This window comes from Streptomyces sp. NPDC057302 (assembly GCF_042667685.1).
Taxonomy (GTDB): domain Bacteria; phylum Actinomycetota; class Actinomycetes; order Streptomycetales; family Streptomycetaceae; genus Streptomyces.
Genome location: NZ_JBHUZJ010000032.1, coordinates 1 through 54,774, shown reverse-complemented (window position 1 = coordinate 54,774; position 54,774 = coordinate 1). Strand labels below are relative to the sequence as shown.

Annotated in this window: 51 protein-coding genes and 1 pseudogene; 19 read left to right on the top strand and 33 right to left on the bottom strand. The window is 70.8% G+C overall.

The annotated features are described in order from the left end of the window. Positions 1 to 63: 63 nt before the first annotated feature. From ACFUPX_RS22655 to ACFUPX_RS22645, 3 genes are all read right to left on the bottom strand, one after another. The gene (locus ACFUPX_RS22655; RefSeq protein WP_383325351.1) at positions 64 to 1,674 is read right to left on the bottom strand and encodes an FAD-dependent oxidoreductase; all 1,611 of its coding nucleotides are present in this window, start codon (positions 1,672 to 1,674) and stop codon (positions 64 to 66) included. A 116-nt stretch (positions 1,675 to 1,790) separates the two neighbouring features. Then, a complete protein-coding gene (locus tag ACFUPX_RS22650) occupies positions 1,791 to 2,906 on the bottom strand; it encodes a LacI family DNA-binding transcriptional regulator (protein ID WP_383325348.1) in 1,116 nt (371 codons plus the stop codon). Between the two features lie 214 nt (positions 2,907 to 3,120). Further along, a complete protein-coding gene (locus tag ACFUPX_RS22645) occupies positions 3,121 to 3,447 on the bottom strand; it encodes a putative quinol monooxygenase (protein ID WP_383325345.1) in 327 nt (108 codons plus the stop codon). Positions 3,448 to 3,588: 141 nt separating this feature from the next. Between ACFUPX_RS22645 and ACFUPX_RS22640 the strand changes: the two genes are divergently transcribed. Together ACFUPX_RS22640 and ACFUPX_RS22635 are read left to right on the top strand one after the other, a co-directional pair. Then, complete coding sequence (locus ACFUPX_RS22640) at positions 3,589 to 3,906, top strand: ArsR/SmtB family transcription factor (protein WP_383325342.1); 318 nt, start codon at positions 3,589 to 3,591, stop codon at positions 3,904 to 3,906. Positions 3,907 to 3,982: 76 nt separating this feature from the next. After that, positions 3,983 to 4,564 (top strand): GNAT family N-acetyltransferase, encoded by a 582-nt coding sequence (locus ACFUPX_RS22635; protein WP_383325339.1) that lies wholly within the window; start codon positions 3,983 to 3,985, stop codon positions 4,562 to 4,564. Between the two features lie 114 nt (positions 4,565 to 4,678). Here ACFUPX_RS22635 and ACFUPX_RS22630 read toward each other — a convergent pair whose 3' ends face one another. The 3 genes from ACFUPX_RS22630 to ACFUPX_RS22620 form a co-directional block, all read right to left on the bottom strand. Beyond that, positions 4,679 to 5,605 (bottom strand): hypothetical protein, encoded by a 927-nt coding sequence (locus ACFUPX_RS22630; protein ID WP_383325336.1) that lies wholly within the window; start codon positions 5,603 to 5,605, stop codon positions 4,679 to 4,681. A gap of 235 nt (positions 5,606 to 5,840) precedes the next feature. Next, positions 5,841 to 7,109, bottom strand: coding sequence for an aminotransferase (locus tag ACFUPX_RS22625; protein ID WP_383325333.1), 1,269 nt, complete (start codon positions 7,107 to 7,109; stop codon positions 5,841 to 5,843). 194 nt (positions 7,110 to 7,303) lie between these two features. Beyond that, complete coding sequence (locus ACFUPX_RS22620) at positions 7,304 to 7,681, bottom strand: cupin domain-containing protein (RefSeq protein WP_383325330.1); 378 nt, start codon at positions 7,679 to 7,681, stop codon at positions 7,304 to 7,306. 121 nt (positions 7,682 to 7,802) lie between these two features. Here ACFUPX_RS22620 and ACFUPX_RS22615 point away from each other — a divergent pair, with 121 nt between their 5' ends. From ACFUPX_RS22615 to ACFUPX_RS22600, 4 genes are all read left to right on the top strand, one after another. Then, entirely contained in the window at positions 7,803 to 8,660 is an 858-nt protein-coding gene (locus ACFUPX_RS22615) for a helix-turn-helix domain-containing protein (protein ID WP_383325327.1), read from the top strand. Between the two features lie 86 nt (positions 8,661 to 8,746). Continuing rightward, entirely contained in the window at positions 8,747 to 9,109 is a 363-nt protein-coding gene (locus ACFUPX_RS22610; protein ID WP_383325325.1) for a hypothetical protein, read from the top strand. Between the two features lie 99 nt (positions 9,110 to 9,208). Continuing rightward, positions 9,209 to 9,778 (top strand): DoxX family protein, encoded by a 570-nt coding sequence (locus ACFUPX_RS22605; protein ID WP_383325322.1) that lies wholly within the window; start codon positions 9,209 to 9,211, stop codon positions 9,776 to 9,778. Between the two features lie 84 nt (positions 9,779 to 9,862). After that, the gene (locus ACFUPX_RS22600; RefSeq protein ID WP_383325319.1) at positions 9,863 to 10,315 is read left to right on the top strand and encodes an RDD family protein; all 453 of its coding nucleotides are present in this window, start codon (positions 9,863 to 9,865) and stop codon (positions 10,313 to 10,315) included. A 129-nt stretch (positions 10,316 to 10,444) separates the two neighbouring features. Here ACFUPX_RS22600 and ACFUPX_RS22595 read toward each other — a convergent pair whose 3' ends face one another. The 3 genes from ACFUPX_RS22595 to ACFUPX_RS22585 form a co-directional block, all read right to left on the bottom strand. Further along, positions 10,445 to 11,044 (bottom strand): hypothetical protein, encoded by a 600-nt coding sequence (locus ACFUPX_RS22595; RefSeq protein WP_383325316.1) that lies wholly within the window; start codon positions 11,042 to 11,044, stop codon positions 10,445 to 10,447. A gap of 126 nt (positions 11,045 to 11,170) precedes the next feature. Further along, positions 11,171 to 12,484, bottom strand: coding sequence for a hypothetical protein (locus ACFUPX_RS22590; RefSeq protein ID WP_383325313.1), 1,314 nt, complete (start codon positions 12,482 to 12,484; stop codon positions 11,171 to 11,173). Positions 12,485 to 12,572: 88 nt separating this feature from the next. Then, positions 12,573 to 13,304, bottom strand: a complete 732-nt coding sequence (locus ACFUPX_RS22585) for a helix-turn-helix domain-containing protein (RefSeq protein ID WP_383325311.1) — start codon at positions 13,302 to 13,304, stop codon at positions 12,573 to 12,575. A 205-nt stretch (positions 13,305 to 13,509) separates the two neighbouring features. Between ACFUPX_RS22585 and ACFUPX_RS22580 the strand changes: the two genes are divergently transcribed. From ACFUPX_RS22580 to ACFUPX_RS22565, 4 genes are all read left to right on the top strand, one after another. Further along, positions 13,510 to 14,823: a hypothetical protein gene (locus tag ACFUPX_RS22580; protein WP_383325308.1), complete on the top strand. Its 1,314-nt coding sequence runs from the start codon at positions 13,510 to 13,512 to the stop codon at positions 14,821 to 14,823. After that, positions 14,816 to 16,033: a cytochrome P450 gene (locus tag ACFUPX_RS22575; protein ID WP_383325305.1), complete on the top strand. Its 1,218-nt coding sequence runs from the start codon at positions 14,816 to 14,818 to the stop codon at positions 16,031 to 16,033. Before ACFUPX_RS22580 ends, ACFUPX_RS22575 begins: the two co-directional genes overlap by 8 nt. Before the next feature lie 178 nt (positions 16,034 to 16,211). Further along, positions 16,212 to 16,817 carry an ImmA/IrrE family metallo-endopeptidase gene (locus ACFUPX_RS22570; RefSeq protein ID WP_383325302.1) on the top strand — a complete coding sequence of 202 codons (606 nt, stop codon included), beginning with the start codon at positions 16,212 to 16,214 and terminating at the stop codon, positions 16,815 to 16,817. Beyond that, positions 16,817 to 18,061, top strand: coding sequence for a DUF6545 domain-containing protein (locus ACFUPX_RS22565; protein ID WP_383325299.1), 1,245 nt, complete (start codon positions 16,817 to 16,819; stop codon positions 18,059 to 18,061). The genes ACFUPX_RS22570 and ACFUPX_RS22565 overlap by 1 nt, the downstream gene beginning before the upstream one ends. A 51-nt stretch (positions 18,062 to 18,112) precedes the next feature. Here ACFUPX_RS22565 and ACFUPX_RS22560 read toward each other — a convergent pair whose 3' ends face one another. Both ACFUPX_RS22560 and ACFUPX_RS22555 read right to left on the bottom strand, forming a co-directional pair. Further along, positions 18,113 to 19,807: an ABC-F family ATP-binding cassette domain-containing protein gene (locus ACFUPX_RS22560; RefSeq protein WP_383325296.1), complete on the bottom strand. Its 1,695-nt coding sequence runs from the start codon at positions 19,805 to 19,807 to the stop codon at positions 18,113 to 18,115. Between the two features lie 318 nt (positions 19,808 to 20,125). Continuing rightward, positions 20,126 to 21,295 carry a damage-control phosphatase ARMT1 family protein gene (locus tag ACFUPX_RS22555; RefSeq protein ID WP_383325293.1) on the bottom strand — a complete coding sequence of 390 codons (1,170 nt, stop codon included), beginning with the start codon at positions 21,293 to 21,295 and terminating at the stop codon, positions 20,126 to 20,128. Positions 21,296 to 21,484: 189 nt separating this feature from the next. Between ACFUPX_RS22555 and ACFUPX_RS22550 the strand changes: the two genes are divergently transcribed. After that, positions 21,485 to 23,542, top strand: a complete 2,058-nt coding sequence (locus tag ACFUPX_RS22550) for a phosphocholine-specific phospholipase C (protein ID WP_383325290.1) — start codon at positions 21,485 to 21,487, stop codon at positions 23,540 to 23,542. Positions 23,543 to 23,546: 4 nt separating this feature from the next. Here the strand turns inward: ACFUPX_RS22550 and ACFUPX_RS22545 are convergent, their stop codons facing one another. Continuing rightward, entirely contained in the window at positions 23,547 to 24,218 is a 672-nt protein-coding gene (locus ACFUPX_RS22545) for a helix-turn-helix domain-containing protein (protein WP_383325287.1), read from the bottom strand. Positions 24,219 to 24,301: 83 nt separating this feature from the next. Here ACFUPX_RS22545 and ACFUPX_RS22540 point away from each other — a divergent pair, with 83 nt between their 5' ends. Continuing rightward, the gene (locus tag ACFUPX_RS22540; RefSeq protein ID WP_383325284.1) at positions 24,302 to 25,021 is read left to right on the top strand and encodes a class I SAM-dependent methyltransferase; all 720 of its coding nucleotides are present in this window, start codon (positions 24,302 to 24,304) and stop codon (positions 25,019 to 25,021) included. Between the two features lie 16 nt (positions 25,022 to 25,037). On the opposite strand, the gene ACFUPX_RS22535 is transcribed toward ACFUPX_RS22540, so the two are convergent. The 8 genes from ACFUPX_RS22535 to ACFUPX_RS22500 form a co-directional block, all read right to left on the bottom strand. Further along, on the bottom strand, positions 25,038 to 25,673 hold the full coding sequence (locus tag ACFUPX_RS22535) for a DUF1345 domain-containing protein (protein ID WP_383325282.1): 636 nt from the start codon (positions 25,671 to 25,673) through the stop codon (positions 25,038 to 25,040). Between the two features lie 4 nt (positions 25,674 to 25,677). Continuing rightward, complete coding sequence (locus tag ACFUPX_RS22530; RefSeq protein ID WP_383325279.1) at positions 25,678 to 26,493, bottom strand: family 1 encapsulin nanocompartment shell protein; 816 nt, start codon at positions 26,491 to 26,493, stop codon at positions 25,678 to 25,680. 5 nt (positions 26,494 to 26,498) lie between these two features. Then, positions 26,499 to 27,512, bottom strand: a complete 1,014-nt coding sequence (locus tag ACFUPX_RS22525) for a Dyp-type peroxidase (RefSeq protein ID WP_383325276.1) — start codon at positions 27,510 to 27,512, stop codon at positions 26,499 to 26,501. Positions 27,513 to 27,605: 93 nt separating this feature from the next. Continuing rightward, entirely contained in the window at positions 27,606 to 28,043 is a 438-nt protein-coding gene (locus ACFUPX_RS22520) for an ATP-binding protein (RefSeq protein ID WP_383325273.1), read from the bottom strand. After that, a complete protein-coding gene (locus ACFUPX_RS22515) occupies positions 28,043 to 28,924 on the bottom strand; it encodes an MEDS domain-containing protein (RefSeq protein ID WP_383325270.1) in 882 nt (293 codons plus the stop codon). Before ACFUPX_RS22515 ends, ACFUPX_RS22520 begins: the two co-directional genes overlap by 1 nt. A 202-nt stretch (positions 28,925 to 29,126) precedes the next feature. After that, positions 29,127 to 29,687, bottom strand: a complete 561-nt coding sequence (locus tag ACFUPX_RS22510; protein ID WP_383325267.1) for a TetR/AcrR family transcriptional regulator — start codon at positions 29,685 to 29,687, stop codon at positions 29,127 to 29,129. 61 nt (positions 29,688 to 29,748) lie between these two features. Beyond that, a complete protein-coding gene (locus ACFUPX_RS22505) occupies positions 29,749 to 31,152 on the bottom strand; it encodes an amidase (RefSeq protein WP_383325459.1) in 1,404 nt (467 codons plus the stop codon). Then, positions 31,139 to 31,399 carry a hypothetical protein gene (locus tag ACFUPX_RS22500; protein WP_383325264.1) on the bottom strand — a complete coding sequence of 87 codons (261 nt, stop codon included), beginning with the start codon at positions 31,397 to 31,399 and terminating at the stop codon, positions 31,139 to 31,141. The genes ACFUPX_RS22505 and ACFUPX_RS22500 overlap by 14 nt, the downstream gene beginning before the upstream one ends. Before the next feature lie 198 nt (positions 31,400 to 31,597). Here ACFUPX_RS22500 and ACFUPX_RS22495 point away from each other — a divergent pair, with 198 nt between their 5' ends. After that, entirely contained in the window at positions 31,598 to 32,521 is a 924-nt protein-coding gene (locus ACFUPX_RS22495) for an MBL fold metallo-hydrolase (protein WP_383325261.1), read from the top strand. Positions 32,522 to 32,572: 51 nt separating this feature from the next. Here the strand turns inward: ACFUPX_RS22495 and ACFUPX_RS22490 are convergent, their stop codons facing one another. From ACFUPX_RS22490 to ACFUPX_RS22455, 8 genes and pseudogenes are all read right to left on the bottom strand, one after another. Beyond that, the gene (locus ACFUPX_RS22490; RefSeq protein ID WP_383325258.1) at positions 32,573 to 33,106 is read right to left on the bottom strand and encodes a GNAT family N-acetyltransferase; all 534 of its coding nucleotides are present in this window, start codon (positions 33,104 to 33,106) and stop codon (positions 32,573 to 32,575) included. Positions 33,107 to 33,313: 207 nt separating this feature from the next. Continuing rightward, a complete protein-coding gene (gene pulA, locus ACFUPX_RS22485; protein WP_383325255.1) occupies positions 33,314 to 36,019 on the bottom strand; it encodes a pullulanase-type alpha-1,6-glucosidase in 2,706 nt (901 codons plus the stop codon). Between the two features lie 131 nt (positions 36,020 to 36,150). After that, positions 36,151 to 37,548 (bottom strand): annotated as a pseudogene (locus ACFUPX_RS22480) (alpha-amylase family protein); the annotation flags it as partial. A gap of 397 nt (positions 37,549 to 37,945) precedes the next feature. After that, positions 37,946 to 39,031, bottom strand: coding sequence for a LacI family DNA-binding transcriptional regulator (locus ACFUPX_RS22475; protein ID WP_383325252.1), 1,086 nt, complete (start codon positions 39,029 to 39,031; stop codon positions 37,946 to 37,948). Beyond that, positions 39,019 to 40,668: an alpha-amylase family glycosyl hydrolase gene (locus ACFUPX_RS22470; protein WP_383325250.1), complete on the bottom strand. Its 1,650-nt coding sequence runs from the start codon at positions 40,666 to 40,668 to the stop codon at positions 39,019 to 39,021. The genes ACFUPX_RS22475 and ACFUPX_RS22470 overlap by 13 nt, the downstream gene beginning before the upstream one ends. A gap of 52 nt (positions 40,669 to 40,720) precedes the next feature. Beyond that, entirely contained in the window at positions 40,721 to 41,614 is an 894-nt protein-coding gene (locus ACFUPX_RS22465) for a sugar ABC transporter permease (protein ID WP_383325456.1), read from the bottom strand. Between the two features lie 5 nt (positions 41,615 to 41,619). After that, positions 41,620 to 42,630: a carbohydrate ABC transporter permease gene (locus ACFUPX_RS22460; RefSeq protein ID WP_383325247.1), complete on the bottom strand. Its 1,011-nt coding sequence runs from the start codon at positions 42,628 to 42,630 to the stop codon at positions 41,620 to 41,622. Further along, the gene (locus ACFUPX_RS22455) at positions 42,631 to 43,902 is read right to left on the bottom strand and encodes an extracellular solute-binding protein (protein ID WP_383325245.1); all 1,272 of its coding nucleotides are present in this window, start codon (positions 43,900 to 43,902) and stop codon (positions 42,631 to 42,633) included. A 337-nt stretch (positions 43,903 to 44,239) separates the two neighbouring features. Between ACFUPX_RS22455 and ACFUPX_RS22450 the strand changes: the two genes are divergently transcribed. The 3 genes from ACFUPX_RS22450 to ACFUPX_RS22440 are packed head-to-tail and all read left to right on the top strand — an operon-like array spanning position 44,240 to position 47,213. Beyond that, the gene (locus ACFUPX_RS22450) at positions 44,240 to 45,274 is read left to right on the top strand and encodes a LacI family DNA-binding transcriptional regulator (protein WP_383325242.1); all 1,035 of its coding nucleotides are present in this window, start codon (positions 44,240 to 44,242) and stop codon (positions 45,272 to 45,274) included. Positions 45,275 to 45,315: 41 nt separating this feature from the next. Continuing rightward, positions 45,316 to 46,260 (top strand): aldo/keto reductase family oxidoreductase, encoded by a 945-nt coding sequence (locus ACFUPX_RS22445; RefSeq protein WP_383325239.1) that lies wholly within the window; start codon positions 45,316 to 45,318, stop codon positions 46,258 to 46,260. Between the two features lie 5 nt (positions 46,261 to 46,265). Then, complete coding sequence (locus tag ACFUPX_RS22440; protein WP_383325236.1) at positions 46,266 to 47,213, top strand: aminoglycoside phosphotransferase family protein; 948 nt, start codon at positions 46,266 to 46,268, stop codon at positions 47,211 to 47,213. Between the two features lie 18 nt (positions 47,214 to 47,231). On the opposite strand, the gene ACFUPX_RS22435 is transcribed toward ACFUPX_RS22440, so the two are convergent. Then, positions 47,232 to 48,725 (bottom strand): alpha/beta hydrolase, encoded by a 1,494-nt coding sequence (locus ACFUPX_RS22435; protein WP_383325233.1) that lies wholly within the window; start codon positions 48,723 to 48,725, stop codon positions 47,232 to 47,234. Positions 48,726 to 48,936: 211 nt separating this feature from the next. Between ACFUPX_RS22435 and ACFUPX_RS22430 the strand changes: the two genes are divergently transcribed. Next, positions 48,937 to 50,004 carry a YncE family protein gene (locus ACFUPX_RS22430; RefSeq protein WP_383325230.1) on the top strand — a complete coding sequence of 356 codons (1,068 nt, stop codon included), beginning with the start codon at positions 48,937 to 48,939 and terminating at the stop codon, positions 50,002 to 50,004. Positions 50,005 to 50,055: 51 nt separating this feature from the next. On the opposite strand, the gene ACFUPX_RS22425 is transcribed toward ACFUPX_RS22430, so the two are convergent. Further along, complete coding sequence (locus ACFUPX_RS22425; protein ID WP_383325227.1) at positions 50,056 to 51,327, bottom strand: MFS transporter; 1,272 nt, start codon at positions 51,325 to 51,327, stop codon at positions 50,056 to 50,058. Positions 51,328 to 51,439: 112 nt separating this feature from the next. Between ACFUPX_RS22425 and ACFUPX_RS22420 the strand changes: the two genes are divergently transcribed. Together ACFUPX_RS22420 and ACFUPX_RS22415 are read left to right on the top strand one after the other, a co-directional pair. Further along, complete coding sequence (locus ACFUPX_RS22420; protein ID WP_383325225.1) at positions 51,440 to 52,759, top strand: aminotransferase class I/II-fold pyridoxal phosphate-dependent enzyme; 1,320 nt, start codon at positions 51,440 to 51,442, stop codon at positions 52,757 to 52,759. Positions 52,760 to 52,834: 75 nt separating this feature from the next. Then, positions 52,835 to 53,374 (top strand): GNAT family N-acetyltransferase, encoded by a 540-nt coding sequence (locus tag ACFUPX_RS22415; RefSeq protein ID WP_383325222.1) that lies wholly within the window; start codon positions 52,835 to 52,837, stop codon positions 53,372 to 53,374. On the opposite strand, the gene ACFUPX_RS22410 is transcribed toward ACFUPX_RS22415, so the two are convergent. The 3 genes from ACFUPX_RS22410 to ACFUPX_RS22400 form a co-directional block, all read right to left on the bottom strand. Next, on the bottom strand, positions 53,303 to 53,902 hold the full coding sequence (locus tag ACFUPX_RS22410) for an aldo/keto reductase (protein ID WP_383325453.1): 600 nt from the start codon (positions 53,900 to 53,902) through the stop codon (positions 53,303 to 53,305). The genes ACFUPX_RS22415 and ACFUPX_RS22410 overlap by 72 nt on opposite strands. After that, positions 53,886 to 54,332, bottom strand: a complete 447-nt coding sequence (locus ACFUPX_RS22405) for a winged helix-turn-helix transcriptional regulator (RefSeq protein WP_383325220.1) — start codon at positions 54,330 to 54,332, stop codon at positions 53,886 to 53,888. The genes ACFUPX_RS22410 and ACFUPX_RS22405 overlap by 17 nt, the downstream gene beginning before the upstream one ends. Positions 54,333 to 54,369: 37 nt before the next feature. Next, positions 54,370 to 54,774, bottom strand: a 405-nt coding sequence (locus ACFUPX_RS22400; protein ID WP_383325217.1) for an SDR family oxidoreductase, incomplete at its 5' end; no start/stop codon positions are given.

Below are 54,774 nucleotides of genomic sequence, written 5' to 3'. Positions count from 1 at the left end.
GGGGGGGGGGGGGGGGGGGGGGGGGGCGACTGGTGGAGGTGTCCCACCCGGCACTTCCGCGGGTCAGTAACCGCGTACGTCGGGCCAGTGGCGCTGTACGCCGTCCCGGTCGAGCAGCCGGGCGAACTCGTCGAACCGCTTGTCCTCGCCCTGGACCTGGTGGGGTTCGACCCCTTCGGACACGCAGTGCGCGGCGAGGGCGCCCGCGACCTCGCCGATGTTCCACTCCACGGGGTGGAGTCGGTAGCAGCCGTTGGTGATGTGGGTGGTGCCGATGTTCTTGCCCGCCGGGAGGAGATTGCGGACGCGGCGGGGCACGAGGGCGCCGAGCGGTATCTCGAAGGGCACAGAGCCGATGTCGATGTAGTTGTCGCCGCCGGTGGAGGGGTGCAGGTCGATCCGGTAGTTGCCGACGCCGACGGAGTCCCGGTAGGCGGTCCGCCCGTAGGGGCCTACGACGTCGATGGCGACATCCTGCTCGGTGACGGTGGTGACGGCCTTGATCCGCCGCGACTCCCGTACGTAGGGCGCCTTGGCCAGGCCGTCCGCCGTGCCCGTGATGTCGGGGCGCAGCCGCAGACCGGGGAAGCCGGTGCCGCCGTCCTCGCGGGGTGCTTCCGTCTGGAGCCAGTACAGGACCGAGAGCGAGAGCTGCCGCGCCTCGGCGAGTGCCTGCTTCGAAGTCTGTTCGCCGCCACCGATCAGGGGCTTCAACCAGTAGTCGTTGAGCGGCCAGTTGACCAGGGTGATGTCGGAGTCGAAGGCTCCGGTCCTGTGCAGCTTGCGGGCGAGGATGCGGCGGAAGCCCCACAGCTCCTTGTCGCCCGCGTCGGCGCTCTGGTCGGCGTTGACGGCGAGCGGGTCGATCTCCGGGTTCGGCACGAACGTACGCGGGACGGCTTCGAGCGAACGCGGGTCCGGGGCGAGGAAGCCGAGGAGCGGTCCCGGCCAGAAGTCGGGCTGGTATGAGCGCCAGAAGTCGTAGTCGACGGGGCGCTCGATGACGTGGTTCTCGCCCTCGTGGTGGGAGAGCGCGAAACAGACGGTGATGCCCTGCTGGTTGAGGGGCTGGGCTTCCTCGGGTGCGTGCGGCTCACCGAACTCGGCCCGTGATTCGGCGCCGATGGCGTGCTCGACGCCGCCCAGTTCGAGGAGTTCGCCGGTCTCGGTGGCGTCGATGACGTAGCGGGCGTGCAGGGTGGTGCGCTCGCCGTCGCGCAGGTTCTCCAGGGTCACCGAGGTGATGACATCGTTGTCGGACTCGGCGGCGACGGCCCAGTGCTCGGTGAGGAGGGTCAGCCGCCCCGACGCGAGATGGGGCGCGAGCATGCCTTCCATGACGGCGAGGGCGACGCGGGGCTCGTGGCAGAGCTTGCTGACGCGGCCGGCCCCCGGGTTGAGATGGGTCAGGGACGACGCCTCCGACCGGAGCGGGTACCACTGGCGGTAGTAGTCCCTGATCGATTCGCGCAGCTTGCGGTACGAGGCGGTCGTACCGAACTGCTCCACCCACGGGTGCTCGTCCGGCGGGACGGCCTGGGAGGTGAGCTGGCCGCCGATCCAGTCGGTCTCCTCGGTGAGGACGACGGTCCGGCCTGCCCGGCAGGCGGCGAGCGCGGCGGCCACGCCGCCCAGGCCGCCGCCGACGATGAGGATGTCCGGTTCAGGGATCACGGTTCTCCTTGTGCTGTACGGGTCGTGCTGTGTTGTACGGGTGGTGCGGTACGGGTGGTGCGGTTCGGGTGGTGCGACGCGGCCCTGCGGTCGTTGCCGCTGCGGGCCGGACCCGGTCAGGCGGTGTCCGGCAGCGCCCTGGGCGGGGGTGGCCCCGTACTGGCGCCGGGCCGGAAGGTGCAGGCCACCAGCGGTTCGGCGGCGTCCTCACCGGCGACGAGCGTGGCGAGCAGCCGGACGGCAGCCGCGCCCAACTGCGCGCGGGGGATGTCGAATCCCGTGGGCTGCGGCGCGTCGGCGAGGTCGGGCGGCGGACTGCCGAGCACCGCGAGGGAGATGTCACGCGGGCAGTCGAGGCCCGCGTCACGGGCAGCCGCGCTCAGCGCCCGCCAGGCCGCGCCGCTGTCGGTCTCCTCGGCCACCACCGCGGTGACGCCCTGCGCCACCCACTGCCGCAACTGCTCTTTCCCGAGGGCCCGTTCCGGGTCGGCGCGGCGGAAGACGGCATCGGCGCCGCCGGGCAGGCCCGCGCTCTCCAGCCCCTCCAGGAAGCCTCGTTCACGGTCGGTCGAGGCGGGCGCGTCGTCGTCCTCGCGTACGAGAATGATGCGACGGTGCCCCAGCTCGGCGAGCCGGTGGACGACTTCGCGGCTGGCGCTCACATAGTCGGCGCCGACCCAGGCGAGGCCCTCCGGTTCGTCCCTGCGGCCCAGGTGGACTACAGGGAACCCGTCGTCCACGAGCCTGCGCAGCTCGTCCACCGGGGCGTGGCGGCCCAGGAAGAGACACCCGTCGGCGAGCCTGGCCCTGTTGAGCGCGTGCGGCCCGGTGGCCCCCGCCCCGCCGGAGCTCGACCCGGTGAAGAGCACCAGGTCGTAGCCCTGCGCGGCCGCTTCCTGCTCCACGCCCACCAGGAACGGGTAGTACGAGTGCTGCACGTCCGTGGGGAAGGTGGCCGTGAAGCTGAAGACTCCGAGCAGTCCGTTGCGCGCCGCCGCGAGGCGCCGGGCGGCCGGGTCGGGCACGTAGCCCAGGTCGGCCGCCGCGTCGAGGACCTTCTGCCGGGTCTCGTCCGAGATGGCGATCCCCTGCTTCTTCCCGGCGAGCACCAGCGAGACCGTGGCCTGCGACACTCCCGCGAGCCGGGCGACCTCGGCCTGGCGCGGGCGCCCGGTGCGCCCTGCCGGGGCGGACGCCCGACCTCGTCCGGCCCGCTTCTTGGGTTCGTCCACCGCTGCCCCTTCATCGTTAATGCGTATTAGTAATGCGCATTAACGAGTACTGTGCGCGGCACCGGACCACCGGTCAAGAGGCGGAACGAACTTTCTTGCCGACCCGCCCAGGAAGGGCCGCACGCCCCGTCATCGACGAACTGGGCGGCGGGGACATGGTCGCGCTGGAGGCCCGGACGGATGGCGCACACCTCTAGGCAGGCAGGGGTCGCACTCAGGCGGCAGCTGCGGGCGCGGACCGATAGGGGCTGTGCATCGTCAGGAACCGGATGTCGAGGTCGGCCTCCAGATAGTCCATGCGCCGCTCCCAGAAGGCCCGCATGCGCGGGAGCTCCAGGTGGGCGTCCAGATCGGCCTGGGAGCGCCAGGCCTCGTAGAAGACGAAGACGCCGGGCTCGTCGCGGTCCTCGTGGAAGTGATACTCCAGGCAGCCGGGCTCCTGTCGTGTCGGCTCGACGAACGAGAGCAGGAGCTCTTTCAGTTCGGCGGCGCGTTCGGGCTTGGGGCGCGCGGTGCCGACGAGTGTGAACGGCTGGTCCATGGGAGGTCTCTCCTCGGTAGATGTCTCGAACGACAGGTACGATCATTCTCGTACCTAGGTCCCGGACGTTAGCGACCCCAGAGGTACGATGCAAGCCGTACCTGAAGGGGAGTCGAGGGAACCCGAGGAGAGGTGTCCGACATGCCCGACGACGAAGGCCACCCGGCCGTCGAGGAGATGCGACTGGGCCCGGTGCTCGCCGCCCTGGCGGACCCGTTGCGCCGCCGCGTGGTGCGCGAGCTGGCGGCCGCGCCCGACGGCACCGCGCGCACGTGCAGTTCCTTCGCGCTGCCGGTCTCCAAGGCGACCGTCACGCACCACTTCCGCGCGCTGCGCGAGGCCGGACTGATCCAGCAGGTCTCCCGCGGCAACAGCCGGATGGCCACGCTGCGCCGGGCAGATCTGGAGCGCCGGTTCCCCGGGCTCCTGGGCATGGTGGCGGCCGAGCCGGAAGTGTGAACCGCGGCGCCGCGGGGGCTTCGGCCTGCGGAAATGCCGTAGTGCCTCAGAACGGCTGTCCCGTAGGGTCCGGCAGATGAGCCAGACTTCCCGTGATGTCGTCCGTCCGATACGTGCCGATGAGTGGCCCGAGGTCAAGGAGCTTCGCCTCCTTGCGCTGAAGGACCCGGTAGCCCCGATCGCCTTTCTCGAGACGTACGAGAAGGCCGCCGCGGAGCCGGACTCGTTCTGGCAGGAGCGGGCGAAGGGAGGGTCCACCGGGACGCGGGTGCGCCAGTTCGTGGCCGAGGACCGGGACGGGACCTGGAGCGGCACGGTGACCGTGCTCATCGAGGAAGCGGGCCGCGACGACGTGTTCGGCAGGGCCGTCGAGCAGCGCCAGGCGCTTGTCGTCGGTGTCTTCGTCCGCCCCGAGCACCGCGGGAGCGGCGTGATCGACGCGCTCTTCGAGACGGCCGTGGAGTGGGCGTGGTCGCTGGAGGACGTGGCGCGGGCGCGCCTGTTCGTCCACGAGGACAACGCGCGGGCCGAGAGTTTCTACCGGCGCTTCGGATTCGTGCGCTCCGGACAGACCGTCCCGATGAAGGACGATCCCTCCAAGCTGGAGCTCGAGATGGTGCTCGACAAGCCCGAGCACCTGTCCGACACCGCCCCATGACTCCCCGGCGGGGGGCCGCGTCGACGGCACGGGTCCCGGCCAGGCAGGCGGCGAGCGCGGCGGCCACGCCGCCCAGGCCGCCGCCCCGCGACAGAGGCATGATCCGATCCGCCCTCAGTTTCGGATGCGGACGCCGTGCCGGGTGCGCATGCGGCGCAGTTCCCACAGGGCCACCGCCGTGACGGACACCGGGCCGCCGAGCACCGCGCACCACTGTGCGGCGGGCGGCCCGTACGGCAGTCCGCCTTCGAGCGCGACGCTGCAGAGCATCAGTTCCCAGACGAGTACGACGGTGAGCGCGGCCGGCAGAGCGGCGTGCACGTTGGACGTGTTGAAGGCGTAGCGGGCCGCGTAGGCAGAGGCGAAAAGCATGAACGGCAGCAGCCAGAGCAGGCCGATGAGCAGCGCGAGCGCCAGCAGGCCGTTCACGAGCGTGCCGTAGTTCTGCTTCAGGAGCACGGCGCTGCCCGCCAGCACGAGGACGACACCCGCCAGGATGCCGACGTACCAGCCCACGGCCTTGAGCGGCGCGCGCAGCCGGGAGCGGAGCACGCGCCGCTGCTCGGCGGGCGCGTAGCGGATGAAGCCGAGGACGACCAGGGGCCCGGTGAAGATGAGCAGCAGCGGGGCCAGGATCAGCTTCACGACGCCGTCGTTGGCGACCCCGCTCCAGCCGTCGTCCGCGCCGTAGGTGTAGATCAGCAGGAGGCTGGCGATCGCTCCGGCGATCGCGCGCCCCAGCTGCACCCGCGTCACGATCCGGTCCGGGACGTGACCGGCGCCGGGCTGATTGAAGATCGCCTCGGCGCGGCGGCGGGCGGAGCGGACCAGCGGGATCAGCGGCGAGACGAAGAGGAACCCCAGGCCGGAGCGCCGCCGCCGGACGGGCTGCGGCGGGTGGGGGTACGGCTGGGGGTGCGGAGGCGGGTACGGGCCGGGCTGCGGTGGGCCGTACGGATTCGGGCCGTACGGCTGTGGGCCGCCACCGCCCTGCGGCTGGCCGTTGCCCGGCCCCCAACCCTGATATCCCCCGTGTGCCACGGTTCCCCCTCGCCTCCTGCGACGCTTCTGAGCGGGCGCAGTTTACTGGCCGAAACAGGGCGGGCGACACCGGCCTTGAGCCGGAGGAGGGGGAACACGTGGCACACGCCGGTCAGTTGTCCCGATATGCGACACCCGCCGCACCGACACGGCACGGCGGGCATCGCCTCACTTCTTTCGCCCCTCGGCTTCAGCCCCCCGGCTTCAGCCCTATCCCTGGGGCGGCGGACCTGACCTAGCCGACGCGCTGCTCGTACCCCACGAGGCGTACGCACACGGCGAGCCCGGCGATGGCCTGCTCGAGCTCCGTGAGGCTCGGGTAGCTGGGCGCGATGCGGATGGTGGCGTCGCGCGGGTCGTCGCCGTGCGGGTGGGTGGCGCCGGCCGGGGTCAGGACGATGCCGGCCTCGGCGGCACGGCGGACGACCTCCTTGGCGCCACCGTCGGCCAGTTCGAGCGTGACGAAGTAACCGCCCTTGGGGTCGGTCCAGCTCGCGAGGCCGGTCGAGCCGAGCTCCGCCTCCAGGATCCTGGCCACGGCCTCGAACTTCGGCTGGAGCAGGGCGCGCTGGCGCTCCATGTGGGCGCGGACCCCGTCGGCGTCCCGCAGGAACATCACGTGCCGCAGCTGGTTGATCTTGTCGGGGCCGATCGACCGCTTGACGTTGTTGGCGAGCAGCCACTTCAGGTTCGCGGGCGACGAGCCGAAGAAGGCGACGCCCCCGCCCGCAGCGGTGATCTTCGAGGTGGATCCGAAGACGAAGACGCGGTCCGCGTTCCCGGCGTCCGCGCAGGCGGTCAGCAGGTCGGCGATCTCGACGGGCTCGTCGGTGAGGTGGTGGGCCGCGTACGCGTTGTCCCAGAAGATCCGGAAATCGGGCGCGGCAGCCTGCATCGAGGCGAGGCGGGCGACGGTCTCGTCGCTGTAGGAGACACCGTCGGGGTTGCTGTACTTCGGGACGCACCAGATGCCCTTGACCGTCGGGTCCTCGGCGATGAGGCGCTCCACGACGTCCATGTCCGGGCCGTCGGCGGTCATCGGCACGGGGATCATGTCGATCCCGAACCGCTCACAGAGCCCGAAGTGCCGGTCGTAACCCGGAACGGGGCACAGGAACGCGATCCGCTCCTGGTCCACCCAGCGCGACTCGGCCCCCGGCACCACGCTGAGCAGGGCGTGCACCAGGCAGTCGTGCATCAGCTCGAGACTGGAGTTGCCGAGCGCGAGGAGCTGCCCGGCCGGCACCTGGAGGACGTCCGCGAAGATCTCCCGGAGCTCCACCAGACCCTGCAGACCGCCGTAATTGCGTACGTCGGTGCCGTCGGCGGAGGTGTGCCGCCCGCCCGGCAGGCTCAGCAGGTCCTCGGAGAGGTCGAGCTGCTCCGGCGACGGCTTGCCGCGCGTGAGGTCGAGCGAGAGCCCGCGCCCTGCGAGGTCCTGGTAGTCCTGGCGGGCCCGCTCAAGGAGCCCGCTCAAGGAGTCGGGGCTCAGCTCGGTGGTCATGGTGTGTCCTTACGTTGTCGGCGCTGCCGGGGCGGGTGAGCTGCCTCGGCGGCGCCGGGGGCATCGGCACTGCCTGCCGAGGATACAAAGCGATGGCCTGCCCATGGCCGGGGAGGTGGCGCTCGTCACCCTTCCAGGGCCCGGCCGCGCCCACGAGACACGGGCCGGACCCGGTGGAGTGGCGCTCGTCACCGTCAGTGCGGCTGGACGAGCTCGGCCGCCTTGGTCATCGGTCCTCCGGCGTCGCCGGTGTTCATCGTCCCCGCGGGCTCGAAGAGCAGAATGGCGGTTTCCTCCTCCGCGACCGGGCAGTGCTCGACCCCGCGGGGAACCACGAACAGCTCCCCCGGAGCCAGGGTCACATCGCCGACCCTGAGCTGAATGGTCAGCCGTCCGCTGATCACCAGGAACAGCTCATCGGTGTCCTCGTGGCTGTGCCAGACGAACTCCCCGTGCAGCTTGGCCAGCTTGACCTCGTAGTCGTTGAGGACGGCCACCGTCTTCTGCGACCACAACTCGCTGAACCCGGCCAGCCTGTCGGCGATGTTGACGGGAACGGGCTTCCTCGACATGCGGCATTCCTTCCTCATGGCCGGCGGCCCGAAGACCCTTGGCCTCCCGGGTCCGCCCGCTGTCCGGCTGATGCCATGAGACTGCCGCGCCGGGACTGCGCCGGTCTTGTACGTTCCTGGCATGACCGCAGAGCATCCCCGCACGTCGATCAGGGCCTGGCGGCCGTCGGTCCCGGGGATCGCGGAGGTTTTCCACGCGCACTTCACCGACCACGCGTATCCGGCCCATACCCATGACACGTGGGACCTGATGATCCTCGACGACGGGGCGGTCGACTTCGCGCTGGACCGCCGCCGCCATGACGCGACCGGCACCGCCGACGTCCTCCTGCTGCCGCCCGGTGTGCCGCACGACGGGCGGACGGTCACCGCGGCGGGCTTCCGCAAACGCGTGCTCTACCTCGATGACTCCGTGCTCCCCCAGCGGTTGGCGGACGGCGCGGTGGACGGCCCCATCCTCGAAGACGCCCTGCTGCGCCGGCGGATCCACCAACTGCACGGTTCACTGGGCCACTTGGGAGAGGAGTTCGAAGCCGAGTCGCGGCTCTCCTTCATCCGTGAGCGCCTCCACGTCCACCTCGACGCGCTGCGTCCGCGCGCACCGGGTCTGGAGGCCAGCCGTCTCGCGGCGGCCCTGCGCGAGCTCCTTGACTCCCGGATATCCGCCGGCCTCCCGCTCCAGCAGGCAGCCACCGCACTGCACGCCCACCCCACCCACCTGATCCGCTGCTTCAAGCAGACCTACGGCCTGCCTCCGCACGCCTACCTCACCGGCAAGCGCATCGACCGGGCGCGCCACCTCCTGCTCGACGGCCAACGCCCCGCCGAGGTCGCGACCGCCGTGGGATTCCACGACCAGGCCCATCTCAACCGGCACTTCGCCCGCCATGTGGGGACGACGCCCGGACGCTATGGGCGGGGGACGCCGGCATCTCCCGTCGCGATCGCCCGTCATCCGGTGGACGTTCCCATCAGGTGACTCGATCTTTCCTGTGCGCGCCGCCGCCCCTGGCCTACCATCGGTCGGACATGGCCACACGGGAGACACGACCCCAGAGCAGTGCGGTGTGCGCTGTCCTCCTCGCCATGGCCTTCCTCTTCCTCGTCCCCCTGCTCGGGGTCGACGGGCCGTCGGGCACCGCCGTGGCGTCCGTCGCACAGGACCGGGGCGCGGTCGCCGCCGCCTTCGGCCCGCACGCCGACAGCCTCGACAGCGGCCGTGACCGAGCCGGTGGCCGCGGCTGTCACGAGGGCGGGAGCAGGACCCCGCACGAGGCGTTGCCCGCTCCCGAGCGGACCGGCTCGCCCACCTTCGAGGCGGCAGCGACCTCGTACGCGGCGCGGGACGACGCGCCCGCGCCGCCGGGAGTCTCTCCCCCGGACACGACGTCCGTGGACCTCTACAGAACCCAGGTCATCAGAACGTGACGGGATCTCTCCACCCGCACCCACGCCGACAGGACCGGTCGGCACCATCACGTCACCTCCATCGGTCGAGCCGACCGACGATCAACAGGAGAGATCCGCATGCCCCTTCACCCTCCCGGCAGTTCCACCGGCACGCACACCACCGCTCCGGCCGGCGCCGGTTCCCCGCTCGCCACCTCGCCGTACGGCACTGACATCGGGCTCCTGCTGCTGCGCTGCGTGGTCGGTCTGACCATGGCCGTCCACGGCAGCCAGAAGCTCTTCGGCTGGTTCAACGGCTCCGGCCTCGACAGCACTGCCGGGTTCTTCGCGAGCGAGGGCTACTCCGCCCCGAAGGCGATGGCCACGATCGCCGGACTGACCGAGACGCTCTGCGGCCTCGGTCTCGCCATCGGCCTGCTCACCCCGCTCGCCGGGGCGGGCATCCTCGGGATCATGCTCAACTCCATCGCCACGAAGTGGGGCAACGGCTTCTTCAACCCCGCCGGCATCGAGTACGACCTGGTCCTGCTCACGGCCGCCGTGAGCCTGGCACTGGCAGGACCCGGCAGGTACGCCGCCGACCGCTTCCTGCCCGTCCCGCGCACCCACCGGCTCTCGCACGGCATCGCCGCCGTAGCGCTGGGCGCCGTATCGGCCGCGATCGTCCTGGTGGCCCTGCGCGACTGACGGCGGCCGGTCCCGGGCAGAGCGTGCAGGGGACAATGGACAGCGGACAGTCAAGGAAGAGAAGAAGAGGCCGGAAGCAGCACCGTGGTCGATCAGCAGTACGTCCCAACCCGCTCCATCGCCCCCGCTCAGGCCCGCAGAGCAACCGCGGCGGTCGTGGACGCGATCGTCGCGCTGGTCTGCGGGCTCGCGGCCGGTGTCGCCGCCGGTGTGGAGGTGAGTGACGGCGTGGTCGAACTGCGGCCGCAGTCGCCCGTGGTGTGGGGATCGGCGCTCGGCGTGGCCGTCGGCGTCTCCTTCGTCAACCACGTCCTGCTCACCCTTGCGGTCAGGGCAAGCCTCGGGAAAGTGATCACGGGGCTGCGCGTGGTCCGCGCTTCTGACGGAGGGCGCCCGGGGCTCTTCCGGCTCGTCGGACGCTGGCTGTTCGGCTTCTACTGGACGGTCCTCTTCGTCCCTCTCCATCTGGCGACGGACAGCGACGTGGAACAACAGGACGCGGTGGGGCTGCGCTTGGTTTGTCGGGCGGCCCGCTGATCCGGCCGGTTCCCGCACCGAACGCACCGCATGCTCCGAACGCACCGGGGCTGTCGCCCACATGGACCCCACATGGACGACAGCCCCGGTGCAACGTCGGCTAGATTCCCTCCGCCTGGCGCCGTCGCCTCACTTGGCGGGCAGGCTCCAGATGGCGGGCTTGCCGTCTTCCTTCTCCGCCCAGTGGACTTCCAGGTCCTTCGCGGCCTGCGGAACCAGGTAGGTCTCGCACAGGACGTGGCTCTCGCCCTTCTTCCAGCCTTCGAGGTCCAGCGGGTCCTCGCAGCCCGGCGCGTCCTCGGCGGCGCCTATGAGCAGGCCGCCGCGGGTGCCGTCCGCCCAGATCTCCGTGGTGTCCGCCACGTCGGGGCTCGCGGTGAGCGCCGCGCCGCCCTTGTGCGTGAACTTGAGGTGGGCGACCGCGGGGACCAGGCCCTTGGCGTCCTCGGGATCCTGGACGAGCTTCTTCGCGTCGGCTTCCGTGCCCAGGTCGACCTTCTGCGCGGCGACGTCGTACGTGATCGCGGTCCCGTCCTCGTCCACCTTCCCCGTGGTGCTCGCCCCTGCGGCCAGCTTCTCTTCCTTGGGCTGCGACGCGGCCGCGTCGTCCTTCGGCTTGCCCTCGGAGCTGCTGTCCGACTTCGAATCGCCGCCGCCGCAGGCCGTCAGGGCCAGGGCGAGCACGGCGGTCGGCACGGTGAGGCGCAGTGCGGTGTTGCGGTGGAACAAGGTGACCTCCTGGTCGATTGCCGGGCAGTTCCCGGCAAGTGGGGGGCGTGGAGTGGAGCGGCTGCCGCGGGGCTCCGGTCAAGGCCGCCGGACGCCGCGGGTGTTGGGGCGCTCCAGGTGCGAACCCTAACGGGCAGGGTGCGGGGACCATGTGGCCGCACCCCGGTAGAGGCCCCGGCGCTCGGCCGACCTGATGGCTCGGTGGTCCCTGTCGACGTCCCTGCGGTTGTCGGCGGCCAGGACGAGTTCGCCCGGGGAGCTGGTCCGGTTCACGGTGCGCCGCACACGGGCGCCGGGGCGCAGGTCGCCCGCGGCCTGCCGGACGGTGGGAAGCGCCGTGATCGTACGCAGCAGTTCCTCGTCGATCGCTCCGTCCTGCGGGGCGATCAGGGACACGCGGGCAATGTGCGGTCGGCGCACGGGACGTGCCGGGGTGCGGGGGCGATCGGGGAGCACGGCCTGTACCGCGTCCTGTACGAGATCGCTTCCGGTCAGTTCGCGCAGGACGGTGTCGGCGGCGTCCATCGGCGGGCCGGGCTCGGCGCGCACCAGGACCGGGCCCTGCCCGTCCACGACCACAAGGCGGCTGCGCAGGACGCCGGTCCTCACCCCGAGGATGTCAAGGACCCGCAGCATGTAGAGGGTCAGGAGCCGGGGTGCGAGACCGCGCGGATCGACCAGGTCGGACCGGTCGTGCAGTCCGGCGGGGGTCCGGGTCTCGGCCCAGATGCGGGTGACACGGTGCTCCACCGCGTCGCTCGGGCCGCGTCCGGTGACGGTGTCGAGGTGGTAGACGGTGCCGCAGAGGTGTTCCTGGAGGACCAAGTGCGGGTCGAGGCCCTGCTGATGGGCGTTCTGGCGCATCGCGCGCCAGGCCACGGCGAGGTCGTAGCCGGAGCGGCAGCGCCTGGTGGGAGCTTCGAGCGCGGTGTCGGCGGCGGCGACGACGTACTCCGGAAGGTCGTAGAAGGCGGCCCAGTCGAGCGCGGTGGCCAGGCTCGCGGTGCGGATGCCGCGCGGGGCCGCCACGCCGGCGGCCGCCAGTGTCTCGGCCTGGAGCCCGATGTCATGGCGCAGCAGCGAGCTGGAGGGGTCGTTGCCCGTGCGCCGCAGTTGCTCGGCCAGTTGGTCGGCGAGATCGACGCCCAGAGAGCTTCCGGCGACCACCGCTCCCACCCGGTGGGGCGCCAGTAACTTGACGGTCTCGCGCAGGGATCCGGTGTGCACGATCCGGTGGCGGTACTCCCCCGTGACGGTGGAGCCCGCGAGCTCCGGCGGGAGCATCGCGGGGGCCAGCTCGATCGCGACGCAGGGCCAGCCGCGCGCGGTGAACTCGCCCGCGTACGCGCCGTCGTCACCGTAGGGAGCCACGACCACCGCCACGCGGTCGGCGGGCGGAACGGTCTCAAGGGCAGCGGACGCGGCCGGCTGGAGGGCCATGATGTGCTCCTCAAAGGTCGACCGAGCCTGGGATCACGTCGATCTTTGTGGATGCCCGACGGCCTGTCAACAATTGGGGCACTCACGCCTACTCGTCCTGCGGCTCCGGCGCCACCCGTCGCGCGCGCTCCTGCAGCGCGAGCGTGTCGAGGGCCGGAAGGATGTCCCGCAACACGTCGACCTCGCCGGTGCTGCGCAGGGCGAGGCTGTCGGCCCCCAGCCGCTTGAGGGCCAGCCTGGTCGCGAGCTTCGGCAGATCCTCGTTGACCATGCGCTTCAAATGCTCGACGAGCGCCTCGCCCTCACTGCGGAAGCAGAACCCGAGGGGCACGTCGAAAAAGGTCTCCAGGGTGCCGACCATGTCGTGCCGGGGCTTGCGCTCGCCGTTGAAGATGTTCCAGACGGTCTGTCGCGTGATGCCGGTCCTGGCGGCGATGTCGGCGTCCTTGTACGGCTTTTGAGTGGCCGGGTTGAGTCGGGTGGCCCTGAGGAAGCGCAGGCGCGGCAGCAGCAGGGCCAGCCGGAAGCCTTCCCGCGCCTTGGCCTCCGCCGGTTCCTCGTCGGTCAGCGGCGCCCCGTCGAGCAGTGCTTGGGCGCGCTCGGGGGCGATCCCCGTCATGTAGGAGACGTGCCGCGGAGGCAGCAGGTCCCCGCGGGTCTTGCCCAATCGGCCCGCGTAGGCGTCGACATCGACGAGGAAGCGGTCGACGGCGAACCTCAGGAGGTACTCCCTGGGCGCGTCCTCCCGCCGTGCGTCCGGGTGGGCACCGGCCAGCAGGCGGTCGATGTCGCCTCCTCCGGGGTCGGCGTCTGCGTTCACCTGTAGGTCTCCAAGGGCCACGGGACACGATGGGTCGTCTGAGGATAGCCACTTCCGCACCGACCCCCACTGCACGGTTCCCCAATCGTTGACACTCTGTCGCGGGGTACTGGAAGATCACAGACCTGATCAGGGCCGTATACGGAGTGTTCGAGCCAGCCGTACGCTGCGGCATTCCCCAATTGTTGTCAACGAAATCGGTGCCATGACTTCATATCCTGATTTTCCCGCTGGTGCCAGCAGCCCGTTACCTCCCGTCGGCTGCCCCGCCCACCAAGCGGCGCTGCCCCTGGCGGACATCGACGCCCACCCGGACCCGCGGGAGATGTACCGCACCATGCGGGCCGAGCACGGCCCTGTCGTCCCCGTCACTCTGGACGGCGTCTTCGGCTGGCTCGTCATCGGCTTCGGGGAGACGAAGCGGGTGATGCGCGAGGGGGTGCTCTTCAGCCGGAGTCCGCGGCCCTGGAAGCCGCGTGGCCCGGTACCCGCCGACTGGTCGCTCGCGCTGCACACGCAGGAACGCCCCAACGCCCTGTTCGCCACGGGTGAGGAGCACACACGGCTGCGCGGAGCCCTCACCCGCAGTCTGGGCCGGACCCGGCCCGGGACCGTGCGCCGCTACACCCGCGACCGCGCGAACCGCCTGATCGACGAGTTCTGCGAGACAGGGAGCGCGGACCTCGTCGCCCACTACGCCGCGCAGCTGCCTCTCATGGTCCTGATGCGCATCTTCGGCTTCTCCGAGCAGGCGGCGCTGCGGCTGGTGACGGCCCTGCCCGCGCTGCTCGACGGCGGGGACGAGGCGCGGCAGGCCAACGAGCAGATCATGAACGTCATCGAGGCCCACATCGCCTACCGGCGGCGGGAGCTCGGTGCCGACGCGATCGCCTGGCTCATCGAGGAGGACACCGCGCGGAGCGCGCAGGAGATCGCCCGCAGCAACGAGGAGATCCGCGAACAGGTGTGGCTCACGCTGGCCTCCGCCATGGGCGCCATGGGCAACTGGATCTCGAACGGCCTGGAGCGGCAGGTCAACAGCGTGCGGATGCGCAACGACGTGAACCACGGCCTCGCCGACATCGAGGGGATCATGCGGGCCACGCTGTGGGAGCAGCCTCCGTTGCAGCGCGTCATCGGCCGCTGGGCCACGCGCGACACCCGCCTGGGCGAGCAGGACATCGCGGCCGGCGACATGCTCGTCCTCGACCTGGCCGCCGTCAATCAGGACCCGTGCATGGGATCGGACGCCGAGCGCGCCGCGATGGCCGCCCACAGCGAGGCCAACCTCCCCTACGGCGCCGGGGAACACGAGTGTCCTTTCCCCGACCTGGCCGAGGCGATCGCGGTGACGGCGGTCGACTGCCTGCTCCAGCGGCTGCCCGATGTCCGCCTCGCCGACGGCGCGTCCCTGACGTGGCGCCCCTCGGTCATCGTGCGCGCCCTGGAGTCCCTGCCCGTCCGGTTCGCCCCGACCGCCCGCTCGGTCCCTGTCTCGGAGGTTCCCCTTCATGCTTGACCTGACGCCGCCTCACGTGACCTTGCTGGACCCGCGCGACCTCGTCGTGGCCGAGGGGCGCGGCCTCCGGGACCAGGGCCCGGTGGTGCGGGTCCGGCTCACCGGTGACGTGGAGGTGTGGGCCACCGGGGACCACGCCACCGCGCGCGAGATCCTCACCCACCCTGACTTCCGCAAGAACCCGGCACACTGGCGGGCGTACACCGACGGTGAAGTGCCCGACAGCTGGCCCCTGCTGGAGCTGATCACGCTCTCCGGCATGCTCAACGCGGACGGGGCCGACCACACCCGGCTGCGGAAGCTGGTCGGCAAGGCCTTCACGCCGCGCCGGATCGAGGCACTGCGGCCGCGCGTCGATGAGATCGTCGAGAGCCTGCTCGACGGGCTTGCGACCGCGCCGGGCCCGGTCGATCTGCGGCAGGCCTTCGCTCTGCCGCTGCCCATGGCCATCATCTGCAGCCTGTTCGGGCTCGACCTGGACAAGAGCGAGCAGCTCGCCGACAACTTCGCGGCGCTGCACGACGAGGGCCGCGCCGCGGAGGCACCGGCGGCCAAGGCGGGGCTCGTCGCCGTGATCGGTGAGCTGATCGCGGAGAAGACCGCGGCGCCCGGCGACGATCTGACCTCGGCGCTCATCTCCGCCCACGGTGACGGACAGGGCAGCCTCAGCGGGACCGAGTTGATGGAGACCCTGCTCCTGTTCCTCTTCGCGGGCCATGAGACCACCGCCAACCTCATCGGGAACGCGGTGGTGAATCTGGTCCGCCACCCCGAACAGCTCGCCCTGGCACGCGAGTCGGAGGCATGGTCGGCCGTCGTGGACGAGACGCTGCGCCGCGACAGCCCGGTCCGCACGGTGATGTTCTACTACGCCGCCAAGGACGTGACCCTCGCGGGCATGCGGATCGAGGCGGGCGAGGCCGTGGTGATCCATGTCGCGGCCACCGGGCGCGACCCACGTCAATTCGGTTCCACAGCCGAGGAGTTCGACGTCCTGCGGCAGGCCGCCGCCTCCCACCTCGGGTTCTCCCACGGCGTCCATTACTGCATCGGCGCTCCGCTGGCGAAGATGATGGGCGCGACGGCCCTGCGTGCGCTGCACGGCCGGTTCGACGTCGAACTCGACGGTGAGCCGCGGCCGGTGGCCTCCTACTCGTCCAACGCCGCCGGAGCGCTGCCGGTCCTCCTGAGGAGCCGGACAGCGCCCTGACCGCCAAGGGCGGGCTGATAGTGTCCCCGGCGCAGGCCATCGGACACTGCCTGTCGCGAACGGGGAGCGTGAACACGGGCGACGCCCGCATCCTTCAGTGCCCATGCCTCTCCGGATGACCGTCACACGCCGGGTAGCCGACACCCGGCGCGCGACGCACCTTGGGAGGGCTGACCCCATGCATTCCACCGGCACCCCCGAGCCGGCGCACCGCACCGGCCCCGGCCGCCTGGTCCCCGGACGGGTCTCGACCGCCCTGCGCAAACGCCTCGCCTGGAGCATGGAGGAACGGCGCGCGGCCCGTCTCATCTACAAGGACCTCGCGCTGGAACCCGACGCCGGTCTCCTGGACCTGGTCGAGGCCGTCGGGAGGAAGCGCGGCCGTCCCATCGAGATCGTCCAGCGCTCCCTGAGCCCGCAGGCGACGGGCATGTGCCTGCCGGGCAAGGACGGGGACCGCATCGTCATCACCACCAACACCAGCCCGCACCACCAGCGTTTCATCCTGGGCCACGAGCTCTTCCACCTCGTCGAGGGCGAGGAGGACGACTGCGTCAGCGGCCACCACTTCCAGGGCTCCGACGCCCTGGAGAGTGAACTGGCCTCCCTGCCACCGGGGTTGGTGGACGAGGTACTGAGCGGCCCCGTCTTCTTCCGTACGACCTTCGAGCGCAAGGCCGAGTGGCGCGCGGAGGCCTTCGGGACGGTCGCCGCGCTCCAGCTGACCGGGAAGAAGGGCGCGGGGTCACTGACCTCCGCCTTCGCCAACCGGCGGTTCCACTGATGTGGCAGCTGATCCTCACCACGGTCAATCTGGCCATCGCCGCCTTCGCCCTGACCCTGGGGTTCGCCAAGGCCCAGGCCGCCCGGGGCAATCCGGATCTCACGCTCAAGCTCACGGCCTCGGTCCTGATCCACTGCGGCGTGATCTTCCTGCTCTGCACGCCCGCCGTCTACCGGGCCGTGGGGGCGGCCCTGGGCTCCGCCAACCTTCCGGCGCTCGTCGTCGATTCCGCCACCGTGCTGTGCCTCGGCCACGCCCACCTGATGACTCAGCTCTGGCACCCGGCCCGCAAGGAGCGGGCCGCCCTGCGCCGCACGATCGCGACCTGGGCGCCGGTGTACGGCTCCGCGATCCTCCTCATGGCCGTCCTCTACGTCTGGGCGGACGTCCAGGGCCCCGCGACACCCTTGCGCTACTCCGCGGCCTACGCCGACACCTGGCAGGTCGTCGCCTTCCAGGTCGTCTACTCGGCCGCCATCGTCGCCACCGCGCTGGTCACCATGCAGCAGTGCCGGGGAGTCGTGATGCCGGGGCGCCCCGACCTCGACGTGGCCCTGCAGAAGAGCCTGAAGGCCTTCGCGACCGCCGTGGCCCTGGACATCGTCAACATCGCCCTGACGCTCACCGCGGTGATCTCGGCCGTCAGCACGGGCACGCACCGTCTCGACTTCCTGGCCGAGGGGGCATGGTTCGCCACCATCGCCAGCGGTGTGGCCGCCAGTTTCGCGCTGGCCAGGCTGGTGTTCAGCTCCCGGCGCGAGGAGCGCCGCGACTGCCGGGCGATGGAACAGCTGTGGAAGGTGGCGACACGGCTCGGCGAGGACAGCGGGCAGCTCGTCCTCGCTCCGCAGCCTCTGTTCTGGTGGCGGAACTGGCGGGTGGAACTGCTCCGCCGGCTCGCCGAGATCCGTGAGGGCGAGCGCGTCCTGAGCCCGTGGTGGAGCGGGGCACCGGCCCTGGCCGTGGCGGACCTGGCCGACCAGGAGACCGACCTGCCGGACGACTTCGACCTCGTCGCGGCCCAGGCCGCGGCCGTCGTGCTGCACGCGGCCCATGCGCGCGGCCAGGGCAGGCCGCCGCTGCCGGACCACGCGCGGCTGAAGGCCATGCCCGGCGGCAGAGTCCCCGAGGAACAGGAGCGGGCCCACCTCGTCCTGATGGCCCGGCACCTGAACCTCCCGCTCGTCTTCGAGGCCGTCACCCGCTCCAGCAGCTCAGCGCAGTCACCCACGCCGGGCAAGTAGCCCCGTACAGCGCGGTGTTGGCCCGACCCGTCAGCGCCCAGCTCCCGAGACTCACCCGTTCCCCATCGTTTCCGGCCCAGGGTTCTCCGCCGTCTGTGGCGCCGCCAGAAGATCGCGGACCTCATCCGCAGTGGTCTCCTGGAGCTCTTCGGCGACGAGCACCCAGCGGGTGATGCCGACCGACTCCAGGAAGCTCAGGTCGTGGCTGGCGATCAGGAGTGCTCCCTCGTACGACGCGAGCGCGCCGGTCAGTTGGCGCACGCTGGCCAGGTCGAGGTTGTTGGTCGGTTCGTCGAGCATCAGGAGCTGAGGGGCCGGGGCGGCCAGCATCATCGCGGCGAGCGCGGCGCGGAAGCGCTCGCCGCCCGAGAGGGTCCCCGCCAGTTGTTCGGCGCGCGCCCCCTTGAACAGGAAGCGTGCCAGCTGGGAGCGAATGTGGTTGTCGGTGAGCCCGGGAGCCAGGCGCGAGACGTTCGCCGCGACGCTCAATCCGTCGTCCAGGACATCGAGGCGCTGAGGCAGGAACCGCAGCGGCACGGACGTCGCGACCTCGCCGGAGAGCGGGGCCAGCTCCCCGGTGAGAGTGCGCAGGAGCGTCGTCTTGCCCGCGCCGTTGCGCCCGACGAGGGCGATCCGTTCGGGTCCCCGCACCTGGAGGCTGCCCTCCCGCAACGTGCCGAACCGCGGGCGCAGTTCACGCAGGGTCAGCACCGTGCGGCCTGCGGGCACGGCGGTGTGCGGAAGGCTGACGCGGATCTCGGCGTCGTTGCGGATCGCGTCCGCCGCCTCCTCGCGCCGCTCGCGCGCCTCGCTGAGCCGCTCCTCGTGCAGGCCCCGGAGCTTGTCCCCCGACTCCTGCGCGGAGCGCTTCTTCTCGCCCGCGACGATGCGCGGCGCGCGCCGCTGGGCGTCCATCTTCTTGCTGTGCCGCTGGCGGCGGGCCACCTTGACCTGCGTCTCCTCCAGTTCGCGCTTCTGGCGGCGTACGTCGGCCTCGGCGGCCCGCAGCATCCGCCCCGCCGCTTCCTGCTCGGTGGCCAGCGCCTCCTCGTAGGCGGACCAGCCGCCGCCGTACCAGCTCACCGATCCGGCGCGCAGTTCGGCGATGCGGTCCACGCGCTCAAGGAGGTCCAGGTCATGGCTGACCACGACCAGGATGCCGGTGCGCCAGGAATCGACGGCCTCGTAGAGCCTGCGGCGCGCGAACAGGTCGAGGTTGTTGGTCGGTTCGTCGAGGAGGAGGACGTCGGGGCGCTCCAGGAGCAGCGCGGCCAGGCGCAGCAGCACGGTCTCCCCGCCGGACAACTGGCCCACGGTCCGGTCGAGTTCGACGTTTCCGAGGCCGAGTGAGCCCAGTTGGGCCAGGGCCCGTTCCTCGACGTCCCAGTCGTCGCCGATCGTCTCGAAGTGCTGCTCGCGCACATCGCCGGACTCGATGGCGCGCAGCGCGTCACGCCGCTCGGCGATGCCAAGGGCCTGGTCGACGCGCAGGCTGGTGTCGAGGGTGATGTTCTGCGGCAGATAGGCAAGGCTGCCGCCGACGGTCACCGACCCATGGGACGGGCGCAGTTGACCGGCCAGCAGGCGCAGGAGGGTGGACTTGCCCGCGCCGTTGGCGCCGACGAGCCCGGTCCGGCCCCGTCCGATGCTGACGGAGAGCCCGTCGAAGGCGCTCGTGCCGTCCGGCCACTGGAACGACAGGGCGGAGCAGGTGAGGGAGGCGGTGGGCGTGGTGGGTACAGACATGGTGACTCTCGCAGTCGCAGGCACGGTGGGCAGGGGCGTCGTATGCGAGCACCACGCGGCGACCGGCCGGGAGAGGGGTGCGGCGGTCCGGGAGATCGGGGGACGGCTCATGCACCGAGGTCGCATCCACGCGGGGTCACGGGCGGCACGGCAAGGCCGGCTGCGGCGTGACGGGCGTACGGCGAAGGCCGTACGGCGCGATGTTCGCGAACCTCAGATGCGCAACGTCCACCTCTATCGGAGACAACAGGACCGTTCAAAACGATAACGACCACGAGGGCGAAAGGCAAAGCCTTAAACTCATCCGGAGACGCCGGGTCACCGCCGCGCCTGGATCAGGGCGTGGGTGCCACCGGTGCGCCACTGCCGGCCGTGCTCGGCGACGAGCGTCGCCTCGGTCCGCTCGTCGAGTCCCACGATCACGTCGGACTTCAGCGTCCGCAGGGCGGCCACCGGTCCGGGGAAGTACGCGGTGCGCTCGTCGAACGGCGTGGTGGCGGGCCACAGTTGATCGCCGACCAGCCGCCGGTAGTTCAGGTCGCCCTTCATGACGGTCACGTCGGCGTCGGCGAATTCCTGGCGCAGGTCGTCGGGCATGTCCGCGTACGGCAGCGGGGCGCAGGAGAAGGCGTGGCTACGGACGGTGAGCCGGCCGGTACCCATGGCCGACCACAGGCGCTCGCCCACGTCGGCCGCGACGCCCCGCGCGCCCTTCAGGTGGCGCAGGCAGTCGATCACGTCGGCGGTCATGGCGTCCGAGACGTAGTACGGGTAGGACTTGACGTGCAGGACGGCCCGCTCGGCGTGCTGATGCCGCAGGAGGTGGTCGACGAGGATGAGGTCGGGCAGGAGCTCCCGCCCCGCGTTGTCGGCGACCAGGCACAGCGTGCCCGCGCCGCCCTCGGGCAGCAGGGACCACAGCAGCGCGGAGTCGTCGGCGACCAGACGCGAGTCGGCGGCCCCGGCCGCGCCGCCGCCCACGGCGAAGCCCAGGTCCGCGCGGTTTCCCCACAGGGAGCCGAGGAGCAGCGCCTGACGCTGTTGGTCGGGGGGCCGCCGGGTCAGTCCGTCGAGCGCGGCCAGTTCCGCGTCGGCCTCCCCGGTGTGCAGTTCCGCCTGCTTGAACGGGCGGAACGGGTCGATTCCCTGCCAGGGCCCAGGCTCGAAGTACCCGACGGCCGTGAGGAGTTGGCGGTAGAAGTAGCTCTCGGCCCACAGGAAGGGCACGTCGAACCAGGACCGGCCGAAGTGCTCGCTCCCCCAGGCTTCCCACAGGTGGCGGTCGTGCGCGCCGGGCCCCAGCGGCTCGATCACTCCCTGGGTGGCCTGTGTCAGCAGGGCGTCGAGGGCGCGATGCTGTCGCGGGCCGTACGGAAAGGCGTCGCGGACCTTCTTGATGAGCGCGGGATGCCGCTCGGCGAGCACGCTGCGCGGAAAGGAGCCGGGTGCGTCGCTCAGGATGACGGGGGCGTCGACTGCGTCTGGCATGGGCTGCTGATCCTCCGGTTCGGTACGTGACCACTGTCGCTCGGCGATGCCCCGAAGGGCCGCCGCGTTGCTTCCGCAGGTGAAATATCCCTGGTTCTTCACCTCTTCTCCGCACTATTTGACGTCGCGAGGTCGGTCCTGACTACGGTGACCGGCCCTCTATCCCCCACGTTCCAGAGGTACAGCTTCATGCCCGCATTCAACCGACGACGCTTCCTCCAGGCAGCGGGTGGCACCGCCGGTGTCGCGGCTCTGTCCGCCAGCATCATGCGCGCCGCCGGCATTCCGGCCGCCGCCAGGTCCGGGTCGATCGACGACGTCGAGCACATCGTGGTGCTCATGCAGGAGAACCGCTCCTTCGACCACTACTTCGGGACGCTCAACGGCGTACGGGGATTCGGCGATCCCCGCCCACTGGTGCTGGAGAGCGGCAAATCGGTGTGGCACCAGTCCGGTGGCGGCGAGGAAGTCCTGCCGTACCACCCGGACGCCGACGATCTGGGCATGCAGTTCATCGCCGGGCTGAGCCATGACTGGGAAACCGGCCATCAGGCGTGGAACAAGGGAAAGTACGACGACTGGATCGCGGCCAAGACCTCCGGGACGATGGCCCATCTGACCAGGGAAGACATACCGTTCCATTACGCGCTGGCCGACGCCTTCACGGTCTGCGACTCCTACCATTCGTCGTTCATGGGCGCGACCGACCCCAACCGCTATTACCTCTACTCCGGGCACGCCGGAAATGACGGCAAGGGCGGCGGACCGGTCCTCGGCAACGAAGAAGCCGGGTACGACTGGACGACCTATCCCGAGCGCCTGGAAAAGGCCGGGGTGTCATGGAAGGTCTATCAGGACACCGGCGACGGACTCACCGAGGACGGCCTGTGGGGCTGCCTGGAGGACGCCTACCGCGGGAACTACGCCGACAACTCCCTGATGTTCTTCAATAAGTTCCGCAACGCCAAGCCGGGCGACGCCCTGTACGAAAAGGCGTGCAAGGGAACGAACGTCAAGGAGGGCGGTGATCTCCTCGATGACCTGCGGGCGGACGTCAAGGCCGGGAAACTCCCCGAGATTTCCTGGATCGCCGCTCCGGAGGCGTTCTGCGAGCATCCCAACTGGCCCGCGAATTACGGCGCTTGGTACATCTCCCAGGTCCTGGACGCGCTGACGTCCAACCCCGAGGTGTGGAGCAAGACCGCGTTGTTCATCACGTACGACGAGAACGACGGCTACTTCGACCACGTGCCGCCGCCCTACCCGCCGGCCGACTCCTCCTGGGGCGCGTCCACCGTCGACACGAAGCTCGACGTCTTCCCCGGCGACAGCGGGTACAGCGCGGGCCCCTACGGGCTCGGCATGCGGGTCCCCACCCTCGTCGTCTCCCCCTGGTCCACCGGCGGCTACGTCTGCTCCGAGGTCTTCGACCACACCTCCGTCATCCAGTTCATGGAGCGCCGCTTCGGTGTCCACGAACCGCACATCTCCCCCTGGCGCCGCGCCATCTGCGGCGACCTCACCTCGGCCTTCGACTTCGGCCTCAAGCACACCAAGCACGCGGACCTGCCGAGCACCGACGGCTATCAGCCGCCGGACCAGGAGCGGCACGAGAGCTACACCCCCTCGCCTCCGGCCGCCCCGGCCCTGCCCAAGCAGGAGAAGGGCGCGAGGCCCACCCGGCCCCTGCCGTACGCGCCCCTCGTCACCGCTGCGGTCAAGCCCTCGAACGGCGGCATCAAGCTCACCTTCGCCCCGGGTGACGAGACCGGCGCGTGCTTCCTCGTCACCTCCGGCAACCGCGACGACGGGCCCTGGACCTACACCGCGGCGGCCGGCAAGAAGATCTCCGACACCTGGAGCACCGGGCCCTCCGAGGGAACGTACGACCTGACCGTGCACGGCCCGGGCGGCTACCTGCGCACCTACGCGGGCACGGCCGCGACCCCGAGCCCGGAGATCACCGGCCGCCACGACGCGAGCACCGGCCGCCTCAAGCTGACCTTCACCAACCCGGCCAAGACCGCCTGCCGCCTCACCGTCACCAACGCCTACGGCGGCAAGAGCACCGAGCTCACCCTCGCGGCGGGCGGCCGGCGGACCCGCTGGGTCGACCTCGGCCACAGCAAGCGCTGGTACGACCTGCGCGTCCGGTCCGACAGCGACCGCGCCTATCTGCGCCGGTTCGCCGGACACGTGGAGACGGGCGAGCCCGGCCGCAGCGACCCTGCGCTGCGCACCGTCTGACCGCTCACTCCCCGCCCCCGTCGTCTCCCCCGCCGCTTTCACCTGCGGCTTCGCCTTTGCTGCCCGGCCTGACGCGTACGTGCATGCGCTCGCCCTGCGCCCCGTACAGAGCGAGAAACTCGACGGGGGTGTCGCCGGCGTTGGCGAAGCCGTGCGGGGTGCGGGTGTCGAACTCCGCGGCCTCACCCGCGGCGAGGACCAGGTCGTGCTCGCCCAGGGCGAGCAGCAGGCGGCCCGAGAGGACGTAGAGCCACTCGTAGCCCTCGTGCATGCCCTGCTCGGGGCGTGTCGTCCGGTGGGCGCCCTCGCCGCCCTTCTTGGCGACCGGCATGACCTGCTTGTAGGCGTGCATGCCGCCCAGGTACCGCGTCAGGGGGACCCAGGTGTTGCCGTGCCGCATGAAGGGCTTCGGGTGGATGCGCGGATCGCCGGTCTGGGGCGCGCCGACCAGTTCGTCCAGCGGGACGCCGTACGCCTTGGCCAGCGGCAGCAGGAGCTTCAGGGTCGGCTCGCGCTGCCCGGCCTCCAGCCGCGAGAGCGTGGACAGGGAGATCCCCGTCTCCTCGCTCAGCCGGGCCAGGGTGGCGCCCCGCGCCTTGCGCAGCGCACGGAGCCGCGGTCCGACGGCGGTCAGGACATCCGTGAGTTCATCCGCGGGTGCGGCCTCGTCGCTCATCTCACCATTTGCCGATGCGGCAAAGAACTTTGTCAAGCGGAGGTGGCCTCGCGCAAGGTTGTCGCAGAGCAGAAGGAGCCCACATGAGCGACCAGCACACCGCCTCCCACGACGGCACCCGCACCGGCGCACCCACCGCCCCCGCCACCTCCAGCGCCCCCGTCACCTCCAGCGCCGACTCGGCCGCGGCGTTCTGGGACGAGCGCTACCAGCAGAGCGGCCGGCTGTGGAGCGGCGAACCCAATGCCGCACTCGTCCGCGAGACCGAGGGGCTGACCCCGGGCAGCGCCCTGGACCTGGGCTGTGGAGAGGGCGGCGACGCGATCTGGCTCGCACGGCAGGGCTGGCGCGTCACCGCCACCGACATCTCCCGCGTCGCCCTGGGCCGCGCGGCCGAGCACGCGGCGCAGGAGGGGGTCGCCGACCGCGTCGACTGGCAGCAGCACGATCTCGGCGAGTCCGCTCCCGCGGGCAGCTACGACCTGGTCTCCGCCCAGTTCCTGCACTCGATGCACGACATGCCGCGCGAGGAGATCCTGCGCTCCGCCGCCGCGGCCGTCGCGCCGGGCGGCACCCTCCTGATCGTCGGCCACATGGGCTTCCCCGCCTGGGACACCGAGCCGCACCCCGGCGTGGACTTCCCGAGCCCCCAGAAGGTCCAGGCCTCCCTCGACCTTCCGGCCGGGCAGTGGGACGTACTCGTCTGCGACACCCACGAGCACTCCCTGACGGGCCCCGACGGGCAGCCCTCCACCCGCACCAACTACACCGTCAAGGCGCGGCGCCACACCGCGAAGGACTGACCGCCCGACGCCACGGTCATCCCGTGACGATGCCCGCGACGAGGTTGATGGTCGTGGCCAGGATGCTCGCGCCGAAGACGTAGGAAAGCAGGCAATGGCGCAGGACCACCGCACGGATCTCGGAGCTGGAGACGTCCGTGTCGGACACCTGGTAGGTCATGCCGAGGTTGAAGCTGAAGTAGAGGAAGTCGCTGTACGCGGGCGGGTCGTCGGAGTTGAAGTCGATCCCGCCCGCGGGGTCCAGGTAGTAGAGGTACGCGTACCGGGCCGCGTACATCAGGTGGAGCGTCGCCCAGGCCATGAACACACCGCCCAGTGCCGTCGCGGCCGCGACGTGGCCCATGCCCGAGTCGCCGAGCAGGAGCAGCACCACGATGCCGATCAGGCCGCACACGGCGGCCCCGACCACGACGAGTTCCTCGACGACGGGACGGAACTCCTCGTGCCGCACGTTGTGGCGGGTGGTGGTGGCGTCCATGGGCCACAGCACGATCCAGCCCGCCACGACGAAGAGCGTCTCGGCACCGGCGATTCCGGCGAGGATGCCGAGCGGCGTCTTGGTGAGCACGCCGACGACCGCGCCGATCACCGCGCCGCCGACCGCCGCTCCTGCAAGTCGGGGCACCGCGGAGAGGGGCAGCCAGCGTTTCACGCGCTCAGTGTCGCAGGACGACGACGGCTTCGTCCGTGTACGTCAGGAAGGTGAGCGTCTCCTGGAGGTACAGCTCGATGCCGCTCGCGTCGTGCGCGGTGTAGCCGATCGCCACGTCCTGGCCCAGGAGCAGTTCGAAGTCTCCGCCGCGCGTGGACAGGACGAACGCGCCGGTGAGGGCGGGCGCCCAGATCGGATCACTGCCCATGATCCGGCCCAGATGCGCCGCGATCGGGTAGCCGTGGTCGGAGGTCTCGCTGACCTCTCTGTACTCCTCGGCGCCGAGGAGCAGGGCGTAGGGGCCTTCGACTCCGGCCAGCCGCAGCGCCGTCAGGGCCCTGCTGACCGCGTCGGGGTATGCGAGCGGTTCGGCGGGCAGGGTGAGCACCGGATTGGACGTCCGCTCGCGCAGCCCTTCGACGCCTGCCGCCGGGTACCCGTCGAAGATCGTCCGGTCCTCCGCGAACGCGATGGCGCGTGCCGCGTCCTTGACGGGCTGCCAGTCCGAGTCGCTCGATCCGCGCTCGACGTCGTCCACCGCGGCCCGGCTGACGGTGAACGGCACCCGCAGTTCGACCAGTGGCTTCGCCTCGCGCACGCGCGCCGTCACGCCCGGGGCGGGCGACGCGATGTCGGAGAGGTGGCCGGTGCCGGCGGCGGCGAGCTTCGGTCCTGCCGGGTCGGGGACGTCGACGACACGGCGTCCCGCGACGAGGCGGCGGAAGGTGCGGCGGGCCTCTTCCTCGATCTCGGTCCAGGCCTCGGGCGTGATCGGGGCGAGTTCGCGGTGCAGGTTGTCCGGGGCGGCGGGGGTCGTCATGGCGCTCAGGCTCCTTTCAGGCTGCCGATGCCGAGGGAGTGCGCGGCTTCGGGCTCGGGATCGGGATCGGGATCGGCTTCAGCTTCGGTGGGCTCGACGTCGGGGAGGTCCTCCAGGAGATCGGCGTCGGGCACGAAGAAGAGGCCGCCGGTCACGGCCGTGGAGAAGTCGAGGATGCGGTCCGTGCGGCCCGGCGGATCGCCGAGGAACATGTTGCGCAGCATCTGCTCGGTCACCGCGGCCGTGCGCGCGTAGCCGATGAAGTACGTGCCGAACTCGCCGCGGCCGACCTGCCCGAACGGCATGTTCTCGCGCACGATCTTCTGCTCGACCCCGTCGTCGTCGACGATCGTGTTGAGCGCGACGTGCGAGTCGTCCGGCTTGACGTCGTCCGGCAGTTCGACGTTGGCCTGCTTGGTGCGTCCGATGACGTGTTCCTGCTCCTCGACGGTGAGGGCCTGCCAGGCGGCCATGTCGTGCACGTACTTCTGCACGATCACGTAGCTGCCGCCTCGGAACCGCGGATCCTCGTCGCCGACGAACACGGCGTCGGCCGCGGCTCCTCCCCCGGGGTTCTCGCTGCCGTCGACGAAGCCGAGCAGGTCGCGTTCGTCGAAGTACTTGAAGCCGTGCACCTCGTCGACGACGGTCACCGCGGACCCCAGCCGCTCCACGATCAGCCGGGCCAGCTCGAAGCAGAGGTCCATGCGCCGGGCGCGCAGGTGGAACAGGAGGTCGCCCGGGGTGGCCGGTGCCTGGTGGCGGGGGCCCCGCAGCGGCTCGAAGGGGTGCAGTTCGCGGGGGCGCGGCCCTGCGACGATCCGGTCCCACCCCTGGGAGCCGATGCCCGCCACGCAGGTCAGGCCGTCATCGGGACAGCGGAACGCCACCGAGCGGGTCAGCCCCGCCAGATCGGCGAGGGCCTCCCGCACCGCGTCCTCACCGCCGGGGGCCACGGTGGCCACCAGGACCACGGCGGCCCTGGCGGGCGGCAGGACCACGGACTGCGGGATGACCATGAAACTCCAGACGCACCAAAGCATCAAAACGGACATGGTCAGCGTATGTGCGCATGCCTGGGGGCGCAGTCCAGGCGCGGGCGGGCACGAGGATCAGCCGTGCCCCTTGGGCAGACTCACGGTCAGGGTCACCTTGCTCCCGCCGGGCCCCGCGGAGATGGTGAGGTCGTCGGTGAGCAGGCCCGCGAGCCACAGCCCCCGCCCGCCCGCACCGCCGTCGAGGCCGGGAGCCAGCTCAGGGATGACGTCGGCGCTGAAGCCGGGGCCCATGTCGTGGATGTGGCAGGCGAGATGGCTGTTGCTGCGCTGCAGGACCAGCGTGCCGCCACCGCCCGCGTGCTCGACCGCGTTCACCGCGACGGCGTCCAGAGCCACGATGAAGTCGCTGCGCCGCGGCTCCGGGAGCCCTTGATGGCCCGCGTACTGCTCGACGAGCATCCGCAGCCGGGGCAGGTCGTCCTGGGTGAAACGCGATTCCAGCAGGGTGACGGGTGGGACCGGAACCTCGCGGGGGCCTGGTGTGGTCGTCATCAGCGGGCCACCTCGCTGATCACCACGTGCGGCACCTGGTCGGCGCCTGCTCGGCGCAGTATGCGGGCCTGTGCCGGTGGGCAGTGGACGTGGACCGGTCCGTGCGGATGTTCCAGGACCAGCCGCAGCAGGTCCACCGCGCAGGCGACGCCGAGGAAGATGAGGTCCGACAGGTCCACGGTCAGCGGCTGTCCGGAACTCTCGCTGCGCCTGAGCCCCTCGCGCACCGCGCCGATGAACCGCTCCCGGGTGGCGATGTCCGCCTCGCCCGCCAACTGCACGACACCCTCCGCGTGTTCCGTGTGCAGGTCGCCCAGTCGGGGCAGCAGCCGACAGGGGTGTGCCTGGTGCATGGCCGTCAGGACGTCAGGCTCGAACCATCGGCTGTCGTAGGCACAGATCTCCGTGTACGGGCGGTCGGCGAACAGATGCTGGGCGTGGGATTCGCGGTGCATCATCACGTCGACGTCGGCGCCCAGGTCCCCTACCCAATGCATGTCGATATAGGTGCGCAGCCCGCTGTAGCCCTCGGCCAGCGCCCGGTCGGTCTCCTGCGCGATGCGCTCCCACTGCCGGTGGGGAGTGAACGCGTCCTGGGGGTGGATGAGGGCGCGCATGCTGCTGAGCACCAGCTGCCCGTGTTCGCGGGCGGACCCCAGCAGGGCTCCCGGCGCGTCCATCCGGTCCCACACCTGTTCCTCGTGCAGGTGCGGAGCGGCGAAGACCATCACCTTCTCGCGCCTCACGAGTCCCGCCCATGCGAAGGCGGATACCACGTCGCGGCCCGCGTCGTCGTCGGCGTAACTGACGAAAGCGTGGTCGCCCGCCCGAAGTTGCTGGACGGGGATCGTTCCGACCGACGCCGAGCCAGCATCTGCCATCTCTCACCTCCGGGGCCGAGAGGGCCCGACGGGAACAGGTGCGGGCAACGGTAGCGGCCCGTACCTCACGGCGGCGCAGCCCCACGGATAGCGACAGTTAGCGGATAGGGGAAACCCCCTTGGCGATCGGAAGTGCATGAAGATGACTCGCTCCATGCTGATTCTGTTCCGCACCCCACCGGATTCAGTTCACGGACCGGATTCAGTTCGTGGAGAGGCTTCGCTCCACGAGTGCGCGCGCGTAGGCGGCGTCCAGTCCGCCGGGGCGGAAGAGGATGCGGTACATCATCGGCGCCACGACCTGGTCGATCACCCGTTCCCTGTCCGGGGTGGCCTCGCCCCGCTCCGACGCTCGGGCCAGGACGATGCCGATCTGCTCGGCGGCATAGTCGGAGCACTGGCCCGCGTTGTTCCCGTCCGGGTCCCCGAGGAGCGCGTCCCTGGTGTACGCGCGCCCCGGCGGGGAGGCCATCTCGTCGAGGAACTGCTCGGCCCATGCGACGAGGTCCGCACGCAGGGAGCCGAGGTCGGCCGGCAGCGCCTCGGGCCGCAGGTGCTCGACCGCGACGTCGGACAAGAGCTCCTGCAGGTCTCCCCACCGGCGGTAGACGGTCGACGGCGTCACCCCGGCACGGGCCGCGACCAGCGGAACGGTCAGCGCGTCGCGCCCCAGCTCGGCCTGCAGCTCACGGACCGCCGCGTGGACGGACTCCTGGACTCGGGCGCTGCGCCCTCCGGGCCGGGCCATGGGCTTGGGACTCATGACTCCACCTTAACGCCTTAACGCAAATTTATTGCTTCTAGCCCGTGCCGTCGCCCCACGATCAGGCCGCGACCGGAGCGAGCCGTCCCACTCGGGGCCAGGCTTCCGAACCGGCCGCCGTCTGATAGGCACGCCCGACCCGCAGGACGGTCGCTTCGCCGAGCGGGCGGCCCATCAGCTGCATGCCGATCGGCATGCCCGCGCGGTCCTGGCCGACGGGCAGGGTCAGCGCAGGCACCCCCGTGATGTTGGCCGGCGAGGAGAGGCGGACGTAGCTGTCGGACACGGCCTCCACCGTGCCGTCCGCCCACTCCACACTGTCCTGATCCGACGGGACCGCCGTCATCGGCACCGCCGGGGCCGCGATCACGTCGACGTGGCCGAACATCTGCGCCCAGCCCTCCCGCATCAGCGCCCTCGCGCGCTGGGCACGGAGGTAGTCACCGGCGGTCACGAACTCGCCCGCCTCCAGCAGGACGCGGACGTCCGCCGTGTACAGATCAGGTGCCGAACGAAGCGTGCGCTCGTGGTACGAAGTCGCCTCGGGGACCATCAGCCCCCACAGGGTGGCCTGGATGTAGCGTGCCAGCGGGATCTCGACCTCGACGAGTTCGGCGCCCAGTTCCTGGAGCTGCCCGATGGCCGTACGCACGCCCTCCTCGACGTCCGGGCTGATCCGCTCGAAGTAGTAGTTGCGCGGCACGCCCACCCGCAGCCCCGAGAGGTCACCGGCCTCCGGGGAGGCCCAGCCGCCTGCGCCTGCGGCCGGGTCGCGCCGGTCCTGACCCATCAGCGCGGCGAGGACGAGTCCGGCGTCCCGCACCGTGCGGGTGATGGGGCCGACGTGGTCCAGGGACCAGGACAGGGACGTCACACCGTGGCGGGGGATCAGGTCGTACGTCGGCTTGAGGCCGACCACTCCGTTGAGCGCGGCGGGTACCCGGATCGAGCCGCCGGTGTCGGTACCGAGCGCGAAGGTGGCCTCTCCCGCCGCGACGGCGACGGCCGAGCCGCCGCTCGACCCGCCGGCGACACGGCCGTGGTCCCAGGCATTGCGCGTCTGAGGGGTGGTCAGCCCGTAGGCGAACTCGTGGGTGTGGGTCTTGCCGAGCAGCACCGCTCCCGCCGCCGACAGACGCGTGGCGACGGCGCTGTCCTCGTCGGCGACATGGTCCGCCCTGACGCGGGAGCTCGCCGTCGTGGACATGCCCTTGACGTCGATCAGGTCCTTCAGGCCCATGGGGACGCCGTGCAGCGGGCCGCGCGAGCGCCCCCGGGCGATCTCCCGCTCGGCTTCGGCTGCCGCCTTCCGGGCGGAGTCCGCGGCGACGGTGACATAGGCCTGGAGGCGCGGTTCCACCGCGCCGACGCGATCCAGCACCGAATCGGTCAGCTCGACCGGGGACAACTCCCCGGTGGCTATGGCGCGGGCGGCGTCGGCGAGCGACAACTCAAACGGCTGCATCGACATCCTCGCCCTCCGTTCCGGACACCTCGGCCGTGAAGTCCGAGCCGGTCGCGTGGACCGGGCCGGCCGAGTAGGACATCGCGGGCGGCGTCTCCCCGAAGTCCAGTTCGCGCAGCAGGGCGATGACGGAGTGGACATGACCGGCGGTCGATGCCACCACCTCGTGACGGTCACCCGCCAGCGGCAGGCCGGCCCGGAGCGCCCCCCGGGCGGCCTCCTGCGGAGTGATTTGGTCGGCGTTCATGGGGCCCTCTCAACTCGTCATCACACTGCCGCCGGGCGAGGCTTCCGCCACGGCGACAGACAAACGCTAATGGTTTGCTTTAGTGAGACGATAGGCCCTACGTTGACTTAACGCAAACGCATTGCTTTTAGCTGCTGGACCGCATCCACCGGACCTCATCCACCGAACCGCGCCACACACCACACAAAGGAACACCGCATGCCCACCACCACCCACGACGACGCCACCGACCTCCCCGACGCACCGACCTGGACGGTGGGAGACATCACCGTCCACCGCGTCGACGAGGTGCCCTTGCCCGCCCAGACGGGCCCCTGGCTGCTCCCCGGAGCCACTCCCGAGATCGTGGCCCGAACACCCTGGCTACAGCCGGACTTCGCGGACGAACAGCGCGTCCTGCGGCTGGCAAGCCACAGTTTCGCGATCGACGTCCATGGGCTGCGCATCCTCGTCGACACCGGCATCGGCAATGGCAAGCAGCGGGCCAACCCCGCGTGGGACGACCTGAACAGCGACTACCTGCAGCGGCTGACGCAGGCCGGATTCGCTCCCGAGACGGTGGACCTCGTCGTCCTCACCCACCTGCACACCGACCACGTCGGCTGGAACACCCGGGCGGACGGGGCCAGTTGGGTGCCCACCTTCCCCAACGCCCGCTACGTCACGGCCCGCACCGAATGGGAGTACTGGGCGGGCGCCGACATGGACGAGCCCCGGCGCCAGATGTTCCGGGACTCCGTGCACCCCATCCGGGACGCGGGCTTGCTCGACCTCGTCGACGTTCCTTCCGGGGGCGCCGACATCGCGCCGGGCGTCCGTCTTCTCCCCACCCCGGGGCACACACCGGGCCAGGTGGCGGTGGAACTGAGCAGTGCCGGCGAGCACGCGCTCATCACCGGTGACTGCATCCACCACCCCGTCCAGCTGATCCACCCCGACCTGGGCAGCTGCGTGGACATCGACCCCGCCGCCGCGGCCAGGACCCGCCGGGAGCTCCTCACCTCACTCTCCGGCACCCGCACCCTGCTCCTGGGCAGCCACTTCCCGCCGCCCACCGCCGGGCATGTGATCCCCGAGGGCGACTCCTACCGGCTTGTTGCCCTGCCGGGGACCGTGCGGTGACGTACGACGGGAAGCGGGGCCCTGAAGGCGACACCTCCAGGGCCCCAGGGATCAGCTCAGGCCTTGCTCCGGACGCATGAACCTGAAGCGGGTCACGTCCCCTTCGGTGGTCCACCGCTGGAAGCCGGCCTTCTCCAGCACTCGGACCGAGGGCGGGTTCGACAGCTCCACGTCGGCGGACACCGTGTGGACACCCGGCGCGGCGACGGCGAACTCCGCAAGGGCCCGGGTGGCCTCGGGAGCGTAGCCCCGGCCGCGGCGGGAGGCCACGATGCCGTAGCCGATCTCGAGGACGCCCTCATGGGGCGGCCAGAACAGGCCGATCGAGCCCACCACCGCGCCGCTCTCGCGCTCGATGACCAGCCGGTGGCCGTACGCGCCGAGCCAGGCCGGATGCTGCTCGAAGAGGCCCGCGATCACACGATCGCCCTCGGCGGGGAAATCGTCCGCCCAGTGCGTGGACCCGGCGCCGTCGAGGACCGCGGCGGCCTCGTCCATGGTCCAGGGACGCAGGACGAGGCGCTTGGTGATCAGGTCCGAAGGGGCGGGTGACTCCGCATGGGCGGGTGAAGAAGAGGAAGACACGTGTCTCTCCTGGTCGTTGGAACGACCCGGGCCGCGCTCAGCTTCGCGCGGGCCGGACGAGGGCATGCTGATGACGGCCGACGGCAGCCATATTCATCAACCTCCCTGTCCCGAGATCGCGCGTCCCTCGCGCCGACGGGACGCTAGCAACCACTCCGCAACCGCGGCAACGCATTTTCGGGTGACTGCTTGTTCACCCCCGCTTGATCACCCCCGCTCGAAGACGGCGACCGTGCGGGCGGGGACGTTGAAGGTGCCGGACTTCCTCTCGTACGAGGAGGACTTGACGGTGGCGTCGGCGCCCTTGGCCTGTACGGGGTGCAGCCGGTACGCCGTGTCCTTCAGGCCCGTCACCCGCTGGGTCCGCGCGTCGGGGGTCGCGTTGAGGACGACCACGAGGTTCCCCACCTCCATGGTGATGACACCGGGCGTCTCGGCGGATGTGCCCGAGAGCGGGAAGGAGAGCCGGGACTGGACCTGGCCCGTCGTGGCCAGGGAGAACGCCGGCTCGCTCGACCGCAGCTTCAGCAGGTCCTGGTAGGCGGCCGACGTGCCGTTGATCTCCGCACAGCCCGGCGTCAGGGACGCGGACGTCAACAGGGGCTTTCCATACGGCCACTTGTCCTTGTTGTCGGCGGCCGGGGGCAGGCCGCGGCCGAAGCCGTTGCCGTCCTGGCAGTTCCAGTGCAGCGCGTTGAACCAGTCGCCGCTGTCGTAGGAGTTGCGGTCCAGGGACTTGGAGCGCAGCAGGTCGCTGCCGGCCTGGGAGAGGGACGGGCCCTGGGCCAGGGTGGCGGTCGCCATCGCGAGTACCTGCATGCGGGAGCGCTCGGCGGCCGTGGTGTCCGCGGGCAGCTTGAAGGCGAGGGCGTCGTACAGCGATTCGTTGTCGTGGGCGTCGGCGTAGGAGAGGGCGTCGCCGGGGGCCGCCGCGTATCCGGCCGGGGCGCCGTTGTAGTCGACTTCGGAGCCCTTGACCCGCTTTCCCGCGGAGTCGGTGAACGTGTAGTCGGCGAGGTTGCCGGTGAGTGCCACCTTCAGCAGGTCCTGGTAGTGCAGGAGGCGGGCCTTCTGCTCGGCCGGGGTGCCGTTCGCCTTCGACGCGTTCGGGTCGGTGAACAGGCCACTGGCGAAGCCCTGGACGCCGGGGTCCTCGTCGAAGGGGCCGCCGCCGCGCACCGCGTCGCGGCCCCGGTCGGAGAAGGTGGCGATGCCCGTGCCCGCCATGTTCTTCTGCGTGGCCTGGACGAAGCGGGCGTCGTCGGCGATCTCGCCGAAGTTCCAGCCTTCGCCGTAGAGCACGATCTTCTTCCCGTCGACGCCGTCCTTCTTCGGGGTCAGCGCGTCCAGGGCCTTGCGGACGGCCAGGATGTTGGCCTTGGGGTGGTGCCCCATCAGGTCGAAGCGGAAGCCGTCGACCTTGTACTCCTTGGCCCAGGTGACGAGGGAGTCGACCACGAGCTTGCCCATCATGGCGTTCTCGGGCGCGGTGTTGGCGCAGCAGGTGGAGGTGGCCACGGTGCCGTCGTCCATCAGCCGCTGGTAGTAGCCGGGCACGATCTTGTCGAGTACGGACTTGTCGGCCTGACCGCTCGCCACCGTGTGGTTGTAGACGACGTCCATCACGGTGCGAAGTCCGGAGCCGTTGAGGCCCTGGACCATCTGCCGGAATTCGACCGTGCGACGGGTGCCCGCGGGATCGCTCGCGTAGCTGCCCTCGGGAACGGTGTAGTGCAGCGGGTCGTAGCCCCAGTTGTAGGCGTCCTTGGCGGCGGTCCTGGTGACGCAGGCCTGCTGCTCGTCGGAGTCCGGGGCGGGCGCCGTCAGGTCGCAGTCGGGCGTGGCCTGGTCGGCGGCGCGCTCGGGGATGGTGCCGATGTCGAACGCGGGCAGCAGGTGGACGTAGGAGGTGCCTGCGTCGGCCAGCTCGCGCAGGTGCTTCATGCCGTCGGACGCCGTGTCGGTGAAGGCCAGATACTGGCCGGGGTGCTTGGCCGTGCGGTCCTCGACGGAGAAGTCGCGGACGTGCAGCTCCTGGATCTGCGCGTCACGCAACGGCGTTGCCTTCGGCTTCCTCAGCCGCGCCCAGCCCTTGGGGGCGAGCTTCGGGTCGTCGAGGTCGACGGCGATGCTGCGCCGGGAGTCGGCGGTGAGCGCCGTGGAGTAGGGGTCGGTGACCTTGTTGGTGACGACCTTCTGGACGCTGGGCGCCCACACCTTCACGACGTACCGGTACTGCTTGCCCGACCAGCTCCTGTCGCCGGTGACGGACCAGACGCCGCCGGCGTCGTCGCGCCGCATCGCCACCCGCTTGCCGTCGAGTTCGAGACCGACGGACTGGGCGGTGGGAGCCCACAGGGCGAGCGTCGGGCGGCCTTCGTGGAACTGCGGACCGAGGGCGGCCTTGGTGGCGGTGGCGCTGTAGAGGTCGTCGAGGATGCCCTGGGTCTGGACGCCGGTGGCGGTGAGCAGGGTGCCGTCGGCGCTGCTGCGGGTGGCGACGAGCTGGCCGGTGAGGGCGGTGCGGACCCGGTCGCGGTCACGCGGGTCGACGGTGAAGGCCGCGTACGCCTTCAGGTGCGGGTACTTCTTCCGCTGGGCTTCGGTCAGGCCGCCTTCGACCGGGCTGAGGCGGATCCGCTGCCCCTTGCCCGCGAGTTCGCCGCCCTTGAGGGTCAGTTGCCCGTCGTGTGCGTACGTCAGCTCCTGGGAGGCGGCGTCGCCCTGGACGTCCCAGGCGACGGTGTTCTTGTCGATCCACTGGGCCCGGGAGGTGGACAGGTCGAGCGCGGCGGGCGCCTTCGCGACGGCCGCTGCCCGGGGCGCGGCGGTGGCCGATGCGGTCAGGGGCGCGAGCGCGGCGAGCAGGGCGAGGGCCGTGGTGACCACGGTGCGGCGAGGGGAGCCGGACAAGGGTGTTTCTCCTTGCGGGTGAGGGGGTGATCGGGTGCCGAGGAAGGACGCGAAGGGGTACGAGGACGGGGCCGCCCGGCGGCGGGGAAGCGAGGGCCGGGCGGCCGGTCAGACGGGGCGGACCGCGCTCAGCAGCTCCGCGCCCCGGTGTGCAGGGCGAGCGCGGTGTTCGGCGCCACGGTGGCCGTGAACTGGCCCGAGCCGTTGACGGTGACGCTCCTGCCGCTCTGGATGTCGCAGTAGCTGCCCGCGGCGAGGGACGTCTGGAAGGTCCGGCTGACCGAGGAGCCCTCGTGGTTGATGGCCACGTACGCCTTGTCGCCTCGCCCGAAGGCGATGGCGTCGTTGCCGTTGTCCCACCAGTTGGTCATGCCCGTCCCGCGTGCGGTGTTGCGGAACTTGACCATGCTCCTGATCTCGGGCCAGGCGTGCTGGCACTTCCAGCCGTCGCTGTAGCAGGCCTTGACCTGGCCGCCGTCGGGCGATCCCGCGTCGTTGCTGCTGAACTCGTATCCGGAGTGCACGTCGGGGGCGCCGTAGGGCAGGGCCAGCATGAAGACGTGCGCGAGGGTGTAGTTCGCGCCGTCCTTGTAGTTGAGGGTCTGGCCGTGCCGCTCGGTGTCGTGGTTGGCGACGAAGACGGCGGCCGAGCCGCTGGGCAGGTAGCCCCAGCCCTCGCCGAAGTTCTTCAGGTAGGCGAGCTTCTCGTCGTTGAACACCCGCTTCAGGTCCCAGCCGTAGCGGAACTCCTGGACGTCGCCGGTCGCGGTGTACTCGCTCGGTGAGACGGCCTCGCCCGAGCCGAAGATCGTCTCCTGCTTGAAGTAGGCGCCGGGGTCGCTGAGCCGCGACTTGATGTTCTTCAGGTCGTCCACGGGGATGTGCTTGGCCGCGTCGACCCGGAAGCCGTCGACTCCCAGGGACAGCAGGTCGTTCAGGTAGGCCGCGACGCGCCCCCGCACGTACTCCTCGCCCGTGTCGAGGTCGGCGAGGCCGCCCAGTTCGCAGTTCTGGACGTTCCAGCGGTCCTGGTAGTTGCTGATGTCGGAGCGGCAGTTGTCCATGTCGGCGCCCGAATACGTGCCCGGGTAGTCGTACTTGGTGAAGGCGGAGCCCGCCGAGCCGGTACCGGAGGCGTTCGTCATGTGGTTGATCACCGCGTCGACGACGACCTTCACCCCGGCCGTGTGGCAGGTGTCGACCATGTTCTTGAACGCGGCCCGGTCGCCGAGCCGGGTGCCGATCTTGTAGCTGACGGGCTGGTAGGCGGCCCACCACGCCTCGCCCTGGATGCGCTCCTGGGGCGGGGAGACCTGTACGTAGCCGTAGCCGTCGGGGCCGAGCTGCTGGGTGCACGCCTTGGCCACCGAGGAGAACTTCCACTCGAAGAGCACGGCGGTGACGTCCTTGCCGCCGGGCGGGGACGCCTGCGCCTGCGGGGCCGTGGCGAGGATGCTGCTCGCGGCGCCCGCCACCAGGGCGAGGGCGGCGGCGAAGGGTCTGCGGACTCTGGTCTTTCGGCCAGCCATGAGGGCCTCCTGCATGAGTGAGGTGTGACCTGTGCGTGAGTCAGGTGTGACCTTGTCCGGCAACGCGCCGTGCCCGTAAGGCCGTTGAAGGATGTTGCAGAAAGATTTCAACGCCGTTTTCGGTCGAGACCGTACGACCCCCGGGAACCCCGGTCAACCCTCCGCGCACACCTCGGCAGCAGACGCGGACCCCCGGGATCTCGCACCCCGCAAGACCTTTCGCAAGACATTGCGACGGTGTTACGTTCAACCACGACTCCGGTCCGGGCGGCCGGGGGTCCCGTACAACGGGCCCCACGCGCCCGGCCGTTCGGACCGGAGTCGTGGGACGGAGCGGCCTCGGCGCCACCTCATCACCCCGCTGCCCCACCAGGGGCCGGCGCCGAGGGCCTCCCTCTCAGCGCCGCGGCTGCGCCGTGGAGCCGCGCACCACGAGCTCCGGCTGGAAGACGAACTCCGTGTGCTGCACCGGGTTTCCGTGCAGCTCCTCCAGGAGGGCGCCCACCGCCGCACTCGCCATGGCCTGCACCGGCTGGCGCACCGTGGTCAGCGGCGGGTCGGTGAAGGCGATCAGGGGCGAGTCGTCGAAGCCGACCACGGAGACGTCGCCGGGCACCGAGAGGCCGCGCTCGCGCGCCGCCCGGACGGCGCCGAGCGCCATCATGTCGCTGCCGCAGACCATCGCCGTGCACCCCTGGTCCAGCAGAGCGCTGGCCGCCGCGTGCCCGCCCTCCACCGTGAACAGCGTGCGCTGCACGAGCTGTTCGGCCTCCCCCTGTGCCAGGCCGAGCAGCGCGTGCAGCGCCGCCGTGAATCCCTCCGCCTTGCGCAGCGAGGGGACGTAGCGGGTCGGCCCGATGGCCAGGCCGATCCGCTCGTGCCCCAGGTCCACGAGGTGGCGCACCGCCATCCGCGCGGCCGCGCGGTCGTCGGGCGACACGAAGGACACCGGGATGTGCTCGTTGTAGCCGTTGATCAGGACGAACGGCACACCGCGGGCGTGCAGTTCGAGATACCGCGTGGGGTCGGCCGTGGTGTCGGCGTGCAGCCCGGAGAGGAAGACGATGCCGCTGACCCGCCGCTCCTCCAACTGCTCGACCAGCTCGTCCTCACTGGCCCCGTCCGGCATCTGGGTGCACAGCATCGGCGTGTAGCCGTGCCCGGACAGGACCTGCTCCACGACCTGCGCGAAGGCGGGGAAGATCGGGTTGCTGAGCTCGGGGATGACCAGGCCGACCAGGCCCGCGCTGTGCCGCTTGAGCCGCATCGGCCGCTCGTAGCCAAGGACGTCCAGTGCGGCGAGCACCCGGCGCCGGGTGCCGGCGGCCACCCCCGGCTTGCCGTTGAGCACCCGGCTCGCGGTGGCCTCGCTGACGCCGGACTGGGCCGCGATGTCCGCGAGCCGCGGAACGCCCCGGTCTCCCCGGTCTCCCCCGTCTCCCCGGTCGGCGGACCGCGGCAGGGAGAGGGTCACACCGCCCACCAGACGGTGGTGTCGGCGGGCAGCTCGACCTTGCCGTCCGCCGTCTCCACCTCGGCGTTGGCGAGCAGGATCCGGCCGGGGGCCGGGATCCGCACCGTCTCGCCGGTGGTGTTCGCCGTGCACACGAAGCCCTCGCGACGGAAGGCCAGGACACCCTCGGGGGCGTCGAGCCACTCCAGCGAGTCCCCGGCGCCGAGCCCCGGCCGCTCCCGGCGCAGGGCGAGCGCGCGGCGGTAGAGCTCCAGGGTCGACGCGGGATCACCGGTCTGCGCCTGGACACTGAGCTCGCCCCAGCCCTCGGGCTGCGGCAGCCAGCTGCCGCCCGCCCCGAATCCGTAACTGGACCCTTCGGTGGTCCACGGAATCGGCACCCGGCATCCGTCACGGAACCCGTCCTGGCCGCTCGCCCGGACGAACGAGGGGTCCTGCCGCACCTCGTCGGGCAGCTCGGTGACGTCCGGCAGGCCCAGCTCCTCGCCCTGGTAGACGTACGCCGAACCGGGCAGCGCCAGCATCAGGAGCGACGCGGCGCGGGCGCGGCGCAGGCCGAGCTCCCGGTCACCGGCGGTGCGCAGCTGGGTGCCGAGCCCGGCCGGGTTGGCGAACCGCGTGGCGTGGCGGGTGACGTCGTGGTTGGAGAGCACCCAGGTGGCCGGGGCACCGACGGGCCGCATCGCGGCCAGCGACACATCGATGACCTCGCGCAGCTCGGCTGCGTCCCAATGGGTGCCCAGGTACTGGAAGTTGAAGGCCTGGTGCATCTCGTCCGGGCGCACGTACGCGGCGGCGCGCTCGACGGTCGGGGTCCACGCCTCCGCGACGAGGATCCGCTCGCCTGCGTACTCGGTGAGGACCTTGCGCCAGCTGCGGTAGATCTCGTGCACGCCGTCCTGGTCGAAGAACGGCATGACATCGTTGCCGAGCAGCTTGAGCTGGTCGCTGCGGCCGATGTCGGGCAGCCCTTCGGCCTTGACCAGGCCGTGGGCGACGTCGACGCGGAAGCCGTCGACCCCCATGTCCAGCCAGAAGCGCAGGATGGAGCGGAACTCGTCGTGGACGGCGGGGTGTTCCCAGTTGAAGTCGGGCTGCTCGGGGGCGAAGAGGTGGAGGTACCACTCGCCGTCCGGCGTCCGTGTCCAGGCCGGGCCGCCGAAGACGGACTCCCAGTCGTTGGGCGGGAGTTCGCCGTTCTCGCCCTTGCCACTCCTGAAGTGGTAGCGCTCGCGCAGGGGCGATCCCGGGCCCTCGCGCAGGGCGCGCCGGAACCAGTCGTGCCGGTCGGATGAGTGGTTGGGCACCAGGTCGACGATGATGCGCAGGCCCAGGTCGTGGGCGTCCCGCAGCAGCGCGTCGGCGTCGAGGAGGCTGCCGAACATCGGGTCGATCGCGCGGTAGTCGGCCACGTCGTACCCGGCGTCGGCCTGCGGCGAGGAGTAGAAGGGGCTGAGCCAGACGGCGTCGACGCCCAGGTCCCTGAGGTAGGGAAGGCGGGCACGGATGCCGTCCAGGTCACCCATTCCGTCGCCGTTGCCGTCGGCGAAGCTGCGCGGGTAGACCTGGTAGATCACCGCGCCACGCCACCAGTCCGTGTGGGTGCCGGAGGCGGGGGCTGCAGGGGCAGCGAGATGCTGGGTCATGTCTTCCCTGAGATCGAGAGGTCGGGTGCGAGGGGGGTGTGTGCCGCGTGCGTCAGGACTTCGTCGCGCCGGCCGTCAGGCCGGAGACGAGGTGGCGCTGTACGAAGCCGAAGATCACCGCCGCGGGCACCGCGACGATCACGGCCGAGGCCGTCAGCGAGCCCCAGTCGCTGGTGTACTGATTGACGAAGGTCTGCAGGCCGCCCGCCAGGGTGAGGTTCTCCTCGCCGGTCATGAAGGCGGAGGCGTACGCGACTTCGGCCCAGCCGGTGATGAAGCTGTAGAAGCCGGTGACGGCGAGGCCGGGCTTGGCCAGCGGCACGATGAGCCGCCAGAAGGTGCCGAACGGGTTGAGCCCGTCCACCCGTCCCGCTTCGTCGATCTCCACCGGGATGGTGTCGAAGTACCCCTTCATCATCCAGGCGCAGAACGGCACGGCGATCGTCAGATACGTGACGACCAGGCCGACGGGCTGGTTGAGCAGGCCCAGGCTTGCGAGGAGGTTGTAGAGCGGCACGATGAGCACCGCGACGGGGAACATCTGCGTGATCAGCAGGAGCCACATCAGCGACCGCATGCCGGGGAACCTGAAGCGGCTGACGGCGTATCCGGTGGTCGCGGAGATGAAGACGCCGATCACCGTGGTCAGTCCCACGACGAACAGGGAGTTGCCGAGCCAGCTCAGGAACTCGGTGTCGCCCACGACGTGGTCGTAGTTGCGGAGCGTGAAGTCCTTGACCAGGTCGGTGGAGAACGCCTCGCTCGTCGGCTTGAACGAGGTGACGAGCAGCCACAGCGGCGGAAGCACCGCGGTGGCGGAGGCGAGCAGCAGACCGACGTGGAGCGCGATCGAGGCCAGCGGTCCGCGTTCGCCGCGCTCCCTGATCTTCTTCGGCCGGCTCGGAGGCTTCGGCGGACTCTGGGACGAGGTCTTCTCGTGGGTCATGGCAGTCACCACACTTCTCCCTGCTTGCGGAGCGCGCGGCGGTAGACGACCGCGAAGAGCGAAAGGAGCAGCAGGATGATGACGCCCCAGGCCGCGGATCCCGCGAAGTCGCGCGGGCTGACGACGAACGAGAGCCGGTAGGCGTACGTCACCAGGATCTCGGTGGCGTCTCCCGGACCGCCCCGGGTGAGAAGGAAGATCACCGGGAACATGTTGAACGTCCAGATGCCGCTGATCAGGATCACGGTGCTGGCTACGGTCCGCAGGCCCGGCAGGGTGATGTGCCGGAAGCGCTGCCAGGCGTTGGCGCCGTCCATCTCCGCAGCCTCGTAGAGCTCGCCGGGGATGGACTGGAGTCCGCCGAGCATGGCGACCAGCATGAACGGCACGCCGAGCCAGACGTTGACGGTGATCACCGAGAGCTTGGCCCAGGTGGGGTCGTTGAGCCACGGGATCGCGTCGATACCGCCACCGGCGAGGATCTTGTTGAGGAGGCCGTTCTTCTCGTTGAAGAGCAGCCGCCAGGTGAAGACGGAGACGAAGGCGGGCACCGCCCAGGGCAGGATCAGCGCCATGCGGTAGAGGGAGCGCCCCGCCAGCTTGCGGTTGAGCATGTTCGCCAGGGCGAGGCCGAGTGCGAAGGAGATGGCGACACAGGAGACGGTCCAGATGATCGTCCAGGTCAGCCGGTCCCAGAAGACGGCGTCGGAGAAGACCGCGGTGTAGTTGTCCAGGCCGACGGACTTGTAGGTCGCCGGGATGTGGTTGACGCCGATGGTGCGCTCGACGTTCGCCTCGTTGGCGTCGGTCGTCGACAGGTAGAGGCCCCGCACCAGCGGGTATCCGATGATCACGCCGATCACGGCCACCACGGGGGCGACCATGGCCCAGGCGTACCAGTGGGTGGACAGCGACCTGCGCAGCCGTCCTGGGGTCTTGCCGGTCCGCGGGCCGCGGCCGCGGACGCTGTGCGCGTCCGCGGCCTTGGCCAGCGACTGGCTGCTGTCAACAGCCATTTACTTGTAGTCCTTCAGCAGCTTGCGGTAGGCGTCGCCGACACCCTTCGCCCCGTCCTCGGGGGAGGTCTTGCCGCTGAGCACCTTCTCCATCTGCAGCCGGATCGGCTCGAACAGGGCGTTGGCCTGCGGGATCCACGGCCGCTCGACGGACTTGTCCACGGCCGGCTTGAAGAACTGCACCATCTGGTTGTCCTTGACGGACTTCACGTCGTAGACGGAGGTGCGGGTGGGCAGCAGGCTCAGCTTCTCGGTGGTCTGCTGCTGCACCTTGGCCGAGCTCATGTACTTGATGAACTCGTAGCTCGCGTCCAGGTTCTTGGAGCCCGCGTAGGCCGCGAGGTTCCAGCCGCCCTGCGGGGAGGCCTGGCGGTCGCTGCCGCCGGGGACCGGGGCGATGCCGAGGTTGCCCTTGTCGCCCTTGAACTCCTTGCCCTGCATGGCGCCTTCGATGGACCAGGGTCCGTCGAGTGCCATCGCGACGTCGCCGTCCTTGAAGGCGTTCAGCTGGTTGTTGTAACCGTCGCTCGCGTCGGTGGTGGCGGCCTTGGAGTCGACCAGGTCCTTCATCACCTTGAAGGCCGCGGCGCCCTGGGGGTCGTCGACAGTGATCTTCTTGCTCTTGGTGTCGAGGAGGTCGCCGCCCTCGCCGTAGAGGTACGGGAGGTAGTAGTACGGGTCGTCGCCGCGGAGGTAGAGGCCGGTCTTGCCGGACTTCGACTTGATCTTCTTCGCGGCGCTCTTCACCTCGTCGAAGGTCTTGGGCGCCTCGACACCGGCGGCCTTGAGCATCTTCTTGTTGTAGAAGAGCGCGAGGGTGTCGATGGTCTGCGGGGCCGCGTACGTCTTGCCCTTGAACTTGGTGCTTGCCGCGGCCTGCGGGAGGTAGTCGTCCGCCTTGTCGAGGGCGGGGGTGCCCTCGAGCGGGGCGAGGTAGCCCAGGTTGGCGAAGTCAGCGACCCAGGCGACCTCGGTGCGCATCACGTCGGGGGCGCCGGAGTTGCCGCCCGCGGCGTTCTTGAACTTGGCGTTGGCCTCGCCGAACGCGACGCTCACGTAGTTGACCTTGACGTCCGGGTGGAGCTTCTCGAAGCCCTTGGCGAGCTTCTCGTAGGTGCCCTTCTCCGCGTCGTTCGAGGTGTCCCAGAAAGTGACGGTGCCGGACAGCTTGCCCGAACCCTTGCTGCCGCTGTCACTGTCATCGCCACCGCACGCTGCCGCTGTCAAAGCCAGGGCCCCGACCAGTGCGGTGGCCGCTATGCCACGCCGCATGTGAACTCCTTCAACTGATCCCGGAACAAGGGGAGGCGAGGCCCCCGACTGAGCTGCCTCCAACGAAGCCGCACTCGACGCGGCGCCGGGTTGCCACGGAACGTAACAGGATTGAAAAGCGCCCGAAAGACCTTGCGAGAAATTTCTGCAAGGCCTGCTGATCGTTACCGCCGTGTGTCCTTACGGTTGCCCTTGCCGCGCTTGACAGGCCCCTGAAGTGGCAGTTGATCCCTTCCATCGCACCCGGAAGGCCCCGCAAGCTCCTTGCAGAACCGGCAGTTTCTGCAAGCTTTCAGCACCGGTGTGCAATCCGGCGGATCACCGGTACAGTCCCCGCATGACCGCACGGCTCGTCGACATCGCAGCGCAGGCGGGGGTGAGCGAAGCCACCGTCAGCCGCGTCCTCAACGGCAAGCCCGGTGTGGCGGCGACCACCCGCGAATCCGTCCTGGCCGCCCTGGACATGCTCGGCTTCGAGCGCCCCACGCGGCTTCGGCAGCGCAGCAGCGCGGGCCTCGTCGGCCTGATCACCCCCGAGCTGGACAACCCGATCTTCCCCGCGCTCGCCCAGGTCATCGCCCAGGCCCTGACCCGCCAGGGCTACACGCCGGTGCTCGCCACCCAGACGCCCGGCGGCTCCACCGAGGACGAGCTCACGGACATGCTGGTGGACCGCGGTGTCTCCGGGATCATCTTCGTCTCCGGTCTGCACGCCGACACCACCGCCGACATGGAGCGGTACGAGGTGCTGCGGGGCAAGGGCGTGCCCTTCGTCCTCGTCAACGGCTTCTCCCCCAAGGTGCAGGCCCCCTTCGTCTCCACCGACGACCGGGCCGCGGCCCGGCTCGCCGTCACGCACCTCGCCTCCCTGGGCCACACCCGCATCGGACTCGCGGTGGGTCCCAAGCGTTTCGTGCCGGTGCTGCGCAAGATCGAGGGCTTCCAGATCGGCATGCGCGAGCGCCTCGGGATGTCGCCCGAGGAGTCCGCGGAGCTCATCGAGCACTCCCTCTACACCTTGGAGGGCGGCCAGGCCGCGGCGGGCACGCTGATCGGCCGGGGCTGCACCGCGATCGTGTGCGCCAGCGACATGATGGCGCTCGGCGCCGTCCGGGCCGCCCGGGAGCGGGACTTGGAGGTGCCGCGCGACATCTCGGTGGTCGGCTACGACGACTCCCCGCTGATCGCGTTCACCGACCCCCCGCTGACGACCGTCCGCCAGCCGGTCCAGGCGATGGGCCAGGCCTCGGTGCGCACGCTCCTGGAGGAGATCGGCGGAACCCCCGCACCGCACAGCGAGTTCGTCTTCATGCCGGAACTGGTGGTCCGCGGCTCCACCGCGTCAGGCCGCTCGGAACAACACCCGGCCTAGCGCGAGCGAGCCGGAAGGGCATGCAAGGACACGGAGGAGACATGGTGCCGCAGACCGACGTACGCAGCAGCGGGGTGCTGTACGGGTGCATGGGGATCGGCGGTACGTGGGACACCACGCCGTACACCGCCGATGACATCGCCGGGGCCGAGGCCGCCGTGGAGGCGGCTCTCGAAGCCGGCATCACGGTGTTCGACCACGCCGACATCTACCGGCACGGCAAGTCCGAGGCGGTCTTCGGCGAAGTGCTCGCCAGGGCGCCGGGCCTGCGCGAGCGCATCGTCGTGCAGACCAAGTGCGGCATCCGCCTGGCCGACGGCGAACGACCCGGGCTCTACGACCTCCGGGGCCCGAGCATCGTCCGGCGCGTCGAGGAGAGCCTCACCCGGCTGCGGACCGACGTGATCGACGTACTGCTCCTGCACCGGCCCGATCCGCTGACCGGCCCCGAGGAGATCGCGAAGGCGCTGTCCGCGCTGCACGGGCAGGGCCTGGTGCGCCGGTTCGGCGTATCGAACATGAGCGCCGCGCAGATCGCACACCTGCGGGCGCACCTCGACCTGCCGCTGGTCGCCAACCAGCTGGAGATGAGCCTGGAGAGCCGTGACTGGGTCGAGTCCGGGGTTCTCGTGAACACCCCGGCCGCGGCCGAAGGCGGCTTCCCGCACGGCACGCTCGAATACTGCGCCGCCAACGGGATCCGACTACAGGCCTGGGGCGCCCTGGCCCGGGGCCGCTTCACCGGCGGCGGCGAGTCCCCGACCGCCCGGCTGGTCTCCGCCCTCGCCGACCGCAAGGGCACGACGCCGGAGACGATCCTGCTGTGGTGGCTCCAACGCCACCCGGCCCACATCGCCCCCGTCATCGGCACCAGCCGCCCGGACCGCATCCTCGCCTGCCGCGACGCGGTCCACCGCGAACCCGACCTCACCCACGAGGAGTGGTACAGCCTGTGGATCACCGCCCGCGGCGGCCCGCTGCCCTAGACGCCGTGACCGAGCCGACCCTCGAAGTCCAGCCCCTCGTCCGACAGAAGGCCCACAGCCTGGGCGCCCTCGGTGAGCGGTGGCTGGCCGAGCTGCCCGACCTCGTCCGGGATCTGGAGCGGCGCTGGTCGGTCGTGGTCGGATCGCCGCTGGCCGGTGGGACCTCCTCCTACGTGGCGCGGGCCACGGACCGTGACGGCCGGGACGTGGTGCTCAAGGTCGCTCTTCCCGGGGCGGACGTCACGCGGCAGGTGCGGACCCTGCGTCGCGCGGAGGGCCGGGGGTATGTGCGGCTCCTTGCCGATGACCTCGAACGGCACGCGATGCTCCAGGAAGCGCTCGGGCCGTCGATGGACCGGCTCGGCCTCGCTCCCCGGCAGCAGCTGGAGACGCTGTGCGCCATGCTCCGCAGCGCTTGGCGGGTGCCCCGCCCTCCGGAACCGGCCGTCGATCCGGCCCAGGAGAAGGCCGGCGCTCTGGGTGCGATGGTCGGACGGCTGTGGGAGAGCCTTGGCCGGCCCTGCTCGGAGCGGGTGGTGGCACAGGCGCTGACGTTCGCCGAGCGCCGTGCCGCCGCCTTCGATCCCGGCCGTTGCGTCGTCGTGCACGGTGACCCGCATCCCGGCAACGCACTGCGGGCCGCCCCGCCCCGGGCCGGGGCCGGGGAGGGCTTCGTCTTCGTGGACCCGGACGGTTTCCTCGCCGATCCCGCGTACGACCTGGGTGTCGTACTGCGCGACTGGTGTGCGGAGTTGAGAGGCAGGGACCGGGCGTCGGCCGACGCGTCGGCGCGCTCGTACTGTGCGCTGCTGGCGGACCGAACCGGGTCGGACGGGAAGGCGATCTGGGAGTGGGGCTTCCTCGAGCGGGTGTCGACCGGGCTCTTCGTGCTCGGTTTCGGCGCGGAGGAGCTCGGTCGGCCCTTCCTCGACACCGCGGAGTTGTTGGCCTGACCCCGCCGGGCCCCGTCGCTAGTCGCAGTAGACGTCCCGGCCCGGCCGCTCCCCCGTCGCCAGGTAGCGGGAGACGGTCCGGTCGCCGCACTTGTTGCCGTTGTCCAGGTACGCGTCGTGGCCGGTCGAGTTCACCGTGACCATGGTGGCTCGGTTGCCCAGGGACGTGCGGAGTTTGAGGGCGCCGCTCAGCGGGGTCACCGGGTCGCGCTCGTTCTGGATCATGAGGATGTTGGACGGGCCGCTGTCGGTGATCCGGACCGGAGCCTCCTTCGGCCGGAACTGCCAGGCCGCGCACAGCATCGCGTTCCTCGGCATCCCCGCGGTCAGGGGGTAGGCGGCCCGGCTCTTGGCGACCTCCTTCACGTACGCGTCCGCCGACCTGGGCCACTCGACGTCGTTGCAGAGGACCGCGGAGCCCACCGCCACGACGTTCTGCATCAACTGCTCCGGCGGCGCCTGCGGGGCGGCGGGTACCGTGCCCTTCCCGGCGGCCAGGATCAGCTTGGCCAGGGCGGGGAAGTCGTCGGGGTCGTCGAGCGCGTTCAGGAGGGTCTGGCGCAGGACGTTGCCGTTGAGCTCCTCGGGGTTGGCGCCGGGCCACGGGATCGGCTTCCGGTCGAGCTCGGCGGCCAGGCGCAGGAAGAGCGGGCGCGCTTCGGCCGCCGTCCGGGCGACGCGGTCCGGATTGCCGCTCTGCGAGGCCCACTTGGCGAACTCCGGGAAGGTGTCCTCGACGCCCTGCTCGTGCCCGGCGATCCAGGCGCGCGAGACCCGCGTGGGGTCGGGGTCGTCATTGCTGTCGAAGACGATCCGATCGGTGCGGTGCGGGAAGAGTTGGCTGTAGACCGCCCCTACGTACGTCCCGTAGGAGACGGCCCACGCGGAGACCTTCCGCTCGCCGAGCGCCGCGCGGATGCGGTCGAGGTCGCGGGCCTGGTTGGCGGTGTTGATGTGGCGCACGAGGTCGCCGCCGTTGCGTGCGCAGGCGTCCGAAGTCCGCTGCGCGGCGGTCATGTTCCCGGTGATGGTGCCGTCGGCCGCGGGCCACGGGCGCGTTCCCGTCGGGGCGAGGTCAGCGTGCGCGAAGCCGCAGCTGACCGGGGCCGAGCGGCCCAGGCCCCGGGGGTCGAAGCCGATGAGGTCGTAGGTGTCCCGGACCTCCTGCGGCAGTTTCTGGCCTTTCCCCGAGGGGTTGTTGATGCCGGAGCCGCCCGGCCCGCCGGGGATCAGGAGCAGTGCCCCGCGGCGTGCTTCCGGGTTCTCGCTGGGAATGCGGGAGACGGCGATGCCGATCTGCTTGCCGTCCGGATCGGCGTAGTCCATCGGTACGTCCACGGTGGCGCACTCCTGGCGGGGGTCGGCGCCGCTGCCCTCGCACGGCTGCCAGTCCGGGGACTTGGCGGTGGGGGCGGTGACGGGCGTCGAAGCCGTCGCGGCCATCGGCGCGGTGAGGCCGAGAACGGCCACGGAGGCGGCGAGCAGTGCCGCGTTGCGCTTGATCTTCGTCATGGGGAAGAGCATCGCCGATGCTTTCCGGCCGCCACATCCTCCCAACTGCCCTTCTGGAGTGGGGGTTTACCCTCTCCTCTCCCCTAGGGGACGTAGGGTCAAGTGTGGCAGGCGCCACACAAATCAAGGTGTGTGACTTAGGTTAGGCTAAGCTAAGTTATCGAGTGCTCGCCTCTTCCGGAGGCGCCTCTGCCAAGGAGATTGACGCAGCATGACCTCACTCACCTGCCGCATCCGCCGTACCGCCGCAGTCGCCGTGGCCCTCGCCGCGGGCAGCGCGCTGGCCCTGACCGGTACCGCATCCGCGCAGCCCGGCAAGACCACCGGCAAAGCGTCCGGCTCGACCGTCGAGTCCGCGCCGCTCGTGAAGGGGCTCTACCAGTCCGCGTACTCCGAGCGGAACAACGTGCTGTGGGCCACCTCCGCGGTGGGCCGCCCGCCCGTCACCACCTCCAGCCTGCTGAAGGTCGACCCGCGGACGCTGAAGGTGAAGGCCAGCTACACACCTCCGGTCACCAACGCCGAGACCGGCGCCGTCGAGGCCGTGTACGGCATCGCCGTCGACGACGAGCACAACACCGTCTGGACGACCAACACCCGCGACAACTCCGTCGCCGTCTACGACCAGCGCACCGGCAAGCACCTCGCCTCGCTGCCCGGCGTGAACCACGCCCGCGAGGTAGTCGTGGACACCAAGCACAACACGGCGTGGACGAGCAGCTTCGGCGACGGCACCGTCGTCGCCTTCGACACCCGCACCTTCAAGGAGAAGAAGCGCGTCACGGTCGAGGGTTCGAGCCCGACCGGCCTCGCGGTCAACGCACGCACCGGCGCGGCCTACGCCGCCGACCTGGGCGGCGACCGGATCATCGAGATCACCCCGAAAAGCGAGACCCCCCGCCTCATCCCCACCGGTGACGGCCCGATCTCCATCGCGCTCTCCAAGGACGGCCGCACCGCCTACACCGCCGATCAGGCCGCCGGTGGCCTCTCGGTCGTCGACCTCAAGAAGGGTGTCGTCACGAAGTCCGTGCCGACCGGCGCGGGCGCCCTGTCCGTCGCCGCCGACCGGCGCTCGGGCAACGTCCTGGTCGCCAACCGCACCCCCGGCAACGTCACGGTCGTCGACCCCGCCAAGGGCGCCGTCGTCGAGACCCTGGCCACCGGCGCCAACCCCAACCACGTCCAGGTGACAGGCGGTACGGCCTTCGTGCTCGACAAGTCCGGCACCGGCCCCGAGGGCCAGGACCAGGCGCACCGCATCCGCATCGGCCGCTGAAGCCCAGAGCCCTGAACAACTGAACACCTGAACTCCTGAACTCGCGAAGCCTTAAGGCTCCGGGTACTCGACACCTCCCCGCGTTCCGCCCGCCACGCGATCGACCGTGGCGGGCGGAACGTCGTGCGTCCCCGTCGGCACGCTCGGCCGACCTGGTCGGCGCAGCCCCGTACGTACGAGACGACTCTGGGCCGCGACCGTCGCGATGACGCCCGCTCCGAGCAGCGGCCAGGCGAAGGCGCCCGCGGCGATGACGGCGGTGACCAGGAGCGGTCCCCCGCTGCGCTGGGCGGCCGAGGAGAGCCCGTGGACCCCGAGGTACGCGCCTTGGGCGTCATCGGGGGCGAGCGCGATGGAGAGCTCCCAGGACGCGATGGCGTGCAGGATCTCGGCGAAGGTGAACGCGATCGCCGCGACCGCGAGGGCGGTGACGGCCAGCCCGGTGCCGCCCGCCACCGAGGCGGTCATGGCCGCGCAGCCGACGACGAAGCAGGCGGCCAGGGGCACCAGCAGCCTGCGCGCCTTGTCCGGCGTACTCCCGAAGCGGGACAGCGGGACCTGACAGCAGACGACGAGTACGCAGTTCAGGACCATCAGCAGCGGCGCGAGGCCGTGCGGGGCGTCGGTGGCGTGGACGATCCACAGGGGCATGCCGACCTGGAGCACCGCGTCGTCGAGGAAGAGCGCCGCTTCGGTGGCGGTGAACAGGAGGTAGGGACGGTCGCGCCAGGGGCTGGACGGCTGAGCGGGCGGGGCCGTGGCCGTGGAGTCGGTGACCACTCGGGAGGGGGAGGGCGGTTCCGCGCAGCGCAGGGTGAGGAACGCGGCGGCGACGAAGCTGACCACGTTGCCGATGAGCAGGCCCTGGTAGGCGTGGGTGGTGCCGACGGCGAGGGCGAACGCGCCGGCCAGGCCGCCGATGGCCCAGCCCGCGTTGGAGACGGACCGCTGTACGGCTTGGTACCGGGTGCGCTCCGGGCCCGCGACACGGGCCGCGTACAGCTTGGTCAGGACGTTGGCGCCGCGGTCGGCGAGGCTGCTGACGGCCGAGTACAGCAGGAGCAGCGAGAAGCTGTCCGTGGTCAGCAGCGCCAACAGGGCGACGGCCTGCTGGAGTTGGGCGCCGATGAGGACACGGGTGACGGGGAAGCGGTCGGCGAGGTGGCCCGCGAGCGGAGCGCCCGCGATGCCGACGGCTCCCGATACGCCCATGAGCACGCCGACCTCGGTGACGGAGAGCCCGGTGACCAGAGTGAAGTAGAGGGCCGCCGCCCCCATCCAGAGACCGGTGCCCGCTTTGTTGATCAGTGCGATCCAGAGCATGCGGCGGCCGTCCGGGCCGCCTGGTATCCGTGCGTACAGTGCGGCCCGCCTGCGACTGAGGCTCACCACTCCCCCTTGACTGATTCTTTTGTACTGATACATAATCAGTTACGTGGCAGCACAATATGCGATCAGCGGCACGACCGCCAAGGGTATTACCTCCTCGGTCGAACAGGCCGTGGCCGAAGGCGGCTTGGCGCCGGGCGACGCACTGCCTCCGGTGCGCAGGCTCGCCGACGAACTCGGGGTCGGCGCGGGCACGGTGGCGACGGCCTACAAGGAGCTGCGGCAGCGTGGGATCGTCGTGACGCGCGGGCGCGGCGGAACAGTGGTGGCGCAGGCGCCCGCCGTCGGGGCACGCAGGCCGCCGAAGGTGCCGACGGGGGTGCGCGATCTGGCGGGCGGTCATCCGGATCCGGCCCTGCTGCCGGTGCTGCTGCCGCCCGAGCGGGTGGACCCTGTCGGCGGTTCGCACCGGGGGTCGCCGCGCCGAGCGGGACTTGAGGAGCTGGCCCGGGAGTGGTTCGCGCGGGACGGGGTGCCGGATGGCCGGGTGACCTTCGCGCACGGAGCACTCGACTGCATGGCGCGGCTGCTCTCCGTGGAGCTGAAGCCGGGCGACGCGGTGGCCGTGGAGGACCCGGGGTTCCACCATCTCCTGGACCTCGTACCGGCGTTGGGCCTGCGCATGGTGCCGGTGGCGGTGGACGACGAGGGGATCAGGCCCGAGGCGCTGCGTGGCGCGCTGCGGGCCGGGGTCAGAGCCTTGGTGTGCAGCCCGCGTGGGCAGAATCCGGTGGGCGGCTGCTTCTCGCGGGCCCGGCGGGACGCCCTGCTCGAAGTCCTCGGCGGCTTCCCGGAGGTGCTGGTGGTCGAGGACGACCACAACGCGGACATCTCCGGGGCGCCCTCGCACTCGCTGGCCACCGGCGGGCTCGATCGCTGGGCCCAGGTCAGGACCGTCTCCAAACACCTGAGCGTCGACCTGCGGTGGGCGGCGCTCGCGTGCGACGCCACCACGCTGGCCCGGCACGAGGGGCGGATGCTGCTCACTTCGGGGTGGGTCAGTCACGTACTGCAGGAGACGGTCGAGCGCACGATGGCCGATCCCGCGGCGCAGGCACTGGTGGAGCGCGCCGAGCTCGCCTACACCGAGCGGCGCCGGGCGCTGATCGGGGAGCTCGCGCGGCACGGGATCGCGGCGCACGGGGCGAGCGGAATGAACGTGTGGGTGCCGGTGCGCGACGAGTCCGCGGCCGTCAACGGACTACGCTCGCGCGACTGGTGGGTGGCGGCGGGGTCACGCTTCCGTATCGCCGCGCCCACCGCCGTGCGGATCACCAGCGCCATGATGGAGGTGTCGGAAACGGCTCTGCTCGCCGCCGACTTCGCCGCCGTGCTCGGCGAGTCCGAGGCCACGTACGGGGGTTGAGCCTCCGGCGAGCGGACAATGGACGCAGCTTCCCTCACCCCCACTCCCCCGAGTGCCGCTCCCCCGAGGTGCCCGATGATCAGCTGGCGTCGACTCGACGAAACGGACTTCCCGCTGCTCCGGCGGTGGCTGGAGCAGCCGCACGTCGCGCGCTGGTGGCACCACGAGACCTCGCCCGAGGCCGTGGCGCGCGACTTCGGCCCGGCGGCCCGCGGCGAGGAAGCGTCGGAGGATCTGCTCGTGCTGCTCGACGGCGAGCCGTTCGGCCTCGTCCAGCGCTACCGCTTCGCCGACTACCCCGAGTACGTCGCCGAGTTGAGCGGCCAGGCGGAGATTCCCGAGGGGTCCATGTCCATCGACTACCTCATCGGGGACCCCCTGCTCGTCGGCCGGGGGCTCGGCACGCGCACGGTCCGGGCGATCGTCCGGGCCACCTGGACCGACCACCCGGCTGCCACCACGCTGCTCGTCCCCGTGCACGCGGGCAACCGGGCGTCCTGGCGCGTCCTGGAGAAGGCGGGGCTGCGGCGGGTCGCCGATGTGTCATTGGAACCCGACAACCCCGTCGACGACCGCGCCCACTACCTCTACCGGATCGACCGCCCGCTGGACTGAGCCGGCGGCCGGAAGCGCGATCCCGTCGAGGCGTCCGCGCTGCTCGTCGCTCAGCCGCAGGCTCGCCGCGGCGACGTTCTCCGCCAGGTGGTCGAGCGAGGCGGTGCCGGGGATCGGCAGCACGACGGGTGACCGGTGGAGCAGCCACGCCAGTGCGATCTGCGCCGGGGTGGCGTCGAGCACGGCCTCGTGCTCGCGGTCGAGCAGGCTGTAGCGGTTCTGCACCCTCGCCACGTCGACGATCTTCCGAGCCGCGTCGAGTTCGTCGACGGTGACCTCGGACAGGCCGATATGACCGATCCTGCCGTCGAGTTGCCCGATCCGTTCGACACGGAGGCGCCGCAGGGCCTGCTCGACCTGCTCGCGCAGGAACCCCGGCCGCCCGTTGATGGAGGCCTCTTCGCCGGGCCCCGACTCCTGGACGGCGTTGGCGCCCCAGCCGTACATGTACGCCGTGTCGATCAGCGTGACGCCCAGTTCGACGGCCCGCCTCGCCACCCCGATGGAGGTGTCATGTGTCGCGTCCAGCCTTCGGTCGACGCGTCACACCTCCGGCGGAGTCGAAGTCCGTCCTAGCTTGATCCACCTTGTTCAGGTTGTCCGTGGACCACTTGGCGAGCGTGGCGAACAGCGGACCCAGGCTGCGCCCGAGAGCGCTGATCTCGTACTCGGCGCGCGGCGGGACCTCGGGGTAGTACGTGCGCACCACCAGACCGTCACGCTCCAGTTGCCGCAGCCGCTGCGTGAGGACCTTGGGCGTGATGCCGGCGATACCGCGCTCCAGTTCCACGAAGCGCTGCCGCCCGTGCTCGTGGAGGGACCAGAGAATCGGCGTGGTCCAGCGGCTGAACACGATGTCGACGACCGGGCCGACCGGACAGACCTGCGGGCCGATCTGCGGGCCCACCCGCTCCCTCACCGGTGCCGCGGGGGTCGTCGGAGACGGGTCGGCGCTCATGTTCGTTCTCCCACTCGGCCTCGTACTGGGCCTCGCACTAGGCCCTCGGCACGATGCTGAAGTCGAACGCGGAGGTCCCGGGGTCCACCGCCGTCACCCCGCCGTCCACGGTCAGCACCGCACCGTTGACGAAGGACGCGGCGGGCGAGAGGAGCCAGGTGATCGCCTCGGCGACCTCCTCCGGCTCTCCCGGCCGGCCCGTGGGGACGAGCCGTGTCGCTTCCTCGTACGCCGCGTCCGCGCTGCCGTCCCCCAGCCCGGCCTCCTCGGCGAACCGGGTCATCCGCCGGTCGGCCATCTCGGTCCGCACCCAGCTGGGGCACACGGTATTGGCGCGCAGCCCGGCCTTGCCGTAGTCGACGGCGAGGGAGCGGCACAGCTGGAGGAGCGCCGCCTTGGACGTCGCGTACGCCGCGTTGGCCACGCCGTTGCGCAGCGCGGC

Excerpts from the sequence above, each read along its gene's own strand:
- ACFUPX_RS22425 (WP_383325227.1), bottom strand. The coding sequence starts at position 51,327 with ATGCTCTGGATCGCACTGATCAACAAAGCGGGCACCGGTCTCTGGATG.
- ACFUPX_RS22640 (WP_383325342.1), top strand. The coding sequence starts at position 3,589 with ATGCCCGACGACGAAGGCCACCCGGCCGTCGAGGAGATGCGACTGGGC.
- ACFUPX_RS22460 (WP_383325247.1), bottom strand. The coding sequence starts at position 42,630 with ATGGCTGTTGACAGCAGCCAGTCGCTGGCCAAGGCCGCGGACGCGCAC.
- ACFUPX_RS22465 (WP_383325456.1), bottom strand. The coding sequence starts at position 41,614 with ATGACCCACGAGAAGACCTCGTCCCAGAGTCCGCCGAAGCCTCCGAGC.
- ACFUPX_RS22525 (WP_383325276.1), bottom strand. The coding sequence starts at position 27,512 with ATGGTCATCCCGCAGTCCGTGGTCCTGCCGCCCGCCAGGGCCGCCGTG.
- ACFUPX_RS22470 (WP_383325250.1), bottom strand. The coding sequence starts at position 40,668 with ATGACCCAGCATCTCGCTGCCCCTGCAGCCCCCGCCTCCGGCACCCAC.
- ACFUPX_RS22450 (WP_383325242.1), top strand. The coding sequence starts at position 44,240 with ATGACCGCACGGCTCGTCGACATCGCAGCGCAGGCGGGGGTGAGCGAA.
- ACFUPX_RS22435 (WP_383325233.1), bottom strand. The coding sequence starts at position 48,725 with ATGACGAAGATCAAGCGCAACGCGGCACTGCTCGCCGCCTCCGTGGCC.
- ACFUPX_RS22555 (WP_383325293.1), bottom strand. The coding sequence starts at position 21,295 with ATGCCAGACGCAGTCGACGCCCCCGTCATCCTGAGCGACGCACCCGGC.
- ACFUPX_RS22530 (WP_383325279.1), bottom strand. The coding sequence starts at position 26,493 with ATGACGACCCCCGCCGCCCCGGACAACCTGCACCGCGAACTCGCCCCG.
- ACFUPX_RS22560 (WP_383325296.1), bottom strand. The coding sequence starts at position 19,807 with ATGTCTGTACCCACCACGCCCACCGCCTCCCTCACCTGCTCCGCCCTG.
- ACFUPX_RS22430 (WP_383325230.1), top strand. The coding sequence starts at position 48,937 with ATGACCTCACTCACCTGCCGCATCCGCCGTACCGCCGCAGTCGCCGTG.
- ACFUPX_RS22505 (WP_383325459.1), bottom strand. The coding sequence starts at position 31,152 with ATGCAGCCGTTTGAGTTGTCGCTCGCCGACGCCGCCCGCGCCATAGCC.
- ACFUPX_RS22495 (WP_383325261.1), top strand. The coding sequence starts at position 31,598 with ATGCCCACCACCACCCACGACGACGCCACCGACCTCCCCGACGCACCG.
- ACFUPX_RS22580 (WP_383325308.1), top strand. The coding sequence starts at position 13,510 with ATGACTTCATATCCTGATTTTCCCGCTGGTGCCAGCAGCCCGTTACCT.
- ACFUPX_RS22550 (WP_383325290.1), top strand. The coding sequence starts at position 21,485 with ATGCCCGCATTCAACCGACGACGCTTCCTCCAGGCAGCGGGTGGCACC.
- ACFUPX_RS22645 (WP_383325345.1), bottom strand. The coding sequence starts at position 3,447 with ATGGACCAGCCGTTCACACTCGTCGGCACCGCGCGCCCCAAGCCCGAA.
- ACFUPX_RS22625 (WP_383325333.1), bottom strand. The coding sequence starts at position 7,109 with ATGACCACCGAGCTGAGCCCCGACTCCTTGAGCGGGCTCCTTGAGCGG.
- ACFUPX_RS22575 (WP_383325305.1), top strand. The coding sequence starts at position 14,816 with ATGCTTGACCTGACGCCGCCTCACGTGACCTTGCTGGACCCGCGCGAC.
- ACFUPX_RS22590 (WP_383325313.1), bottom strand. The coding sequence starts at position 12,484 with ATGGCCCTCCAGCCGGCCGCGTCCGCTGCCCTTGAGACCGTTCCGCCC.
- ACFUPX_RS22500 (WP_383325264.1), bottom strand. The coding sequence starts at position 31,399 with ATGAACGCCGACCAAATCACTCCGCAGGAGGCCGCCCGGGGGGCGCTC.
- ACFUPX_RS22565 (WP_383325299.1), top strand. The coding sequence starts at position 16,817 with ATGTGGCAGCTGATCCTCACCACGGTCAATCTGGCCATCGCCGCCTTC.
- ACFUPX_RS22615 (WP_383325327.1), top strand. The coding sequence starts at position 7,803 with ATGACCGCAGAGCATCCCCGCACGTCGATCAGGGCCTGGCGGCCGTCG.
- ACFUPX_RS22445 (WP_383325239.1), top strand. The coding sequence starts at position 45,316 with ATGGTGCCGCAGACCGACGTACGCAGCAGCGGGGTGCTGTACGGGTGC.
- ACFUPX_RS22520 (WP_383325273.1), bottom strand. The coding sequence starts at position 28,043 with ATGACGACCACACCAGGCCCCCGCGAGGTTCCGGTCCCACCCGTCACC.
- ACFUPX_RS22545 (WP_383325287.1), bottom strand. The coding sequence starts at position 24,218 with ATGAGCGACGAGGCCGCACCCGCGGATGAACTCACGGATGTCCTGACC.
- ACFUPX_RS22455 (WP_383325245.1), bottom strand. The coding sequence starts at position 43,902 with ATGCGGCGTGGCATAGCGGCCACCGCACTGGTCGGGGCCCTGGCTTTG.
- ACFUPX_RS22405 (WP_383325220.1), bottom strand. The coding sequence starts at position 54,332 with ATGAGCGCCGACCCGTCTCCGACGACCCCCGCGGCACCGGTGAGGGAG.
- ACFUPX_RS22540 (WP_383325284.1), top strand. The coding sequence starts at position 24,302 with ATGAGCGACCAGCACACCGCCTCCCACGACGGCACCCGCACCGGCGCA.
- ACFUPX_RS22415 (WP_383325222.1), top strand. The coding sequence starts at position 52,835 with ATGATCAGCTGGCGTCGACTCGACGAAACGGACTTCCCGCTGCTCCGG.
- ACFUPX_RS22635 (WP_383325339.1), top strand. The coding sequence starts at position 3,983 with ATGAGCCAGACTTCCCGTGATGTCGTCCGTCCGATACGTGCCGATGAG.
- ACFUPX_RS22515 (WP_383325270.1), bottom strand. The coding sequence starts at position 28,924 with ATGGCAGATGCTGGCTCGGCGTCGGTCGGAACGATCCCCGTCCAGCAA.
- ACFUPX_RS22620 (WP_383325330.1), bottom strand. The coding sequence starts at position 7,681 with ATGTCGAGGAAGCCCGTTCCCGTCAACATCGCCGACAGGCTGGCCGGG.
- ACFUPX_RS22510 (WP_383325267.1), bottom strand. The coding sequence starts at position 29,687 with ATGAGTCCCAAGCCCATGGCCCGGCCCGGAGGGCGCAGCGCCCGAGTC.
- ACFUPX_RS22605 (WP_383325322.1), top strand. The coding sequence starts at position 9,209 with ATGCCCCTTCACCCTCCCGGCAGTTCCACCGGCACGCACACCACCGCT.
- ACFUPX_RS22570 (WP_383325302.1), top strand. The coding sequence starts at position 16,212 with ATGCATTCCACCGGCACCCCCGAGCCGGCGCACCGCACCGGCCCCGGC.